This is a genomic window from Pseudonocardia sp. MH-G8 (assembly GCF_002262885.1).
Lineage (GTDB): Bacteria > Actinomycetota > Actinomycetes > Mycobacteriales > Pseudonocardiaceae > Pseudonocardia.
In genome coordinates this window covers 113,970-171,008 of record NZ_NKYF01000002.1, presented here as the reverse complement: position 1 = coordinate 171,008, position 57,039 = coordinate 113,970, and the positions used below count along the sequence as shown (strand labels likewise).

The window sequence follows — 57,039 nt, the reverse complement described above, 5'->3', positions numbered from 1 at the left end:
CGCATCGAGGCTGTGCTGGACGTCCTGCGCGAGCTCGCGGAGAGCCCGCTCCCGCCCTCCGATCACGTGCGCGTGACGGTCCGGTACCTGCTCGAGCTGATCGGGTCGCGGCCCGACGGCGTTCCGATCGGCGATCTCGCGCGCGCCCTGCCCGGCCTGAGCACGATCTCGGTGTTCCGGCGGTTGCGGGCGTTGCACGCGTGGGGCCTCCTCGACCGGTGGTCGGACCCGGCCTCACCCGCGGGGGCGGCCCGCTACCTCTACGCGTTGCCGGAGCACACCCGCAACCTGCTGCGCGACCTGGGCGTGCGCACCGTCCAGCCGGATCCGCACTACCTGGTGCTCCTCGACGAGCTGGGCGACCGGTTCGACCAGCCGCTCGGGCTGCTCGCCCGCTCCGAACGGACGCAGCGCCTCGCCGCCGTGCTCGCCGCGATCCGCGAGCTGCCCTCCGGCGCCCTGCCCGCCGACCCGCTCGCCGGGCGGAGCGAGGGGTCGGTGCGACGCCTGCTCGACGTCCTCGCCGAGGCGGGGGAGGTGTCGGTCGGACAGCTGGCTCGGCTCGTCCCGGACGTGTCGAACGTGGTGCTCGGGCAACGGGTCGCCCTGTTGCACGGCTGGGGGCTGCTGGAGCGCCGGCTCCCCGTGGACGCCGGCCGTCGCCGCTACCTCTACCGCCTGGCCGAACCCACCCGGTCCCTGCTGCGCGACCTCGACTTCCGGCTCGGCCATCCCGACCCGCGCTACGCCGCGGTGCTGGACGAGCTGGCCCGGTTGCTGGAGCTGCCGCTGGGCAGCGAGCAGACGGCCGAGCTCGGTGCGCTCGTCGCCGCGGTGCGGTCCATGCCCCCGGGTGCCCTCCCGCCCAGGCAGGTGGCGCCCATGACGTCCTACCGCGGCCTGCTGGACGCGCTCGCCGCAGCGGGTGACCGGGGGACCGCCGCAGAGGACCTCGCGGCGACGTCACCGGTGCCGGGGATCGTGGCGATGAACCAGCGGCTGCGGCTGCTGCACGCCTGGGGTCTCGTGGAACGCGGCACCCGGGCGGGCCGCACGGTCCACCGCACGCCCGAGCACACGCGGCGGCTCCTCGGCGCGCTGGATGCTGCGGCGGGGCACCCGGGTGAGGACGGTGAACGGCGGCTGCGCGCGCTTGCCGGGCTGCTGGACGCACCCTCCACAGAGCTTGGCCAAGGATCGGTGCAGCGCATCACCGGCGCGCTCGACGCGGTCCGCGCGATGCGCCACGGTCCCCTGCACGCGCAACCCACCGGACCGCGCCTCGACTCCGCGCACGCCGCGCTCCTCACCCTGGAGACACCCGGCGGGGCCACCCTCGGGGAGGTCGCCGCGGTCACCGGCCTCACCGACGAGGTGCTCCAGCGGCAGTTGCACCTCCTGCAGGAGTCGGGGCTGGTGGTGCGCCGCGGCGGTGGTCGCACCGCCCGCTACAGCCTGCCCGGGCCCACCCGGGAGCTGCTGGCCGAGCTGGCACATCCGGAACGGGCGGGCGACCCGGCGCGCCGCAGTGCCGTGGAGCAGCTGGCCGCGGCGCTCGATCGCGCCGCGCTGCGCCGGGAGGAGCTGCGCGAGTCCGTGGACGCGGTCCGCGCCGTCCCGGGCGGACCGCTCGCCGCGATGGGCCGGCCCGTCGCGCCGGACTCGGTGTGGGCCACGCTCGGGGCGGTGGCCGCTGCCGGGCCCGTGAGTGCCGAGGACCTCGCCGAGCGCATCGGTGTCCTGGCGCTGCCTGCACTCCGTCACCGGCTGCACGTGCTCGCCGACTGGGGCCTGCTCGACGCCCGGCGCGGTGCTCGCGCCCGCAAGCTCTACTCGGTCCGGGCGGTCACCCGGCTGCTGCTCGGCGACCTGGCGGCCCCCGTCGTCGTGGCGGACCCGCACCGCCGGGCCACCGTGCAGGCGCTCGCCCCGCTGCTGGCGCTCGACGCCGACCTGGCGCCCGGCTCGCCCTCGACCGAGGCGCTGGCGCGCGCCGTCGCGGGCGTCCTCGAGCGGGATCCGACACCCCAGGTCCCGGTCGACTCCCTGTGGGGCACGCTGCGCGCCCTCGCCGCCGGTGCACCGGCCACCGCCGCAGCCGTCGCGCGGGCCCAGCAGGTCAGCGAGGCAGGGGTCGTCGGCCGGCTCGCCGACCTGGGCCGGTGGGGCCTGGTCGCGCTCGACATCGACTGGGACGGCCCGGGGCGCGCCGCGCAGGTCGTCCACACCCCGACCGCGGCCGGCCTGCGACTGCTCACGCAGCTCGCGGATCCGGCGGCCGTCGAGGACCGCGGCCGCCGTGCCACCGTGGAGGAGCTGGTCGTCCTGCTCTCCGCGCCGACGACCGTCGTCTCGTCGGTCACCCGGGAGGGCGTGCGTGCCGGGGTCGACGCGATCGCCGCGCAGGCCGGGGCGCCACTAGCGCCGCCGGTGCCGCACGCACCGTCCGGTTCGCTGCAGGCGGTGCTCGACCTGCTGGCCGAGGCGCCGGACGGGTGGACGGAGGCCGAGATCGTCCGCCGCACCGCCGTGGACCGGACGGCGGTGCGGCTGCGGCTGGCGGCGTTCCTCGACTGGGGCCTGGTCCAGCGCGAGCCCCGCCGCGGCGCACGCGGCTACCGCTACCGGCTCGCCCCGGCCACGCTCCGGCTCCTCGCCGAGCTCGACCGCCCGGAGACCCACCACGACGAGCGCCGCCCGCTCGCCCTGCTCGCCCTCCGGCTCGCGGGCACCGACCGCCTCGACCCGGTCTCACCGTCGACCGCCCGCACCGCGGAGATCCTCCAATCCGTGCGGGACGTGCCGGACGGCCCGTTGCCCGCCCGCGGCCGTCCGGCACCGTCGAACTCGGTGCGCGCGATGCTCGAGGTACTCGCCCGGAACCCGGACGGGCTCGCGGTCGCCGAGCTCACCGCGGGCCTACCGGGGACGGAGCCCTCCGCCGTGCGGTTGCGGCTGCAGGCCCTGGTCGAGTGGGGATACGTGTGGCAGGCCAGGGATCCCCGACCCGGGGCGAACCCGCGCGACCTCGCCTACCGGTTGCCCGAGGCGACGCAGCGGCTCGTGCAGCTGCTCGCCGCCGTCCCGGTGCAGCCGCAGACCCGCCACCAGCAGGCTCTGCACGACCTCGCCGTCGCGCTCGACACCCCGACCCGCCTGCAACCGGGCCACGCCACCACGACCGCCGTCGCCGCCGCCATCGACACCGTGCGAGGGCTGCCGCGCGGTCCGCTGGCCGCCCGGGTTGTCCCGGCGGCGCCGAACTCGGTACGCGGAACCCTCGATGCCGCCGCCGCCGCGACCGGCGGCGCCACCGCGGCGGAACTCGCCGAGCAGGCCGGCACGACGAAGCCTCCGATGCTCCAGCGGCTACGGGCGCTCGGGCAGCTCGGGCTCCTGCAGCAGCGGCGCGAGCGCGGTCGTGCGGTCCACGTGCTCGCGCCCGGTACCCGGGCCCTGCTCGCTGCGCTCGATGACGCGCCCCTGCACCCGAGCACCCCGCCCGAGCGGGCGCTGCGGAGGCTCGCCTCGGCGGTGAACCGCCCGGCGAGCCTCACCCCCGGCACCGCCTCCCACGCCGAGGTGACCGCCGCACTGGCTGCCGTCCGTGAGCATTGAGGCGGTGGCGCGGCCACCGCGCCCGCACGCCGGGCCGATCACGGCGCCGGGCGCGTGATCCCGCGGACGTCCCAGACCCAGGCACCGGTCGCGCGCCGGCCGGGGCCGAGCAGTGTGGAGAGCGTGGTGTGCAGCTCCTGCTGCCGCGGGCCGTCGACGAGGACGACGGCGTCGGCGCGCCAGAAGCGCAGGTCGTCCACCGCCGCCGCGCGGTCGGCGTCCGAGACCGCGGGCACCGCTCCGGTGGTGGCGACCGCGTCGAGCAGCGTGGCGCTCGGCCGCGGGGCGGCTCCGTAGCCACCGACGCGGTCCTCCCCCCACGGCCCGACGAAGTAGCCCTGGGCGAGCGCGAAACCCATGCCGGCGTCGACCTGCCAGCGCAGCGCCTCGGCACGTCCGGGCCGGGGCAGCGGGGCAGGCACGATCGTGCGTCCGGGATCGGCGAAGCGCCGCCACTCCCCGTCCGTGAAGAAGGCCGGGGTGGGGGCGCGGGAGACCGTCTCGAACGGCAGCGGGACGAGCGGGAGCAGCACCGCGACGAGCGCGACCGACCAGGCGGCCCGCACCGACACCGACACGACGCGGCGCTCCGACCGCGTGTCGAGGATCCGTTGGGTGGCCAGCGCGAGCAGGCACCCCACCGCGGGGACGGCGGCCAGGGCCATGCGGGACTCGAGCACCGACTCGAACAGCGGCAGCTCCGACAGCAGCGCCCAGGGGCCCGGCACACCCGTCGGGCGACCGTCGACGGTGACCTCCGCCCCGAGGGACAGGACGGCGGCGACACCGGCGGTGGTCGCGGCCAGCCGGGCGACCAGGTCGTGGCGCAGCCAGACCGCCAGCCCGGCGACGAGCACGACGAGGGCCCACCCGAGGTAGGCGTTCTCCTCCGTGGGGTTCATCGCGAGGTGCGGGGAGGTGTCGGACACCAGGCCGCCCACCGACTGGGTGGGCCGGGCGCCGAACGCGGCGAGCGGGTTGCCCCGCGGGCCGTGCTCGATGTTGCGGTAGCTCTGCGCACCGAAGAACTGCCACCACAGCGGGTAGGCGAGCAGCGCGCAGGCCACGACTCCCGCGCTCGCCAGTCCGACGAGGACCTGCCGGGGGACGGGCCTGCGCGCCACGGCGAGGCCGATCACGAACGGCGCGGTGGCCGTCACCGCGATCAGGAGGATCTCCTCGCCGATGAGCACCTGGAGCGTCACCAGCAGCCCCAGCCCCACCCCGTGCAGCACCGGGCGGCGCGCCGACGGGAGCCGGACCAGCCAGATCACGATCACCGGCAGGAGGAACGCCACGACGAAGTTGGGGTGGGCCTTGGCGTGGGAGATGACCGGCGGCGCGAACCCGCAGAAGCCCGCGCCGAGCGCCGCGGCCGCCCGCGAGGTGACGACGTAGCGCGAGAACAGCCAGTACCAGGCGGTGGCGGTGCCGGCGAGGCCGCCGGTCAGGACCAGGGTCCAGGTGACGGTGGGGCCGAAGGCCAGCGTGACGGGCGCCAGCGGCACGGCGAGCGCGGGCAGCGCGGTGTTGGCCATCAGGTTGACCCCGAGCGGGGCGTTCTGCAGCCCGGAGAACAGCAGCGGGCCGCCGTGCTGCAACGCGTGGGCCTGCGCCGCGAACAGCCACTCGAACAGGTTCTGGTCCTGGTCGCTCGCGACCAGGTAGCCGCGGTCGAGGTCACGCCAGAGACCGGCGTACAGGAGCATCGCCGCGGCCAAGTAGCCGGCGACGACGAGGACGTCCGAGCCGGTGATCGAACCCCGACCCGGACGCACGGCGCGTGCGAGGTCGGTCACGAAAAGATCACCGCCAAGGGCTTCGGTAGGGAACGACGATAGGCGCTGGGGATCACCCGCACCACGCCACCCCGGTCAGCCTGCGTGGATGGGGCCCTCTCGTTCCGCCAGGCGGGATCCTGCGCCGCCCCAGTGCATGGCGATCATCTCGGCGGCGATCGAGACGGCCGTCTCCTCCGGGGTGCGGGCGCCGAGGTCGAGGCCGATCGGCGACGACATGCGGTCGATCTCGTCCTCGGTGACACCGACCTCGCGCAGCCGGGCGATGCGGTCGTCGTGGGTGCGGCGCGAGCCCATGGCGCCGATGTAGCCGACCGCGGGCAGCCGCAGCGCCACTTCCAGCAGCGGCACGTCGAACTTGGGGTCGTGGGTCAGCACGCACAGGACGGTGCGCGCGTCGATGCGGCCCGCCTCGGCCTCGGCGGCGAGGTAGCGGTGCGGCCACTCGACGACCACCTCGTTGGCCCCGGGGAAGCGCGACGCGGTGGCGAAGACCGGCCGGGCGTCGCAGACGGTGACGCGGAAACCGAGGAAGCTACCGATCTTCGCGACGGCGGCGGCGAAGTCGATCGCGCCGAAGACGATCATGCGGGGTGGCGGCGCGAACGACTCCACGAACACGTCGAGGCCTTCGCCGCGGCGCTGCCCGTCGACGCCGTAGTGCAGCATCGCGTTGCGACCGGCGTCGAGCAGCCCGCGCGCGTCGTCGCGAACCGCGTCGTCGAGCCGGGTGGAGCCGGTGCCGCCCTCGGTGCGGTCCGGCCACACGACGAGCCGGGTGCCCAGTCGCTCCGCCGGCCCGGCCACGACCGTGGCGACCGCGACCGGCGAGCCGGTGCGGATCGCCTCCGCCACGTTGCCGAGCTGGTCGTACCCGGGGCGGTCGATCTTCTCGACGAAGATGTCGATGATCCCGCCGCAGGTGAGGCCGACGGCGAAGGCGTCGTCGTCGGACACGCCGTAGCGCTGCAGGACCGGACGGCCGTCGGCGAGGACCTGCTGCCCCAGCTCGTACACCGCGCCCTCGACGCAGCCGCCGGACACGCTGCCCACGGCCTCACCGTCGGGCCCGACGAGCATCGACGCGCCCGCCTGGCGGGGCGCGGAGCTGTAGGTGCCCACGACCGTGGCGAGCGCCGCGGTCTGCCCGTCCTTCCACCAGGTCTCGAGCCGATCCACCACATCACGCATGTCGTACCACCTCGAGCAGTCTCTCCAGGGTGGCCAGGCTGTGGCCGGCCAACAACTCGTCCAAGAACGGGAGCGCCGCGACTATTCCACCCTGCACCGGCGCGTACCCGTCCTTGCCGACGTGCGGGTTGACCCAGATGACCCGGTGGGCGAGGCGGCGCAGCCGTGACATCTGGTCGCGCAGCACGTCGGTCTCCCCGCGCTCCCAGCCGTCGGAGAAGATCACCACGACCGCCCGGCGGGCCGCGCCGCGCTGTCCCCAGCGGTCGACGAACGCGCGCAGCACCTCACCGAGGCGCGTGCCGCCCGACCAGTCCGGGATGGTCGTAGCCGCCGCGGCGAGCGCGCGCTCGGGGTCGCGCATCCGCAGCTCGCGCGTCACGCGGGTGAGCCGGGTGCCGAGGGTGAACGCCTCCACGGAGGCGGGCGAGCGCCGCACCACGACGTGCGCGAAGCGCAGCAGCGCGTCGGCGTAGGGCTCCATCGAGCCGGACACGTCCACGAGCAGCACGACCCGACGGTGCCGCCGGGACCGGTCGCGCCGGTGCAGTTCCCGGAGCTCGCCGTGGTTGCGCAGCGCGGCGCGCAGCGTGCGGCCCGGGTCCGGGGCACCGTGGCGGGACGGGCGCAGCCGTCGCGAGGCGCGCAGCGGCGGCTCGGGCGTCAGCATCGCCAGCAGGCGGCGCAGGTGCTCGCGCTCGGCGGGGGTGAGCTCCCCGAGGTCGCGGTGGCGCAGGATCTCGGCGCCGCTGGCCCGCGCGTGGATCTGCGGGGCGTCGGTGCTCTCCTCCTCGCCGCTGCCCGCGTCGTCGGACGTGAGCGCGGCCAGCCGTGGCGGCGGTGGCGGGCGCTCGTCGCGTATCTGCGTGCGGCCGCCCTGCGGCGGGGTGAACCAGCTCGCGAACGCCTGGTCGTAGCGGGGGAGGTCGTCGGGATCGGAGCAGAGCGTGAGGCGGCCGGCCCAGTAGGTCTGGGTCCGATCGGTGACGTCGAGGGCGTCGAGCGCCGAGAGGAACGCCGTCACCCGGTCGGTCGTGATCGCCAGGCCCGCGTTGCGGAGCACGACCGTGAACCCGACGAGGCCGGGGACCGGGTCGTCGGTGTCGGGTGCGACCGGCGGAGACACCAGCGGGGACACTAGGAGGCGAGCAGCGTGTCGAGCTGGCTGCGGACGCGGTCGGCGTCCTCGCGGTACTTGAGCACGGCACCGAGCGTGGCGGCCGCGGAGTCGACGTCGAGGTGGCGGGCGCCGACGAGCTGCAGCGCGCGCGCCCAGTCGATCGTCTCCGCGACGCCGGGCGGCTTGAGCAGGTCGGCCTGGCGCAACTGCCGCACGGCGCCGGCCACCTGCGCCGCGAGCCGCTCGGGCAGGCCCGGCAGCCGCGAGTGCAGGATCTGGATCTCGCGCTGCAGGTCCGGGTGGTCGAGCCAGAGGTAGAGGCAGCGCCGCTTGAGCGCGTCGTGCACCTCGCGGGTGCGGTTGGAGGTCAGCACGACGAGCGGCGGCTCCTTCGCGCGGACCTCGCCGATCTCCGGGATGCTCACGGCGTGCTCGGTGAGCACTTCCAGCAGGAACGCCTCGAACTCGTCGTCGGCGCGGTCGATCTCGTCGATCAGCAGGACGCTCGGGCTGGTCTGCAACGCCCGCAGGATGGGGCGGGCGAGCAGGAACCGCGGGTCGTAGAGGGAGGCCTCGACGGCGTCGGCGTCCAGGGTGTCACCGGTGGCCGAGGCCGCGGCCTCCAGTGCGCGCAGGTGCAGCAGCTGGCGGGGGAAGTCCCAGTCGTAGAGGGCCTGCGACGCGTCGATGCCGTCGTGGCACTGCAGCCGGATCAGCTCGGCGCCCAACACCTGGGCGAGGGCCTGCGCCAGCGCGGTCTTGCCGGTGCCCGGCTCGCCCTCGCAGAACAGCGGCCGGTTCATCTGCATGGCGAGGAAGGTGGCGGTGGCGAGCCCGTCGTCGGCGAGGTAGCCGGTGGCGCGCAGCGCGGTCGCCAGCTCCGCGGGCGATCCCACCGGGTTCGAGGGGCGTTCGGTCACGTATCCAGCATGACGGACCGGTGCGCCGCCAGCCACCACAGGTGCCCCGCGTCATGCCGGACGGCCTTTTCGATCATGCACCGGGAGGGCTCAGGAGTGTGACGAGATCGGTAATACTTCCGCTTTGAAGGTATTGCAATGGCTGTGATCGGTCCGTGATCATCGGCTGTTGACCAGCGGATACTCGGTTCTCGTCACGTTAATCTATCCGTTACCGTGACGATGGTCACGTCGCCGAAGTTTGACGATTCGGTCGATCCCCCTCGTACCGTCATTGCTCGGCGGTTCCGCGAGGGGCCGCCGAAAAAACATCCGGAACCGTCGCGCATCGTCCAGTCCCGCGGTTCCGGTCCGTCGAGCCAGAGATGGGACTGGGCCGAGGACGGCATTCTTGACGGGGTTCCCCCTGCTCCGTCTTGATCGCCACAACGTGATCGGGTCCCGTTAGCGGGCCCCGGACATGCACGTTCGCTTCGCCGGCGCGACCTGGAGAGCTCCGAAATGACTACTCGACCGGATTCCCGTCTGGGCCGAAAGCTGGTGCGCCTGGCCGTCGTCGGTGCAGTTGCGGTCGGCGCCCCCTTCGCCGTCGCGGGTACCGCGAACGCCGCCTCGGATTCCACCTGGGATCGCCTCGCCAAGTGCGAGAGCGGCGGCAACTGGAAGACCAGCACCGGAAACGGGTACTACGGCGGGCTGCAGTTCAGCCCCCGCACATGGCGCGCCCACGGCGGTGAGGGCATGCCTCACAAGGCCAGCAAGGCGCAGCAGATCCGCGTTGCGGAGCGCGTCCTGGACAACCAGGGCTGGAAGGCCTGGCCGTCCTGCTCGAAGAAGCTCGGCCTGCGCGGCAGCGACTGATCGACCGCCGCCGGGCCCCGGGTCAGGCGGAGCCGACCCACTCGTCGGTGCCGTCGGCGAACAGCTGGTGCTTCCACACGGGCAGCTGCCGCTTGACCTCGTCGACCAGCTCGGCGCAGGCCGCGAAGGCCTCCTTCCGGTGATCGGCGGCCACGGCGCACGCCAGCGCCACGTCGCCGATCCCGAGCGGGCCGATCCGGTGGCTCACCGCGATCGCCCGCACCCCGTTGGCCCGGGTCGCGACATCCGTCGCGACCTGGGCCACGATCTTCTCCGCCGTGGGGTGGGCGCTGTAGGACAGACCGCGTACGGCACGTCCGCCGTCGTGGTCGCGCACGACACCGGCGAACGTGACCACCGCACCCGCCGCGGCCTGGTCCACCAGTGCGGCGTGCTCGGCGACGTCCAGCGGGGCCTCACCGACCGCCGCGCGCAGGACCGCGGCTCCTGTCGGAGTCGTCATCGGTGATCGCCTCCTCGTAGCTGTTCGACGGCGTGATCGAGGACGTCGGCCAGCACGGCCAGACCGTCGCGAACTCCACCTGTCGATCCGGGCAGGTTCACGACGAGGGTGCGCCCCGCGACGCCGCTGAGGCCCCGGGAGAGCACCGCTGTGGGAACGGTGGGCGCGCCCGCGGCCCGGATCGCGTCCGCGAGCCCGGGCACCTCGTAGTCGAGCACCGCACGCGTGACCTCCGGGGTGGCATCGGTCGGAGAGATGCCCGTGCCCCCCGTCGTGATCACGACGTCCACGGCGTCGGCCACGGCCGCCCGCAGGGCTTCGCCCACGGGTTCGCCGTCCGGCACCACCGTGGGATCGGGTGTGGCGTACCCACGGGAGCGCAGCCACTCCGCGATGATCGGCCCGCCGCGGTCGGCGTAGACGCCCGCGGCCGCGCGGTTGGACGCCGTGACCACGTGGGCGCGCCGCTCGGCGGTCACGGCCGGTCCTGCGGGCGCGTCCAGAGGCCGGTCTTGCCGCCTTCCTTGCGCTCGACCCGCACGCCGTCGAGCACGGCGGCCGGGTCGACGGCCTTGACCATGTCGTGCAGCGCCAGGCCGGCGACGGCCACCGCGGTGAGTGCCTCCATCTCGACGCCCGTGCGATCCGTGGTGCGGACCGTGGCCCGGATCCGGACCTGCGCGCCGTCCGGCTCGAGGTCGGGCTCGAGGTCGACGACCACGCCGCTCAGGGCGATCGGGTGGCAGAGCGGGACGAGGTCCGGGGTGCGCTTGGCGCCCATGATCCCGGCGATCCGGGCGGTGGCGAGCGCGTCGCCCTTCGGGAGGCCGTCCCGGCGCAGCAGCTCCACCACCTCGGCGGTGGTGCGCAGCGTTCCGGTGGCCACCGCGGTGCGCGCCGTGGCCTCCTTGCCGGTGACGTCCACCATCCGGGCCGCGCCTGCCGCATCGACGTGCGTGAACTCCACTCCCGAACCCTACGACGTGCGCGGCGACCCGTGCCGAGACGCCGGGGAAACGTCATCGTGATCTTCTGGTGACGTGACGTGCGTCACTACTTAGCAACCTGGAAGTAATTCGCACGTTGTCTCGCATGTCGTCGCTGACCTGCGACAACGGTGCACCTCTCACCCGTTCGGTCGTACTGCCTGCTACTTCCCGCCCGAGATGGGGGGTTTGCGCGCGGCTCCTCCGGACGTAGCGTCCGTTCTCGGTCCGAGCGGATGCCCCAGATCCGGCCGGACCCCGGGAATCGCAGCGCTCCCCTGTCCGGCGATCTCGGCCCCTCCCCCGAACGAAGCGTGGGACAGGAACGGACGCGGCTCCCCCGGCCGCACCGCCAGCTCCCCGGCGGTAACCGTCCGACGCGCAGCGCGCGGAGTTGCCCCATGGCCCGCTACCGCGGCCGTCATCGTGCCCCGAGCACGGCAGGTCGAACCATCGCCCGCACCGCTCTGGCCGGCGCTGTCGCCGGCGCTCCGCTCCTCGTCGCCGCCCCGGCCTACGCCGCGTCCGACTCCACGTGGGACAAGCTGGCCGAGTGCGAGAGCGGCGGCCGCTGGGACATCAACACCGGCAACGGCTACCACGGTGGCCTGCAGTTCTCGCCGCGCACCTGGTCCGGCTTCGGGGGCAAGGAGTTCGCCCCGGCCGCCTACAAGGCCAGCCGCTCGGAGCAGATCGTCGTCGCCGAGCGCGTGCTCGCCGAGCAGGGCTGGAACGCTTGGCCGTCGTGCTCGCGCAAGACCGGCGTCCGCGGCGAGTCCGCCAGCAAGCGCGAGGCCCCGGCACGCGAGTCGAGTGAGTCGTCCGACGACGACCAGGTGCGCCTGGCCTCCTCCGGCTCCACGAGCGGTGGCTACACCGTCAAGAGCGGCGACACGCTGAGCCGTATCGCGTCGGCCAACGGCGTGGCGGGCGGCTGGAAGACCATCGTCGAGAAGAACCCGGCGCTGCAGGGCAACCCCAACTCGCTCGTCCCCGGCCAGAAGCTCACTCTCTGACCGGAAGCCCGCCCCACGTCGTGGAGCCGTAGCGCTGTACTCCGCCCCCCGGCGCAGCGCTACGGCTCCACGGTGCTTGCGGGGGGATCGAAGCGGGCGAGGTCCTCGCGGGTGTCCACGTCCTCAGGGGACGCGACATCCCCGCACTCCACCAGCTCCAGGTCGGGGTGGCCCGCCAGGTAGCCGCGTGCGCCGGCGTCGCCCGTGGCCGATGCGCTCGCGCCGAGCCAGTGCGCGCGGCCCAGGAGCACCGGGTGGGCTGGACGGCCGCCGTAGGCGGCGCGTACCAGCGCATCCGGGCTGCTGCGTGATGCGAGCCGGGCCACCGCGGCCGAGGTGACGCCCGGCAGGTCCACCAGGTGCACGAGCACCGCCTCCGGCGCCGGATCGAGCCGTGCGACGGCGTCGAGGCCCGCGCGCAGCGAGGCGCCCATGCCCTCCGCCCAGTCCGGGGCCGGCACCGCCGCCACGCCGACCGGCAGGAGGTCACGGACCTCGTCGCCGGCGGCCCCCACGACCACCACCAGCGGTGCGCAGCCGCCGTCGGCGAGCACGCGGACGGCGCTCTGGACGAGCGGTCGGCCGCCGAGCGTGACGAGCGCCTTCGGCCGGCCCATGCGCCGACCGGCGCCGGCCGCGAGCAGCAGGCCGACCGGCGCCATCCGTTGATCGCTTATTCGTCGATCGCTTATCTGTTGATCTCCGTGACGGGGTGCACGTAGGGCACCTCGTCCAGCGGGAACTCCACGTCGCCGAACGGCGAGAGGGAGCCCTGCAGAGGGCTCGCGAGCTCGGTGACCGGGTGCGTGCCGTCGGGCAGGTCCGGCCACGTGGGGTCGATCCGGCGGGAACGCTCGGCCACGGTGTCCTCCTGGTGCTCTAGTGGTCCTTCCGCAGTATCCCGCACCGGTCCCGGCCGCGTCGACGCGGCGTGAACACGGCGGCCGATCACCGATCGCGCGGAGGCGCTCCCGCATCAGGCGAGTCTCCGGATCAGCTCCAGTGCCTCGTCCCCGTGCGCGGCCGCATTCCACAGCCGCTCCCACAGCGTCACGTACACCTCGACCACGCCCGGTTCGGCGATGTCGTCCTGAGCGCCGTGGATGAGCTCGGTCGACACCGTCGTCGTCCCGCCGTCGGCCGCGTCGCGGATCACGAAGTTGTGCCACGGGACCGCGCCGGCGCTGACGGTATCCGGGAGGATCGCGATCTCGACAGCAGAGGCCGTCGCCAGCGACTGCAACCGGTCCAACTGCCCGGCGAGCGCCCCCGGAGCCGGGGACCACCGCAGCACGTGCTCGGCGAGAACGAACTCGAAGCGCCGTCCCGGCTCGTGCAGCACCTGCTGCCGCTCGAGTCGCGCCACCAGCGCGGCGGCGACGTCCTTGCTACGGCCCAGCTCGAGGACTGCGCGGGCGTAGGCCGCAGTCTGCAGCAGCCCAGGCAGCACTGTGGGCTGGAAGTTGCGGATCACTGCGGCGGCCGCGTCGCGCTCCCGCGCCTGCGCCTGCAGGTGTGTCAGTTCGCCGAACAGCGTGCGCCATGGCCGGGTCTCGCCGTGGGCGGCCTCGGCGAGCGCCTCGACTCGTTCCCGGGTGTCGGAGTCGGTATTGCACGCATCCAGCCACGTGCGGACGACGTGCATGCTGGGCAGCGCGAGGCCGCGATCGATCCGCGACATGGTCGGCTGCGACACCCCGGTCCGCCGGGCCATGTCGCGGCCCGACATGCCGGCCAGGTCACGCAGCCGCAGGAGTTCCTTCGCCAGTTGCGATCGGATCGGGTTGGGCTCAGCCACAGCCCACCGAAAGGAACTCGTTCAGTGGCACCGCGCGTACCGCGACACGGCGTAGCAGTGCGACGAGGTCGGCAATCTGCTCGCGGTGCTCGACGATCTCGCGGCGGTCCAGCCGCCCGTCGGAGTGGTAGTGCATCAGGACCGCGCGCGGCTGGTCGCCGTGCTCATCGAACAGCCAGAAGTCGGTGCCCACGTCTCCGACCTGGCTTCGCGGGGCGATCTGCACCTGCTCTCCGACTGCCTGCGACTCCCGATAGGACTGCAGTTGGTATCGCTGGTAGTCGGTGAGCGGCTCGTCGACAACGCGTACCCGCGTCCAGGACTTTCCCGCCGTCAGCGTGGAGATCGCCATCCGTGCCAGCCACGGGTCCGTGACCACCGACCTCAGCGGCCTGGCACGGCCCTGCCGGTAGGCCGACAACCGCTCGGCCTCAGCCCCACCGACGGCGTACGCCGGCAGCGCCTCCAGCCGGGCGACGCTGGTCTCGAACCTGTCGAACAAGGAGTCGAACTCGGAAGCGGTGAGCCCGCGGGAATGCTCTGCCGTCACCTGGGCAGCTGGGCGACCAGGCGCGCCCACTGTGCCGGTGGGATGTCCACGTCGAGTTCGCGGGTCGAGTCGTTCGGGTCGTAGCCGCGTACCCGCACTACCCCCGTGCCGGGGTCGATGAAGAAGGTCGGGCAGTCGCCGCCATCGCAGCCCTCTGCAAGCACCTGGAACGCCATGGGTGATCCTCAGCTTTCACTGTGATTCGCGATGATGCAGAGCATCGCCCACTCGCCTCTCGCGGTCAAGACCCGAGGCCGGCTTGCGCTCGCGCCCGCTGGCGAGCCATTATGACTAGCAATGATTCAACGTGAGTCACTCGCGTCCAGTCGGTGCCGTTTCTCGATCGGTGACGCCCGCGACGCAACCACGAAGAAGGGCAACCCATGAGCTGTCGCCGGGGTGAGGGGTGAGTGCACCGGACCCGTCAGGGGAGCTACCGCGCTTCATGATCGAACACAGGATGGTGGGGAAGATCCTCGCCGAACACGAACCGACGAGGGACGGGCGCTGCCCGCGCTGTACAGCGGGCGGGACAGGTGCGGGGAGGGTGAGGTCGCCCTGCCCGCTGTATGCGGCGGCGCAGGCGGCTGCGCGACTGGAAGGGCCGCCTCATGTCTGGTGATGACGGGTCATCGCGGGCTCACGGGCCGGTTTCCGTCGGCGAGCCGCCCGGTCGCGACGATCCAGAGCGCCAGCGCCGCGGTCGGGACGGCCATGACGAGCGTGTGCGCGGTGTCGTCGAGCCTGCCCGCCATGAGCACGTCGCCGGTCAGCAACGCCAGGACCATGTTGTTCCCGGCGTGAGCGAGGCTCGTCGGCCAGATGCTGCCGCTGCGGATGCGCAGCCAGCTCAGCAGCACCTGCTGCGCGGTGAACGAGATCGTCCAGATCAGCAGGCCGAGCGGGACGACGGCGAAGTGGATGTAGCCGACGAAGGCCAGCGGGTAGTGCCAGACCGCGGGTTGCTGGCCCGGTTCGGGTTCGACGTCGTGGCGGCGGTCGGTGACGGCGCGGCGCTGGTGGTGGCGGTCGGTGAGCACGAGCCCGATCTCGTGCTCACCGACATCCGGATGCCGCCGACGTACACCGACGAAGGGCTGCGGGTGGCCGTCGAGCTGCGCCGCAACCGACCTGGGCTCGCCGTCACTGCGCTCAGCCAGGACGTGGAACGCAGCTACGCGGCCGACCTGCTGGACTCCGGGGACGGGCGGCGGGTCGGGTACCTCCTCAAAGACCGGGTGGTCGACGTCGTGGAGTTCGCCGCCACGCTGCGGCGGGTCGTCGAGGGCGGAACCGTCGTTGACCCGCAGGTCGTCCGCCAGCTGCTGACCCGCAGACGTGATCCCCTGCGCCGGCTCTCGGCGAGAGAGCACGAGGTCCTCGCCCTGATCGCCGAGGGCCTGTCCAACGCCGCGATCGCCGCGCGCCTCGTCGTGTCCGAGGCGGCGGTGGGCAAGCACGTCGGCAACATCCTCGCCAAGCTGGACCTGCCGCCCACCGGAGACACCCACCGCAGGGTCCTCGCCGTGCTGGCCTACCTCGGAGGAACGGACGGTCCGGGCAGCGGCTCCCGCTGAGCGGGTGAACACGCTCGAACCGGCCGCGGCGCCGCCGACTACCGTGGAGGCGATGCCCATTCCGCTGGTCGACTGGCTGCGCGCCCAGGACGACGAGACGCTCGCCACCCTGCTGCGGTTGCGCCCCGACCTCGGTGTGCCTCCGCCCGCGGACCTCGTCGTGCTCGCCACGCGCGCCGGGATCCGCGCCTCGGTGCACCGGGCCTGCGACGACCTCGACTCGCTGACGCTGGCCGTGCTGGAGGCGGCCGTCGTCGCCGATGCGGACAGCGGTCCCGTCCCGCTCGACGAGATCCGTCGCCTGCTGGGACCCGACGTGCCCGCCAGGACGCTCGACGCGGCGTTGCGGGCCCTGCGCGCGCGTGCGCTGCTGTGGGGACCGGACGCGGAGATCACGCTCGTGCCCGCAGCCCGCGAAGTGGTCCCACGCCACCCGGGCGGGCTGGGCAGGCCGGCCACCGGTCCCGCGGGCTCGTCCGCACTGCCCGATCTGCTCGCGGCCGTCACACCCGAGGAGCGCCGCGTGCTCGACGCGCTGGCCGCCGGACCGCCGATCGGCCGCAGCCGGGCGGGCTCGGACCCGGACAGCGCGGTCGGGCGCCTGCTCGCGCGCGGGCTGCTGCTGCGGGTGGATCCGGAGACCGTCGAGCTGCCCCGCCAGGTCGGGCTGGCCCTACGGGGGGATCGGCCGATGGGTGCGGTGCCGGTGGCGCCGCCGGACATCGGGGCACGTGACCGCGGCTCCGACGTCGTCGACCGTACGGCCGGCGGGGCCGCGCTCGAGGCGTTGCGCAGGCTCGACCTGTTGATCGCCTTCTGGGGGCGCACACCGCCGCCCGTGTTGCGTTCGGGTGGGCTCGGGGTACGCGAGCTGCGCCGGGCCGCGCGGGAGATGGACACCGACGAGACGGCGGCCGCCCTGCTCGTCGAGCTCGCGCACGCGGCCGACCTCGTCGGGGCGAGCGATGGCGCGGTCCCGGACTGGGTGCCCACCACCACGGCTGATGTCTGGGCCGCGGGGGGACCCGAAGTACGTTGGTCGGCCCTGGCGCGCACCTGGCTGGACATGCCGCGACTGCCGGGCCTCGTCGGCCGCAAGGACGACGCGGGCCGCCCGATCTCCGCGCTGTCCGACGGTGTCCGCCGCCCGCTGGCGCCCCGCGACCGGCGTCGCGTGCTCGCCGGGCTCGCCGAGCTGCCCCCGGGCACCGCGCCTGCGTCGTCCGCCGCGCTCGCCGACCTGCTCGCCTGGCGCGCCCCGCGCCGCGGCGGCCGGCTGCGCGACGAGGTGGTCGGCTGGGTGCTCGCCGAGGCCACGGTGCTGGGGGTGGTGGCCCTGGACGCGGTGACCGCCCCGGGCCGGGCGTTGCTGGCGAACCCGGACGGGATCGTGGGCGCGCTGCGGGCCACGCTGCCCGAGCCGGTGGACCACGTGCTGCTGCAGGCCGACCTCACCGCCGTCGCCCCCGGGCCGCTCGAGACGGCGCTGGCGCGTGAGCTCGACCTGGTGGCCGAGGTCGAGTCGGCGGGCGGGGCCACCGTCTACCGCTTCACCGAGGCCACCGTGCGCCGTGCTCTGGACGCGGGCCGTTCGGCCGCCGACCTGCACGAGCTGTTCGCGAGGCGGTCGGCCACCCCCGTGCCGCAGGGCCTGACCTACCTGGTGGACGACGTCGCGCGCCGGCACGGGCAACTGCGCGGGGGCGTGGCGGCGTCGTTCCTGCGCTCGGACGACGAGGTGCTCATCGCCGAGGTGCTCGCCCACCCCGAGAGCCCGCAGCTCGAGCTGCGGCGCATCGCGCCCACCGTGATCGTCTCCCCGCTCCCGCTGGTCGAGCTGATGGACGGGCTGCGGGCCGCCGGGTTCAGCCCGGCCGCCGAGGACACCGGCGGTGCGGTGCTCGACCTCACCGACCGTGGACGACGCACCTCGCCACGCCGCCGGCCGGCATCTCGCAGCGGCCCCCCGGAACAGGACGCCGAGCAGCTCGCCGCCCTGGTGGCGCGCATGCGGGCCGGGGATGCCACGGCGGGCGTCCGGCGCGGCACCGCGTCCCCGGTGACGACGAACGGCTCCACGCTCGACCTGCTCCGCTCCGCCGCGGCGGCCCGGCGCGCCGTCTGGATCGGCTTCGTGGACGGGCACGGCGTGGCGGGGGAGCGGGTGCTGGAGCCGCAGAGCGTCGGCGGGGGCGTGGTGGAGGGCCGCGACGCCGTGGACGGCGCGGTGCACCGCGTCCCCCTGCACCGCATCACGAGCATCGCGATGGTGGAGGAAGGTTCTGCCTGATGGCTCGCGGGACTCGGGAACGAGACCCGCGAGCCGCGGCGGGTCAGCGGGCGCCGGCGGTCATCCGGTGGTGCATCGCGTGCTCCACCAGCGTGATGAGCGTCTGCTTCGTGGACTGGCGGTTGCGGGCGTCGCAGCTGACGATCGGGATGGCGGGGTCGATCGACATCGCCTCGCGGACGTCCTCGATGCGGTGCTGCAGCAGCCCGTCGAAGCAGTTCAGGCCCACGACGTAGGGCAGCCCGCGGTCCTCGAAGAAGTCGATCGCGGCGAACGAATCGGCCAGTCGACGGGTGTCGACGAGCACCACGGCGCCGATCGCACCCTTGACGAGGTCGTCCCACATGAACCAGAACCGGTGCTGACCCGGCGTACCGAAGAGGTAGAGGATCAGCTCGGCGTCGAGCGAGACGCGGCCGAAGTCCATCGCCACGGTGGTGGTGGACTTGTTCGGGGTTGCTGCGAGGTCGTCGACGCCCGCGCTGGCCTCGGTCATGACGGCCTCGGTGGTGAGCGGCATGATCTCGGACACGGAGCCGACGAACGTGGTCTTGCCGACGCCGAAGCCACCCGCCACGACGATCTTGGCCGAGATCGTCGCCGCAGTGGCGATCGCCGGGGGCCGGCCGGGGTAACTAGAGCCGACGGAGTCCACTCAACACCCTTTCCATCAGTGCGAGGTCCGGCGTGTCGCCGGCGCTCGTCGCGGTCTGGTGCACGGTCACCAGGTTGAGCCCCGCCATGTCGCCCAACAACACCCGGGCGACGCCGAGCGGGATCGACAGGAGGGCCGCAACCTCGGCGACCGATCGCGTCTGCTCACAGAGCTCCGCTACTGCCCGGTGCTCGACCTGCAACAGGCCCATCTGGTCGCGGCCACGCTGGCTCGTCGAGACCAACGTCTCGATCGCCAGGTCCATGCCCGACTTCGTGCGTCCGCGGGTCCAGGCATAGGGCCGGACCGCGGCGGCACCGACCTCCTGGCCGCCCTGCTCCGCGCCCGGGGTGCGTATGTCGATGGGAGCGGTGCGCGGGCCCGGAGCCACCGGTGGTGCCGCGGGAGCAGGCGTAGGTGCAGGCGCCTCGGCGGTCTCGTCGACCGCGTCGACGTCGGAGCCGCGTTTGCGACCCCACCTCCGGCGGCGCGACGAACGGCTCGCGTCGAAGCTGAAGCCGTTCATGACGTCGGCGAAGGTCGGCTCCGAGGGTTGCCGGCGCTCGTCGTCGGGACCGGAGCTCATCGCACCTCACCTGCTCTCTGCCGGTCGGTGGCTTGCCTGTCGGAAACGCTGTCGAACCCGGCCGCTCAGCGGCCGAAGGTGCCCTGCAGCTCGGCGCGCAGCTCGGGCGTGAGCAGCTGACCAACCCGGTCGACCAGCAGCGTCATCTCGTATCCGATCAGGCCGATGTCACAGCTCGGTGACGCCAGCACCGCAAGGCAGGAACCATCGCTGATCGACATCAGGAGCACGATGCCGCGGTCCATCTCGACCACGGTCTGCACCACACCCCCCGCGTCGAAGCAGCGTGCCGCGCCCTGGGTGAGGCTGATCAGGCCCGACGCGACCGCGGCGAGCTGGTCGGCGCGGTCACGCGGCAACCGGTCCGACGCGGTGAGCAGCAGGCCGTCCGCCGACACCACGATGGCGTGTGCCACACCGGGCACGCGCTCGGCGAAGTTCGTGACAAGCCATCCGAACCGGCTCGGCTGGACCTGCGGTGCCGTCATGAGGACTCCTCGTCGTGATTACCACCCGCGTTGGCGGGTCCCGAGCCACCATTGGCTCCGGGAACCGATGATCCTTGCTGCTGGTGACCGCGCATCCTGCTCTCGCGGCCCTGGCGGACGCCCTGCTGGTAGCTCGCAAGGCGACCCCTGATGTTCTCGGCACTGCGCGACGGCGTCGCAGGCGGGGCCAGAACGGCGGACCCGGCGCTGCCGGGGACCAGCCGCGCACGGGGGCGCCGCTTCGGCAGACCCGCGGCGGTGACCTCGTCGGGCTGCTCGGACACGGCGCCGTCCGCGGCGCGCCACCCCTCGTCGGCCGTGCTCGCGAACTCCTGCGCCTCGACGTCCTGGACCGGCTCCGCCGCCGTGACAGGCACTTCGCTCGTCGGCGGGGCAGGCGCCGGCGCAGGGGTGGGTGCCGGTGTAGGTGCCGGTGCCGGTGCCGGTGTGGGCCGCGGTGCGGGCGCCGGGCGCGGCGGTGCGGGCGGCGGCGCCGCCGGGGGTGCAACAGGCGCTGCAGCAGGCGGTGCCGCCGGCTGCTCGTCCTTCTCCGTCTGCCAGTTGACCGGGATCGGCCGGTTCGAGCGGAACCAGGCCGAGGCGATCTCCTCGAAGATCGGCGTGGTCTCCCCGAGGTCGAAGCTCGAGCCGTCCGGCCGGCCTTCCGGCATCCGGGAATCGGGCTCGGCGATGACCGGGACGCTGGGCGCGAACAGCCCTTCCGCGTCCGAGCCCCCCTGGGTCGGCGCGGGCCGGGATGGTGCGGACCGCTGGGCCTCGGGCCGTGGTGTCTCGGGCCGTGCTGCCTCGGGCCGTGCTGCCTCGGGCCGTGCTGCCTCGGGCCGTGCTGCCTCGGGCCGTGCTGCCTCGGGCCGCGGGGCCTCGGGCCGCGGGGCCTCGGGCCGCGGGGCCTCCGGCCGCGGGGCCTCCGGCCGCGGGGCCTCCGGCCGCGGGGCCAGGGGGTGTGGGGCCGGGCCGCTGCGCTGCGGGAACGGCCGAGGCGTCGGACGGGGGGCGGGCCGCGGGCCGGGCTGGCCCGACCCGGGTGCGCCGGCCGCGGGCCGTCGCAGCGTGGGCATCGGCATCGTCGGCGGGGACACCGCCGTGGCGTCCTCCACCGACTGCTCCGCGGCGGCACGCTCGGCTTCCGCCTGGGCGGAGGCCTCCCCGCCCTGGTCCGGGCTGCTCTCCTGCGCGTCGTCGGCGGGCGTCGGCTCGACCGTCGCCGGCTCCGCGGCGAAGGGCTCGGCGTTGGCAACGGAGCGTTCCTGGCGGCTCTGCTCGCCCTGCGCCTGCTCGTCCCGTGCGTGCTCGTCACGGCGGGCCGGGGCCGGCCGCGGGCGGAGCGGCTCGGGCCGAGCCTGGATGGCCTCGGCCTCGGCCTCCGCGGGCGCCTGCGCCGACGGCTTCGCCGGGCCGGACTGGAACAGGTTCTGCGGTGCCTGGGTGGGCGGCTCCGACCGGGGCCGCTCGAGACCCGGTGTGCGCCGGGGCAGGCCGGCCCGCGTCGGCTCGTTCTTCGGCGCCTCGCCCTCGGGCGCGGTGCCCCGCTGCTCGAGCGGCTCACGCACCGCGCCGTTCTGGTCGGCGGGCTGCCGGTCGATGCGGGCCTGGGGCTCGCGCTCGTCGGTGGGCCGGGCGTCGGACGGTGCGGAGCCGGCGTCACGCTGCTTCTCGAGGCCGGGACCGGCGTGCCCGTTGAGGCGCGTGGATTCCGGCCGGCTGCCGTTGCGGCCCGAGGACTCCTCGGCGCGGGAGGCCGCGGCACGCGCGGCGGCCTCCTGGTCGCGCCGGGCCTGCGCGGCGACCTCGCGGGCCTGCTCCTCGGCCGAGTGGTCGGCGGGCTCGGGGTTGCCGTCCGGCTCGCGGTGCGCGCCACCCTCGGGCGGCTCGCCCGGCCCGCCCGGCCGAAGCGTGGAACCGGGGCGCCTGCTCGGCAGCGAGGGGGTGTTGCCGTTGGAGCCGGGCGGCGAGCTGAACAGCTGCCCGTCGCCGCCGGCGGGCGCGTCGAACACCCCGGTGGGGTTGGCGGGCCCGTCCGTGCCGGCGACCAGCGAGGACAGCCCGCCCGTGCGTGCGGCGCCGTTGACCCCGCGCTGCGGCGGCACGCCGGGACGCCCGCCCTGCGTCCCCGCGGCGATCGGGAGGCTCGCGGTGCGGCTGACCTCGACCGGCTCGATGGTCGGGATCAGGTGCGCGGGCACGGTGACCGACGCGGTGAGGCCCGATCCCTGGACGCCCGTGGCGGAGGTGGACAGGCGCACCCCGATGCCGTGGCGAGCCGCGAGGCGACCGACCACGAACAGGCCCATGCGGCGCGACGCCGACACGTCGACCGAGGCCGGCCCGCCGAGCCGCATGTTGGCGTCGCCCAGCTCGTGCTCGGCCATGCCGACGCCGCGGTCGGCGATCTCCACGACGACCGCGCCGTCGGTGGTGCGGGCGGTGCTCATGACCACCTGCGAGTCGGGCGGGGAGAAGTTGGTGGCGTTGTCGAGCAGCTCGGCCAGAAGGTGCACGACGTCGGACGCGGCACGGCCGGCGACGGTGGCCGTGGGCGGCGTCTGCACGACGATCCGCTGGTACGACTCGACCTCCGAGACCGCGGCCCGGAGCACGTCGACCATCGGCACCGGCGCGATGTTGCGCTTGGCCAGGTCGGTGCCCGCGAGGACCAGGAGGTTCTCGCTGTTGCGCCGCATGCGGGTGGCGAGGTGGTCGAGCTGGAACAGGTTGGACAGCTGGTCGGCGTCCTGCTCGTTGCTCTCCAGCTGCTCGATCAGCTGCAGCTGGCGCTCGACGAGCGCCTGGCTGCGGCGCGACAGGTTGACGAACATGGCGCTGACGCCCGCCTGCAGGGCGGCCTGGTCGGCCGCGAGGCGGACCGCCTGGCCGTGGACCGCGTCGAACGCGCGGGCCACCTGGGCGACCTCGTCGCGCCCGGCGAGCGGGACGGGGTCGACGGCGACGTCGGGGGTGTGCCCGGCGCGCATGCTCTCGACGGCGAGCGGCAGGCGCCGCTCGGCGACGTCGAGCGCGGAGGTGCGCAGCACCCGCAGCGACCGGATCAGCGCCCGGGCGATCAGCACCGCGACCGCGATGCCGATCAGCAGGCCGAGCATCAGGACCACCGAGTTGACGCCGGCCAGGTTGCTGGCCTGCTCCTCGGCCGCGACGCTCAACGCCACGAGCTCGTTGCGCAGCAGGTCGGCCGTGCGGTCCGCGGCTGCGCGGGAGCCGTTGTAGGCGGTGTCCCACTCGGCGGGCGCGAGCGCGATCGGCTGGCCCGGCGGGGTGGCGAGGATCGCCGCCTCGAGCCGCTCGCGCTGCGCGTTGGCGGCGTCGTCGAGGAAGCTGCCGAAGCGCGCGAGCTGTTCGGGTGTCAGCGCGGCGCGGTACTCCGCGACGGCGCCGGCCAGCTCGCTGTCGGTGGCGATCTCGTTGGCGTCCTCGGGGATGAGGCTGCCCGAGCGGATCGCGGCACCGAGCACGGTGTGCTGCACGGCGAGCTGCTCGCGGGCGTCGGTGACGGCAGTGAGCGCGTCGGCGATGCCCGCGACGTTCGGCGTGCGCAGCTGGCGCAGCAGGGCCCGGTCCAGCACGTCGACGCTCGAGACGACCTCGTCGTAGCGGAGGCGGACCCCGCGGGCGTCGGCCGGGTTGTCCGTGACGTCATCGCGCAGCACCTGCAGCTGCGAGACCTCTCCCTCGGTCTGGCGCAGCGCGGAAGCGGTGGTGGCGTCGAGCTCACCCGTCTCGCGGACGCCGCCCAGCATCCCCTCGACCTCGGCATCGGCCTCGCCGAAGCCGACCTCGAGCACGCCGCGATCGCCTGTGCGTCCGGTCGCGATGAACAGCATCGCCTCGTTGCGTTCCTGGCGCAGCGCGTCGGCCGTGGCCGCCACCCGTTCCTGGACCTCGAGCAGACGGGTGCTGCGGCCGAGGTCGGACGCGGCGCCCGCCTGGTCGGAGACGCGCAGGACGCCGAGGACCAGCGCCAGCAGGGCGGGCACGAGCCCGACCACCACCAGCTTCCAGGTCAGCGTCCAGTTGCGCGGGTTCAGCCGCTCGGACCAGGAGTGCCCGGTCTCGATGCTGGTCACGTCAACGTCCCCCTGAGGATTGCCGGCGACGATCTGTCGAACTCTGGCACGCGCCGACCCCCGCGCGCGAGGGTGGGCGGGACGAGCTGCGGCCCATGGGCGGTGGATGGCCGCGTTCGGGCGGGCAGCCCGGGGTGCAAGAGCATCGAGTGGGTCCGTCGCGCCTTCGGTCGGGGTCGGACCGGTCGGGTGTTCCGGCCCGCATCGTGCGCGCTCCGCTCCGACACGCGCCCTCTGGGGAAGGGTAACGGCCTCCGGATCCGGTAGGATCCTGACGGCACACGTGCGCTCTCGGGCAAAGCTGGGAAAGTATAGCCCGAGTTCAGAGCGTTCCCATCCGGCGAGGTCGGCTCCCCCGACCCGTTCCCCCGAACGGACCTATTCGACACTCTGAGTAGCGTACCGTCCGGGAGCCGCTGCTGCGTTCGAGGAGTACCACTGCTCATGACCGACGGGCCGCTCATCGTCCAGTCCGACAAGACGCTGCTGCTCGAGGTCGATCACCCCGACGCCCCGGCGGCGCGCATCGCGATCGCCCCGTTCGCCGAGCTCGAGCGGGCGCCCGAGCACGTCCACACCTACCGCGTCACCCCGCTCGCCCTGTGGAACGCGCGTGCCGCGGGCCACGACGCCGAGCAGGTGGTCGACGCGCTGGTGCGCTACTCGCGCTACGCCGTGCCGCAGCCGCTGCTCGTCGACGTCGTCGACACGATGGGGCGCTACGGGCGCCTGCAGCTCACGCACTCGCCGGTGCACGGGCTCGTCATGGTCGCGCTGGACCGGGCGGTGCTCGAGGAGGTGCTCCGGCAGAAGAAGATCGCGCCGCTGCTGGGCGCGCGCGTGGACGACGACACGGTGATCGTGCACCCGTCCGAGCGCGGGCACATCAAGCAGGCGCTGCTGAAGATCGGCTGGCCGGCCGAGGACCTCGCGGGCTACGTCGACGGGGAGGCGCACGCGATCGCGCTCGCCGAGGACGGCTGGTCGCTGCGCAGCTACCAGCGCGAGGCCGTCGAGGGCTTCTGGGCGGGCGGTTCGGGGGTCGTCGTGCTGCCCTGTGGCGCCGGCAAGACGCTCGTCGGGGCGGCGGCGATGGCGCAGGCGCAGGCCACGACGCTGATCCTGGTCACCAACACGGTCGCGGGCCGGCAGTGGAAGCGCGAGCTGATCGCGCGCACCAGCCTCACCGAGGACGAGATCGGCGAGTACTCGGGCGAGCGCAAGGAGATCCGCCCGGTCACGATCGCCACCTACCAGGTGATCACGCGCAAGTCCAAGGGCGAGTACAAGCACTTGGAGCTGTTCGACTCGCGCGACTGGGGCCTGGTCATCTACGACGAGGTGCACCTGCTGCCCGCGCCGGTCTTCCGGATGACGGCCGACCTGCAGTCCCGGCGCCGGCTCGGGCTCACCGCCACCCTCGTGCGCGAGGACGGTCGCGAGGGCGACGTGTTCTCGCTCATCGGGCCGAAGCGCTACGACGCCCCGTGGCGCGACATCGAGCAGCAGGGCTGGATCGCGCCGGCGGAGTGCACGGAGGTGCGCGTCACCCTCACCGACAGCGAGCGCATGGGCTACGCGGTGGCCGAGGCCGAGGAGCGCTACCGGGTGGCGGCCACGGCCCACACGAAGCTCGCGGTCGTGAAGGGCATCCTCGGCCGCCACGCGGGCGAGCCGGCGCTCGTCATCGGCGCCTACCTCGAGCAGCTGGACGAGCTGGGCGAGGTCCTCGACGCCCCGGTGATCCAGGGATCCACCAAGAACCGGGAGCGGGAGGCGCTGTACGACCGGTTCCGCCGCGGCGAGCTGCCCGTGCTGGTGGTCAGCAAGGTGGCCAACTTCTCGATCGACCTGCCCGAGGCCAGCGTCGCGATCCAGGTGTCGGGCACCTTCGGCTCGCGCCAGGAGGAGGCCCAGCGGCTGGGGAGGTTGCTGCGGCCGAAGGCGGACGGCCGGCAGGCCCACTTCTACTCGGTGGTCTCCCGCGACACGCTCGACACCGACTACGCCGCGCACCGCCAGCGGTTCCTGGCCGAGCAGGGCTACGCCTACAAGATCGTCGACGCCGACGACCTGCTCGGACCCACCGTGCCGGACGTCGGCTGACGCCAGCCATCCGTGGTCCCGCTGTGCGACCCGCACCCGCCGGTAGGAGACTGGGCGCGGCAACCACAGGGAGCGGGTATCGGCACTCTCGGCTGGATTCTCGTCGTGGCGACGGCCTGGCTGGCCGTCGCCGCGGCGGTCGGCCTGCTCGTCGGCCGGATGATCCGCGAGCGGGATCGCCAGGTGCCGCCGGCGCCCGACGCCCCTGCTCCGGTGCCGCCCGAGGCGCAGGAACGCCGCGGGCCGCGGGCAGGGGCAGGCAGCGCCGGCGCTGAGCCTCCACCGGGCACCCTCTGCATCCGGGGCTGTCGCAGGCTCCTGACCTGTGCCATCGTCCGCGGATGGGGTCGAGCGAGCGCGCCGCGCCGGAGCGGGTCCTCGGGCAGGAGCACCTGCTCAATGCGCTGCTGGCCGAGCGCGACGGGCTGCTGTCCGTGCTCGACCGGGTGCTGGCACTGCACGGCACCGCGCGGTTGATCCGCGACGCCGCCGGGGCCGATGCGGGGTTCGTCGCGGAGGTCGAAGGGACGTCCCAGGCGGTCATCAGGTGGCTGGCCGGCAACCGGACCGACTCGCTGCAGGACCTCGCGGTGCCGGCGGGACAGGGCGTCGGGGGCCGGGTGCTGGCGCTGGGCCGACCGGTCCGGGTCAGCGACTACGTCACCGCACCCAGCATCACCCACCAGTTCGACGGGCTGGTGAGCCGCGAGCACATGTCGGCGATGCTCGCGGTGCCGATCCTGGACGATCGGCCGGGAAGCGCGAGGACCGTGGCCGTGGCCTACGCCGCCCTGCGCGGTCCGGGTGCGTTCGGGGACGACGCGGTGCGGGCGGTGCAACGGGTGGCGGTCGACGCGGCCCGCGCCCTGCGCCTCGCCGACCGGGCCGCGGTGGGCCGGGCCGCGGCGGTGGCGGCCGAGCGGCAGCGGATGCAGGCGTCGCTGCACGACTCCGTGGGCGCGATGCTGTTCTCGATCGGGGCGCAGGTCCGGGACCTGCGAACGGCGCTGCCGGACAACCCCGTCCTGCGCACCCGGCTCGGCCGGCTGGAGACCGACATCTCGGCGGCGTCCCTGGCCCTGCGCGAGGCGCTGCTCGCGCTGGCGGAGTCGAGTCCCGAGCGGGCGCTGCCGATCGAGATCGCCGAGCACTGCCGCAGTTTCGAGGCGCGCACCGGCGTGCCCGCCCGGTTCGTGCAGCTCGGCGACGTCCACCCGCTGGACGCCGAACGCACCACGCTGCTGATCAGCGCGGTGCGGGAGGGCCTGCTCAACGTCGAGAAGCACGCCGGGGCGGCCACCGTCGTGGTCAGCCTCGGTGAGGTGGACGGCGGGGTGCAGGTCGCCGTGGCCGACGACGGCGTGCTCCATAGGGGTGACGGCGACGACGACACCGGTTCCGACGGAACGGGCCTCGGCGTCCGCATGCTGGTGGAGAAGGCGGCCCGGCTCGGCGGCCGGGCGAGCCTGGTGCACGACGAGGACGGCGGCACGACCCTGCGGGTGCTGGTGCCGGGGCCGCCGCGATGACGCCGGCGCGCGTCATGGTGGTGGACGACCACCCGGTCGTCCGCGACGGCGTGGCGCTGCTGCTGCGGGGTGAGCCCGCGCTGGCCGTCGTCGGGTCCGCGGAGAGCGGGCGGGCGGCGCTCGAACGGGCCGCCGCGCTGCGGCCCGACCTGGTGCTGCTCGACCTGCGACTGCCCGACATGCTCGCGCCCGAGGTGGTGGCCGGGCTGCGGGCGGTGGTGCCGTCCGCCCGGGTGGTGGTCTTCACCGCGCACGGCGACCACCACGGGGTGCGGGCCGCACTGGACGCGGGCGCGCACGGCGCCCTGCTCAAGGACGCCGCAGTCACCGACCTCGTGGCCGCGCTGCGCCGGGTGCTGCGCGGCGAGCGCGTGTGCGACCCCCGGATGGTGCCGGACGAGCCGGCCGGCCGGGCCGCCCTCGCCCGCAGCGGCCTGACGCGCAGGGAGTACGAGGTGCTGCGGCTGGCAGCGCAGGGGCGGACCAACCCGGAGATCGCCGAGACCACGGGGCTCGCGCGCAACACGGTGAAGACGTACCTGCAGTCGGCCCTGCACAAGCTCGGAGCCCGCAACCGCGTGGAAGCCATCGGCAAGGCGAGCGAGGCCGGGCTCCTCTGATCTGCCGCGGCTCCCGCCCGGCTCGGAGGTTCAGGAAAGCCACGTTCCTGCCCTGCACGTTCATGAAAGTGGCTTTCCTGAACTCTCGGGCGGCCGTGGCAACGCTGCGTGTGTCGCCGTGCGCAACGCGCTACAGCCGGGCGTCGCGCGAGTAACGGACTGTCAACATTCCGGCGGTCCCTCTCCACGTGGGGGTGGCCGGGCGGTGTGACGGGCCACACGATGTGCGCGGCCGCAGCGCGGTGGCCGGGGCGAAGGGGCTCGAGGGTGGCGGTACGACGAGGTGCAGGCCGGGCAGGGCCCGGGTGGTGGCCGTGCTGAGCGTTCGTGGTCTCTCGGTGCGCTACGGGCGCTCGGTGCGTGCCCTCGAGTCGGTGGACGTCGAGGTCGGCGACGGCGTGCTCGCGGTGCTCGGCGGGAACGGGGCGGGCAAGTCCACCCTGCTGCGCGCCGTCTCGGGCACGGTGCGGATGCACGGCGGCGCCGTCACCGACGGCGAGGTCCTCGTCGACGGGGAACGGGTGGACCGCCTGGACCCGGCGGCCGTGGTCCGTCGCGGAGTGGTCGCGGTGCCGGAGGGCCGCCAGGTGTTCGCGCGGATGACCGTGGAGGAGAACCTGCGCGCCGGTGGCCTCGGTGCCCGTTCGGCCGCGGAGCGAGCGGCGGCGCGCGAGCGGGTGCGCGAGTTGTTCCCGGTGCTCGCGCAGCGGTCGGGCCAGCGCGCGGGCCTGCTGTCCGGCGGCGAGCAGCAGATGCTGGCGATCGGGCGGGCACTGATGGCCGGGCCCCGGATGCTCCTGCTCGACGAGCCGTCGCTCGGCCTGGCGCCGCAGATGGTCGGGCGCATCGCGGCGATCATCCGGGAGATCCACGCCCGGGGCACCGCGGTGGTGCTGGTGGAGCAGAACGCGACGATGGCCCTGCAGGTGGCCGACCGGGCGGTGGCGCTGGAGGTGGGCCGCGTCGCGCTCGCCGGGCCGGCCGCCGAGCTGGCGGCCAGCGACGAGGTGCAGCGGCTCTACCTCGGCGGGCACGCCGAGTCGGCCGAGCAGGCGGACGCCGAGGCGCGGGCGGCGGAACGGGCGCTGTCGGGCCGCACGCTCGCGAGGTGGCGGGCATGAGCACCGACACCGCTCGAGGCGAGACCGGGCCCGCGACCGACCGCACCGACGTTCCCGAGCTGCGCGTCGAGGGGCTGGGCCTGCGCTTCGCGGGCATCCGCGCCCTCGACGACGTGTCGTTCGCCGTGCGGCCCGGCACCGTCCACGCGCTCATCGGCCCGAACGGCGCGGGCAAGTCGAGCTGCTTCAACGTGATCTGCGGGGTCTACCGGCCCACGTCCGGCCGGGTCGTGCTCGGCGAGACCGCCCTGACCGGGCTGGCACCGCACCGGCTGGCCCGCCTCGGCGTCGGCCGGTCGTTCCAGAATCTGGCGCTGTCGGAGCACTCGACGGTGCTGGACAACGTGCTGCTCGGTCGGCACGCGCTCACCCGCGGCGGCTTCCTGTCCGCTGGATTGCGGTTGCCGTGGGTGCTCCGGCAGGAGCGGGTGCACGCGCGCCGCGCGGCCGAGATCTGCGAGTTCCTCGGCATCGCCGACCGGCTGCACACCCCCGTGGCCGCGCTGCCCTACGGCGTGGCGAAGCTGGTGGACGTGGCCCGCGCGCTGGCCGTCGAGCCCCGCGTGCTGCTGCTCGACGAGCCGGCCGCCGGGCTGAACGCGGTGGAGACGGCGGTGATGGCGAGCACCATCCGCGCGTTGCGCGACGCGCTCGGCATCTCGGTGCTGCTGGTCGAGCACGACATGGGGCTCGTCATGGGCATCGCCGACCGGGTGAGCGTGCTCGACTTCGGCCGGCTCATCGCCGACGGGGAGCCGGCGGCCGTGCAGCGCGACCCCGAGGTCGTCAAGGCCTACCTGGGCACCGGCGACGACGAGGAGCCCGGATGAACACCTTCGTCCAGCTCATGGTGAACGGCCTGGGCAAGGGGGCCGTGTACGCCCTGCTCGCCCTCGGCTTCGTGGTCATCTTCAAGGCCACCGAGGTGATCAACTTCGCGCACGGGTCCCTGGCGTTGATCGGCGGCTACGTCATCGCGGCCACCGTCGACATGCTGGGCTTCCCGCTCGCGGCGGCACTCGGGATCGGCGGCGCGGGCCTGGCCGGCCTGGTGATCGAGCGGCTGCTGCTCTCCCGCAGCAGGTTCGCCGACCCCAACAGCCTCGCGCTGCTCACGATCGGCGTCGACGTCGTGGTCGTCGAGGACGTCTTCCGCAGGCTCGGCACGACCGTGCCCTACCTGGGCGCGCCCTGGGACGCGCGGCCGATCCAGCTCGGCGGGGTCACGCTGTTCAGTACCCAGTTGGTGGCGCTGCTCGTCGGCCTCGTGCTGATCACCGCGTTCTTCGTGGCCTTCCGCTACACCGACTGGGGTATCGCGATGCGGGCCCAGGCGGAGAACCGTGAGGCCGCGGCGCTCATGGGGATCCGCAGCTCCCGGGTGACGGCGACCGCGTGGCTCGTCGCGGGCGCGCTCGCGGGGGTGGCGGTCATGTTCATCGTCACGCAGGACTTCTCCGGCACCGGGCTGTCGCGCAGCACCCACGCCATCGCGTTCGCCGCGTTCCCCGCCGCGGTCATCGGCGGGCTCGACTCGACGGCGGGCGCGGTCGTCGGCGGCGTGGTCGTGGGCCTCACCCAGGCGCTCACCGAGGTGTACGTGTCGATCCCGTTCGCCAAGGTCGCGGTCTTCCTGGTGATGCTCGTGGTGCTGGTCGTCCGCCCGGCCGGGCTGTTCGGGACGAGGGAGCTCAGTCGTGTCTGAGACGACCGCCCCGGCTCCTCCCCGCCCGCCTGCCGCGCCGCCGCCCACGCGCCGCCGCGGCCGCCTCCTGCGCGCCGCGGCGTGGGCCGCCCTGCTGCTCGTGCTGCTCGCGCTGCCCCTCGTGGTCGGGCCGGGCCTGCTGTCCGCGGGGCAGTACGTGATGGTCGGCGCCGTCGGCGCCATCGGGCTGACGCTCGTGATCGGCCAGGCGGGCCAGCTCTCCCTGGCCCACGCGTTCTTCCTGCTCGTCGGCGGCACGTCCTACGCGGTGCTGGCAGGCGAGACCGAGCAGGCCGGCAGCGAGCGCATCGTCGGGCTGGGGCTGCCGCCGCTGGTCGCGCTCGTCGGGGCCGTCGCGATCTCCGCGCTGGCCGGCCTGGCGTTCGCGCCGGTGGCGGGCCGGCTCAAGGGCATCTACCTGGGCGTGGCGTCGCTGGCGCTGGTGTTCCTCGGCTTCTACCTCGGCCAGGCGCTGCCCGCCCTGACCGGCGGCGCGGCCAGCGGGCGCAACCCCGAGCCGTTCTCGCTGTTCGGCTTCCCCTTCAGCAACGAGGGCTACCTCGCCGTGCTCGGCGTGCCGTTCCGGCAGTCCGAGCGGCTCTGGTACCTGTTCCTCGCACTCACCGTGATCGCGTTCGTGCTGGCGACCGGCGCCGTCCGGAGCCGGGTCGGTCGTTCCTGGCGGGCGGTGCGGGACAACGAGGCCGCTGCGGCGGTGATGGGCGTCGACGTCCTGCGGGCGAAGGCGGGGGCATTCGCGGTGAGCGCCGCTTACGCCGGGCTGGCCGGGGTGATGGTCACGCTCTGGCTGGGCCTGCTCAAGCCGGACGAGAGCGAGTTCGGCACCTACGGGCTCAACACCTCGATCGCGTTCCTCGCGATGGCGATCATCGGCGGCCTCGGCTCGATCCCCGGTGCCGTCGTCGGCGCTGTGATCGTCTTCGGCACACCGCAGGTCCTCACGCTGTTCGCCGACGAGCTCGGGCTCGGCGACACGCTGGCCGGGCTGAGCCCCACGGTGATCAGCCTGTACGTCTACGGCGTCGCCGTGATCCTCGTCGTGCTGTTCGAACCCGGCGGGCTGGCCGCGATCGGCCGCCGGCTGGCCGGGCTCGTGACCAGGACCGGGGCAACGGCGCCCCGGTCGCAACCCCCGGGAGAGGAACGATCATGACCCTTCGGCGAGCATGGCGCCGCGCGGGCGTCCCGGCGGCGGTCGCCGCCGCCATGGTGCTGGCGGGCTGCACCACGCAGGCGCCCGAGCCGGGAGCCGGTGGCGAGGGCGGCGGAGCGGTCGCGACCGACGTGGGCGTCACGGCCGACACGATCACCCTCGGGGTGCTCACCGACACGTCGGGCCCGTTCCGCAACCTCGGCACCGGCATCACCCAGGGCAACCAGCTCTGGGCCGACGAGCTCAACGCGCGCGGCGGGGTGTGCGACCGGCAGATCGCGCTGGAGATCGCCGACAGCGGCTACAAGGCCGACACCGCCACGACCGTCTACCGGCAGCAGCAGCCGAACGTCCTGGGGTACCTGCAGCTGCTCGGCTCGCCGATCAACGCGGCACTGCGCGGCAACCTGGAGACCGACGAGGTCACCTCGCTCGCCCTGTCGTGGTCGTCGTTCATCCTCGACAACCCGTACCAGATCATCCCGGGCACCACCTACGACCTCGAGATGATCAACGGCCTCGCCTACCTGCAGCAGCAGGGACTGATCGCGGACGGCGACACGCTCGGCCACATCTACATCGGCGGCGAGTACGGCGACAACGGGTTCCTCGGCGCGCAGTACTACGCGCAACAGCACGGGATGACGCTGCAGCCCGCCAAGATCGCGGCCACGGACACCGACATGACGAACATCGTGACCGGGTTCCAGGGTGCGGGCGTGAAGGCCATCCTGCTGACCACGGCGCCCGCGCAGACCGCCTCCGCGCTCAACGCCGCGAACGCGCTCGGGCTGGACGTGCCCGTGCTGGGCAACAACCCGGTGTTCGACCCGGCCACCAACCTCGCCGGGCCCGCTGCGGCGTCGGTCGGCAACCTCTACGTCTCGGCGAGCAACGTCCCCTACTCCGCGGACGTGCCGAAGGCCCAGGAGGTGCAGCAGGCCTTCGAGGCGGCCTTCCCGGACGCGTCGGCGAACGCCGGCGTGCCCTACGGCTACGCGGGCGGCCTGATCTGGGAGCAGATCCTCACGCAGGCGTGCGAGAGCGGCGACCTCACCCGCGCCGGAGTGCACGACGCGTTCGTGACCAGCGAGAACATCACCACCGACGACCTCGTCGCGAGCGAGCTCGACTTCTCGCAGGCCGGCTCCCCGCCGAGCCGCTCGGTCTACATCGCGCAGGCCGACCCGGCCCAGGAAGGCGGCCTGCGCCAGGTGGTGGAGCCGTTCACGTCCCCCGAGGCTGGCAGCTACGTGGCGCCGCACCAGCAAGGGGCGTGACCGAGCGGCCGGCTCGCGGATCCGGGGTCACTCAGGGGCCGGATCCGGGGCGGGGCCGGGGTGGACCCGGAGGTGGCGGGCCCGCCGGGGCGGCAGAGTCGGTGGCATGGAAACGACGACCGACTCGGCCACCACCCGCCTCACCAAGGACCCGGTCGACCCGACGGGACCCGTGTTCGGCCCGCCCGTTCCCCCGGACGAGGCGACGAGCGCGCCCTCCTTCCCGGCCCTCGCCCCCGAGCCGGCGACCCGGCCGAAGTTCCGGCTGCGCCGCAGCCGCACCGACCGCATGATCGGCGGGGTCTGCGGCGGGCTCGCCGAGAGCTTCGGCGTGGACGCCGCCGTGGTGCGGATCGGCCTGGTGACCCTGACGGTGCTCGGCTTCGGCACCGGAGTGGTGATCTACGGAGCGATCTGGCTGCTTGCCCCGGAGACCGACGAGCCGTGACCGGCCGGCGCCACTCCACACACCCACCCTCCACTCCACACGAGGCCCGCCTTGTGTGGAGTGTGCAGACGGTGTGTGGAGTGGATCAGGGGAGCGGTGGCGTGCTCTCGCGGAGCACGACCTCTCCGCGCACCCGGCGGACCCGCGGCTGTTCTGCCTGGGGCTGCAGCACCATCTCCAGCGCGTGCGCGCCCAGCTCCTCGAGCGGCAGCCGCACCGTGGTGAGCGCGGGGGTGACGTCGCGCAGCGTCTCGATGTCGTCGAAGCCGGCCACCGCCATCTCGGACGGCAGGGCCACCCCGCGGTCGCGCAGCGCCGCCATGGCACCCACGGCCATCACGTCGTTGACGGCGAAGACGCAGGTGGCGTGGATCCCGCGGTCGAGGAACTCCTGCATGGCCGCGTAGCCGCCGTCGCGGGTGAACCCGCCGTGCACGACGTCGTCGGCCTCGATCCGCACGCCTGCACGCGCCGCGCCCTCCCGGAAGCCCGCGCTGCGGTCCCGGGCGGTGAGCAGGTCGGCCCGGCCGGCGAGCACCGCGAACCGCCGGTGCCCGAGCTCGCACAGCGCCTCCGCCAGCGCCCGCGCTCCGGCCCGGTTCTCCACGACCACGGTGTCGGCCGGAATTCGCCGCTGGCTGACGAACGCGACCCGCCCGCCGGACTGCTCGAACGAGCGGACCTCCGCGCCGAGCCGGTCGATCAGCCCGCGGTCCTGCACCCGGCTGCCCACGACGATCACGGCGCGGGCCCGCTGCCCGCGCAGCGCGGCGACGTAGTCGAGCTCGCGCTCCTCGCGGCCGAACGTGCACGCCATGGTGACGACGAGCCGGTGCTCCTCGGCCGCGCGGATGGCGCCGGCCGCGATGGAGGAGAAGTAGGGATCCGCCACATCGCTGAGCACGAGCCCGACGATGTCGGTGCGCCCCCTGGCCATGGCCTGGGCCTGCGCGTTGGCCGAGTACTGCAGCGCCTCCGCGGCGGCGAGCACCCGCTCCTGCAGGTCCGGGCGCACCCGCCGGGTGCTGCCGTTCAGGGCCCGCGACGCGGTGGCCAGCGACACGCCCGCAGCCCGCGCGACGTCGAGCAGCGTGACCGACGCGCTCGGCACCCGTTCCGTCATCACATCGCCCTGTCCGCTCGCCCCGCGAGTTCCCGGTGCGCCCGGCCTCCTACCGCTCGGGCGTCGCCAACCCGTCCGGCGGGTGGTGCCGCGACCTTACCGTCTGCCCGGTTGTGGGAAAACGCATTCCTGACGCCATCACCCACTCGGCGGGGATCGAACCGGGTCGTACGGGGACAGGTGGCCGCACATACCTGGCCCGGACGGCTCCGGTTGCGGGATGCGGGCGACCGTCGCCTCCCGCAGGTGGCGGTGATCGCCCGCGGCGAGGGCGTCGATCTGCTGCCCGGTGCGCGCGCTCACCGCTGCGGCCCCCTGCTCCCAGCGTTGCCGCCAGCGTGGCAACTGGGGCCGGACGAGGGCGGCGGCCGCGGCGTGGAACGCCTCTAACGCGCCGCCGCCGCACAGCCCGTCGGCCGCCTCCCAGTCATAGAACCGCAGCGCCGTGATGCCCACGGCGCCGGGGAGGTCCGGCAGGGGGTCGGTCACGGCGTGTGCTCCGCGGCGAAGCCCTCGATCTCGTCCCGGTCCCAGATCCGGTCGGCGACGACGACCCGGTGCGACAGCGCGAGCGAGTCGCCGTCGGCGAGCGTGATCTCCTCGTCGAACGCGGGCGAGGGGTTGATCGCCGGGAACGGGTCGTTGCGCACGAACCAGGTGAGCTCGCCACGGCTGGTGGTGCCGGCGAACACCAGCATCGTGGCGCCGCCGTCGACCTCGTCGTTCTTGCCGGTGTAGGCGAGCCACGGCGACGCGGTGGTGCCCATGGTCTCCGGACCGCCGCCACCGTCGGCGGTGATGATCTCCCCGCTGGTGAACCCGCGGGGCCCGCGCCAGAAGAAGCCGGTGTACCCGGCGTTCTCGCGGCCGTGGGTGGTGGGGCTGCCCAGCTCGAGGGCCTCGCCGCGGATGTTGGTCAGCTCGGTGGCGAAGTCGAGCATCCACGTGCCGCGCCCGGTGTCGACGCCGTGGAAGCGCAGCGTCCGGCGCTCCGACACCCACTCCTCGCCGGTGGAGGCGACCCAGGTCAGCGACTCGGAGATCGCCAGCTCGGCACCGGTGAGCTCGATGACCTCGAACGAGTCGTGCCGCATCGACCCGACGTTGTCCTTCGGGATGTAGCCCTGCCCGTGGGTGTAGGTGTTGCCGCCCCAGAAGTTCTGCCCCGAAACGTGCGACCACGTCATCTGCAGGCCCTTGTGCCAGCGGTGGTCGTGCGGGCGGTAGGCGGAGACGAGCGCGCCGGACAGGGTCCGCATCGGGTGCAGGTAGGGCTTCGGCGCCTCGAAGGCGGGGATGTCCGCCCCGTAGACGTAGCTCGCGATCTCGACATCGCCGACGGCGATGCCGATGCCGGTGCCGTGGTCGTGGATCACTGCCAGGGGGGTCGCTGTCATGTGGTTCGCCGGCATGTGGGTCACCGCGCCATCTCCGTGCCGTCGGGCTGGTACCGGCCACCGCCGTCGAGGTGGCCGTAGAAGGGGTTCCCGGGCGTCAGCTCGTGGCGCCGGACGGGCTGCCCGGTGATCGCCGACTGGTACAGGGCCGTGATCAGTTCCATGCTGCGCCTGCCGTCGGCGCCGCTGGCCGCCGGACGCTCGCCGCGGTCGAGCGATCCGAGGTAGTCGGTGAGCTGCGCGGTGTGCGAGGAGTCGACGTCGTCGGCCGGTAGCCAGCCGGAGGCGACGTCCTCGGCCACGCCCTTGCGCGGCGTCCACTTCCAGTTCGAGTTGCCGTAGCCGTAGAGGTGCGAGACCTCGACGGTGGCGTCGGTGAAGTCGAAGCGCAGGTAGCTCTCCTCCCGCGGGGACAGCACGCTGTTGACCACCGACACGAGCGCACCCGACTCGAACTGCACGGCGGCGAGCGAGACGTCCTCGGTCTCGACGCTGCGGTCGAGGGTGCCCATCAGCGCGCGGATCTCCCGCCAGTCGCCCAGCAGCGACAGCATGAGGTCCATCTGGTGGATGCCGTGGCCCATCGTCGGGCCGCCGCCCTCGGTCTCCCACTTGCCGCGCCACGGCACCTCGAAGTAGGCGTGGTCGCGGTACCAGAGCGTGTGGCAGACGCCGACGAGCGGACGGCCGAGCGTGCCGTCGGCGATCTGCGCGCGCAGGGTGCGGGCCGCGGAGCCGAAGCGGTGCTGGAAGACGTACCCGACGTACGGGCCGCCCTCGCGCTCCAGCGCGGCCAGCGCGTCGTACTCGGACAGCGAGAGCACCGGTGGCTTCTCGCACCACACCCACGCCCCGGCCGCCAGGCACGCCTCCACCCCTGCCCGGTGCGCCGCCGGCGGCGTGCAGATGATCGCCAGGTCCGGACGGGCGGCGGCGAGCATCGTGTCGAGGTCGGTGTAGCTGTCCGGGATGCCCCACTCGGCGGCGAACGCGGCGGCGCGGTCGCTGTCGACGTCGACGGCGGCCACCACCTCGATCCGGTCGTCCTGGGCCCGGATCGCGGGCATGTGCCGGTGCCCGGCGATGCCGCCCGCGCCCACGATCGCCACGCGGTACTGCTCCTTGCCGTCTGGCATGTGCTGTCGAACTCCTCGGTATGCGCTTTCCAAGGATGAACTCGCACATCTGAGGAGTCAAGATCTGCGGTATCGGTTGCACATGGTCGTGCGCACGACCATGTGCAACCGATACTCGAGATCACGGTCGGGCGTGGCCGCACCAGTTGGCCAGGCGCTCCGTCGGTCCGGCGTCCGCGCGGGGCGGCACCGGGGCCGCGAACGGCACCGGGCCACCGCGGGGCTCGGCCGGCAGGGCGTGCTGCATCGCGGCGAGCGCGGCGGCGGCCACCGCGGGGTCGTCGGCCTCGACGTCCTGCCCCGTGGCGACGGCCAGGTCCCAGCCGTGCACCAGCGTCTCGGAGGTGTAGGCCATCAGCGCAGCGCGACCGGGCACGGTGCCGAACGGCGCCCGGACGGTGCCGTCGAGCGGGGCATCGGCGGCGCGCCACACGGTCCACATCGAGTCGATCGCGTCGGCGTAGGCGCGGGACCAGTCGTCGCCCGGCACCGGCGGGACGCTCCACGGCACGGTGCCCGCATCCTCGCCCCGCCCGGCTGCGGCGGTCCGGTGGACGGTGGCGACGAGGTGGGCGAGCAGGCCGCGCACGTCGAGCTCCGAGCACGGGGTCGGGTGGGAGAGCTGCTCGGAGCGGATGGACCGCATCACGCCGAGCGTCCAGGAGAGGGCGCTGTCGTAGAGCGGGCGGGGGTCGGTGGTCTCCGTGGTCGTCATGCGGTCGAGTCTGGAGCGGATACACGACGCCTTGTGTCGTATATCCCTGGCACTCTCGAACCATGCGCGCCGACCGCCTGCTCTCGCTGTTGCTGCTGCTGCAGCACCACGGCCGGATGTCCGCCGCGGCGCTCGCCCGCGAGCTGGAGGTCTCCACGCGCACGGTGCTGCGCGACGTGGAGGCGCTCTCGACCGCAGGCGTACCGATCTACGCCGAGCGGGGGCGGTTCGGTGGCTTCGCGCTCGTGCCCGGCTACAGCACCGACCTCACCGGGCTCACCTCGAAGGAGGCGGTCGCGCTGCTCGTCGCCGGATCCCGCGCCGCCTCGCCCGATCCCGGTATGGCCCCCGCGCTCGCCTCGGCGATGCGCAAGGTCGTGGCGGCGCTCCCGCAGCAGCAGCGCGACGACGCCACCCGCGTGGCCGGACGCATCCTCGTCCGTCCCGACGGGATGATCACTCGGCGCGAGGCCCCCGCCGACGACGAGGCGCCGCTCGACGCGGTGCGGTGCGCCGTGTTCGGGGGCCGCAAGCTGCGCATCCGGTATGCCGCCAGTGGTGAGGAGCCGCGGTGGCGCACGGTCGACCCGATCGGGCTCGTGAACGCGCGCGGTCAGTGGTACCTGCTGGCCACCCGTGACGGCGTCGAGCGCACCTACCGGCTCTCCCGGCTGCAGGACGCCGAGGCGATGGTCGAGCCGGCGGACCGGCCGACCGGCATCGACCTGGAACGGCTGTGGGAGGAGCGTCGTGCCCGGTTCATGGCCGGAATCCGGGAGGTGACGGCCGTCGTGCGCGTGCGGGAGACGGCGCGGGCGACGCTCGTGGAGCGCGCGCGAGGGATGGGCGCCGAACGCCGGGACGGGGACGGGTGGGTGCGCGTGGAACTCGAGTTCGGCGGTCTCGACCACGCCTTGGCGATGATCTGGGCACTGGGCCCGGACGCGGAGGCCCTCGGCCCGGAGCCGCTGCGCGCCGCGCTGGCCGAGCGTGCGGCGGCGACGGCGGCGCGCTACGGATCCGGCTGACCCCGTCCACGGCGCCCCTGCGTAGTTGCGCGGAGGTACGCCCGATCCACGCTCACTAGCGTCGGGATCGTGGACGTGAAGGGTATTTCCCTGGTGCTGCCCGCGGTGGTGGTCTCGGCACTGCTGTCGGTGCCCTCCGTCTACCTGGGTCTGCTCTTCCTCGGGCTCTCGCCGATGTGCTACGACGCCGGGCCGCGGCCCGAGGCCGCTGCCTGTATGGGGGAGGCGATCACCCTCGCCGTCGTCCTGCTCTCGACGCTCGCGGTCCCGGTGGCCATCGCGGTGTGGGGCTACCGCCTGCGACGCAGTGGGGGGACCGGCAACCGTGCGCTCCTGTCCCTGCTCTGGTACGCGTTCGTGGTCCTCGTGTCCCTCGCCGTTTTCGCCGGAGGCTGAGCCCGCACGTGCAGAACAGGGCACTCAGGGTCCCGCCGCGCCGGTGCGGGCGGCCCGCTCCTCGAGGTAGCGCTTCTCGGGTTGGTTGAGGGCGGCGCGCGCGGCCCGCCGGTAGTGCTCGCGGGCGCCTGCGTGGTCCCCGAGCCGTTCGAGCAGGTGGGCCCGGACGGCGTCGGGCCGGTGGTTGCGGCGCAGGCGCGGGTCGTCGGCCACGGAGTCGAGGACCTGCAGGCCCGCGGCGGGGCCCTGAGCCATGCCGACTGCCACCGCCCGGTTGAGGGTGACGACCGGGTTGTCCGACCGCCGCTCGAGCATGGCGTAGAGGACGACGATCTGGTGCCAGTCGGTGTCGGCGTCGGTCGCGGCCTCGGCGTGCACGGCGGCGATCGCGGCCTGGAGCTGGTAGGGCCCGAGCGGTGCGGTGGCCAGGGCGTGCGCGAGCAGCCGCGCCGCCTCGGCGATGGCGTGGTGGTCCCAGCGCCGCCGGTCCTGCTCGGCCAGTGGCACGAGACACCCGTCGTCGCTGATCCGGGCGTCCCGCCGGGAGTCGGTGACCAGCATGAGCGCGAGCAGCCCGGCGATCTCACCGTCGCTCGGGTGGAGCTCGTGCAGCCTGCGGACCAGGCGCAGTGCTTCCGCGGTGAGATCGACCCGGGTCAGCTGCCGGCCCGCGCTGGCCGTGTACCCCTCGTTGAAGATCACGTAGAGGACGTGCAGGGCGGCGGCGAGGCGCTCGTCGCGGTCGTGGTCGGGCAGCGGGAACGATCCCCCCGCTGCGCTGATCGTCGCCTTGGCCCGGCTGATGCGCTGGGCCATCGTGGGCTCGGGCACCAGGAACGCCCGCGCGATCTCCACGGTGCTCAGGCCGCCGACCGCGCGGAGGGTCAGCGCGATCCGGCTCGGCCCGGACAACGCCGGGTGGGCGCACAACAGCAGCAGGTCGAGCGTGTCGTCCACCGGATCGGGGGAGCCCGCCAGCAGGTCGACGTCGGCGCCGGGAGCGTGGCGCCGGTCCGGCGGCTCCTGGACGGCCAGCGCCTCCTCGCGCCGGCGTCGCGCGTGCTCGCTGCGCCACTGGTCGGTCAGCCGCCGGCCCGCCACGGTCACCAGCCAGGCGACCGGCTCGTCCGGGATCCCGTGCTGCGGCCATCCGGTCGCCGCGGCGAGCAGGGCCTCCTGGAGCGCGTCCTCGCACAGGTCGAAGCGGCTGTGGCGGCGGACCAGCGCGCCGAGGACCTGCGGCGCGCTGCGGCGCAGCAGGTCCTCGACGTCCGGCTCGTGGCTCACCCGCCGGCCTGCTCCTCGAGCCCGTAGCCGGCAGTGAAGATCACCGGACGGACCTCGATCGGCAGCCGGTCGGTTCCCGGGATCATGGCCGCGAGCTCGTGGGCGCGCTCCACGTTCTCGCAGTCGACCACGTAGAAGCCGCCCATGTACTCCTTGGCCTCGGCGAACGGCCCGTCGGTCACCGTGAACGCCCCGGGACGGCCCTGCACCACCGCGCTCTGGGAGGGGTCCGCGAGTGCGTGGGTGCCGACCAGCTCGCCCGTCGCGGTGATCGTGTCCATGAACCCGCTCTGGCCCTCGGCGATCGCCGTGCGCTCCTCCTCGGACAGCGACTCCCAGGTGGCCGGGTTCATCTGGATGATCAGCAGGTACTTCACGGTTCCTCCTCGGCGTCGCGCCGCCCGGCTGCCGGGCGGCGTTCGACAGCAGTACGGAGCGGGCGACCCGCCGGTCGACATCCTCGTTGCGTGTCCGCCGTCACACTGATGGGTCGTTCGCGCTCCGACTCGTTGCCGCAGGATCCGCGCGATGGAGCCGCCGCCATCAAGATCCGGAGTATCGGTTGCTCATTGCTGTCGTCACGACGATGAGCAACCGATACCTCGGATCTTGGCGCCCTCGCCCCGCCGGCGTCGACTTGGCGACGCGAAACCGCTCCCGGACGCTGGCGACCCGACTCGCGCGCCGCAGGGCCCGACTCGCGCACCGGAGGCGGCGACTCGCGGGCTGCTCGGGCGCGCGTGGTCGTCTCGGCCGAGACGCCGCAGGGGCGGCACCCTGTCTGGTGTGACAGTGGGTGCCGCCCCTGCGGGACGTGCGGTACTGCGGGTGGAGTGGACTCAGAAGTCCATGCCGCCCATGCCGCCGGTCGGGTCGCCCCCGGCCGGGGCCGGGTTCTTCTCCGGCTTGTCGGCGATGACGGCCTCGGTGGTGAGGAACAGCGCCGCGATGGAGGCGGCGTTCTGCAGGGCGGAGCGGGTGACCTTGGCGGGGTCGATGATCCCGGCCTTGACCAGGTCCTTGTACTCGCCGGTGGCCGCGTCCAGGCCCTCGCCCGCGGGCAGGCCGCGGACCTTCTCCGCGACGACGCCACCCTCGAGGCCGGCGTTGATCGCGATCTGCTTGAGCGGAGCCTCGAGGGCGACCTTGACGATGTTGGCGCCAGTGGCCTCGTCACCGTCCAGGCCCAGGCCCTCGAAGAGGCCTGCGCCGGCCTGGATCAGGGCGACGCCGCCGCCGGCGACGATGCCCTCCTCGACGGCCGCCTTCGCGTTGCGAACGGCGTCCTCGATGCGGTGCTTGCGCTCCTTGAGCTCGACCTCGGTGGCCGCTCCGGCCTTGATGACCGCGACGCCGCCGGCGAGCTTGGCCAGGCGCTCCTGGAGCTTCTCGCGGTCGTAGTCGGAGTCGGTGCGGTCGATCTCGGCGCGGATCTGGTTGACCCGGCCGGCGATCTGGTCGGCGTCGCCCGCACCGTCGACGATGGTGGTCTCGTCCTTGGTGACGACGACCTTGCGGGCGCGGCCCAGCAGCCCCAGGTCGGCGTTCTCCAGCTTGAGGCCGACCTTCTCGGAGATGACCTCGCCACCGGTGAGGATGGCCATGTCGGCCAGCATCGCCTCGCGGCGGTCACCGAAGCCCGGGGCCTTGACGGCGACGGACTTGAAGGTGCCACGGATCTTGTTGACGACCAGCGTGGCCAGGGCCTCGCCCTCGACGTCCTCGGCGATGATCACGAGCGGCTTGCCGCCCTGCATGACCTTCTCCAGCAGCGGGAGCAGGTCCTTGACCGTGGAGATCTTGGAGCTGACGAGGAGCACGTAGGCGTCGTCGAGCTCCGCCTCCATGCGCTCGGCGTCGGTGACGAAGTAGGGCGAGATGTAGCCCTTGTCGAAGCGCATGCCCTCGGTGAGCTCGAGCTCGAGCCCGAAGGTCTGCGACTCCTCGACGGAGATGACGCCTTCCTTGCCGACCTTGTCCATGGCCTCGGCGATCAGGTCGCCGATGGCCTTGTCGGCGGCGGAGATCGAGGCGGTGGCCGCGATCTGCTCCTTGGTCTCGACCTCCTTGGCGGTCTTGAGCAGCTGCTGCGAGACGGCCTCGACGGCCTTCTCGATGCCACGCTTGAGCGACATCGGGTTGGCGCCCGCGGCGACGTTGCGCAGGCCCTCGCGGACCAGCGCCTGCGCGAGCACGGTGGCGGTGGTGGTGCCGTCACCGGCGATGTCGTCGGTCTTCTTGGCGACCTCCTTGACCAGCTCGGCCCCGATCTTCTCCCAGGGGTCCTCGAGCTCGATCTCCTTGGCGATCGACACACCATCGTTGGTGATGGTGGGCGCGCCCCACTTCTTCTCCAGCACCACGTTGCGGCCGCGCGGGCCGAGCGTCACCTTGACGGCGTCGGCGAGGGTGTTCATGCCACGCTCGAGCCCGCGGCGCGCCTCCTCGTCGAAAGCGATCATCTTCGCCATGGGGGTGTAGTCCTCCGATTGGGATGACCCGAAAGTCTCGCGTCGAACGCGGCGCCCGCGACGGACGACCGGCAACCCTGCGCCGATCTCACCCGCTCGACGATTGGCACTCTACCGTGCCGAGTGCCAACCCCGGTTTTAGCACTCGGGGCAGGCGAGTGCAAGGCGACCGGCCGGGTCCGGACGCACGTCGGGGGGACCGGCCCGGCCGGTCCCCCCGTGTGACGCGTTGCTGTGGATCGAGCGGTTCCGCTAGATCCGGCGGACGGCGTCGGCCTGGCTGCGGCCGTCCCGCCCCGCGGTGGTCTCGAACTCCACGCGGTCGCCCTCGTCGAGGGTGCGGAAACCCTCCGACTGGATCGCGCTGTAGTGGACGAAGACGTCCGGCCCGCCGTCCGTGGCGATGAAGCCGAAGCCCTTCTCCGCGTTGAACCACTTGACCGTGCCCTGGGCCACGGCACCTCCATGTTGCTGTGCTGCCCGTGCGTCGCCGCTCGCGCATCGTGCTGTTCCGACGTGGCCGACGCTACCCCAGATCCGACACGTCGTCCGGGCCCGAAAAGGGCGGTCGGGCAGGATGTCCACTCGTGGTGAGCACCCCGAGAACGGTCGACGAGCACCGCGCGGTCGTCGCCGCGCTGCTGGCCCCGATGCCGTCGGAGGACGTCCCGGTCGGGCTGGCGCGCGGGCGCGTGCTGGCCGCCGACGTCGTCGCGGCCGTGGCCCTTCCCTCGTTCGACAACTCCGCGATGGACGGCTACGCCGTGCGCGCCGCCGACCTGGCGGGTGCCACGGCCGCCGCGCCCGTCGAACTCCCGGTGGCCGCGGACATCCCGGCCGGCCGCACCGATGTCCCCGCGCTGGGGCCCGGTACGGCGCACCGGATCATGACGGGGGCGGCGGTGCCCGAGGGTGCGGACGCGATCGTGCCCGTCGAGCAGACCGACGCGGGCCTCGATCGGGTGCGGCTGTCCGCGGCGCCGGCTGCGGGAGCCCACGTGCGACGCGCGGGGGAGGACGTCCGCGCGGGCGACGTCGTCCTGTCCGCCGGGACGGTGCTGGGGGCCCCGCAGATCGGGGTCGCCGCCGCGGTCGGATGCGCCACCGTCCCCGTGCGGCGCAGGCCCCGCGTGCTCGTGCTGTCCACCGGTTCGGAGCTCGTCGCCGCGGGCACCCCGCTGCAGCCGGGCCAGATCTACGAGTCGAACGGGCCGATGCTCGCCGCCGCGGTCGAGGACGCCGGGGGCAGCGCGGAGCTGCTCCGCTTCGTCCCCGACGACGTCGAGCAGTTCCTCGGCAGGCTGCGCGAACGCCTCGCCGACGGGCCCGTCGACCTCCTCCTCACGTCCGGGGGTGTGAGCGCAGGCGCCTACGAGGTCGTCAAGGACGCCTTCACCGGCCGGGGCGTCGAGTTCGTCAAGGTCGCGATGCAGCCCGGCGGGCCCCAGGGCGCGGGACGGCTGACCGACCCGGGCGGCGTCGCCGTCGTGACGCTGCCGGGCAACCCGGTGAGCTCGCACGTCTCGTTCGAGGTCTTCGTGCGGCCGGCGCTGCGTGCCGCGCTCGGCCACCCGCACCCGGACCGGCCGGTCGTGACCGCCACGCTGAGTGAGCACTGGACGTCCCCGTCCGGCCGCCGGCAGTTCCGCCGCGGGGTGCTGGACGCCGTGCGCGGCACCGTACGGGAGCTCGGCGGGCCGGCATCGCACCTGCTCGGATCGCTCGCGCGGGCGGAGTGTCTCGTGGCGGTTCCGGAGGACGTCACCGAACTCGCCGAGGGCGCGAGCGTGGAGACATGGTTGCTCGAAGGCTGACCCGTCCAGTAGATTGTGTCAGGGATCACAAACCGAGTGGGCAACGTTCGGAGCCATCGGAGCGTCTTACTGGTGAGTGTTCGGCCGATCGGTGCACATCGCGCGGTTCCTCACCGTGTGACCTGGACGATCGAACGTACGCTCGGGGATACTTTCACCACGGACCGGGTAACCGGGCCACACGCACTGGACCTACCGCCCGTCGCTGGGGAGCGGACGAGCGGTTCCACGGCCGGGGTCGTCGTCTCGGGGGATGGCGGCCCCGGCCCTTTGCGTGGTGCCGGTCCGTTCCACGTGACGGCGATGTGGCAGACGGTGACCGCTGCCGTCGTCGGCCACCTCCCCTGGGCGTACCGTAACCGCCGCCCCTGCGGCCCGACCGGGCCGCCACGCCGGAGGAGCCGATCCACTCCCATGCCCGACCCGACGCCCTCGCTGTCCCTGCCGCACGTCGCCGGGTTGGTGCGGGCCTCGATCCCGCCGATGCACCCCGGTGGCCGCCCCCTGGTGGCCGCGGTCGCCGGCGCGGCCGCCCTCGTCCGGGCCGCCACCGGCCGCGGTGCCGTCGCCGGTGCGCTCGCGACGGCCGCCACCGCCCTCTTCTTCCGCAACCCGCGCCGGGTGCGCCCGCCGCTCACCGGGGTCGTGCTCGCCGCGGCCGACGGCACGGTTGCCACCGTGTCGGAGGTCCCGCCGCCCGCCGAGCTGGACCTGCCGCGGGAGCCGGTGCCGCGGGTGAGCGTGTTCCTGTCCGTGCTCGACGTCCACGTGCAGCGCATCCCCGTCGACGGGCGCGTGCTCGATGTCGCCTACCGCCCCGGCACCTTCCTCTCCGCCGACCTCGACAAGGCCAGCGAGGACAACGAGCGCAACGCGCTGCTGCTCCAGACCGGTGACGGCGCGCGCATCGGCGTCGTCCAGATCGCCGGGCTGCTCGCCCGTCGCATCGTCTGCGACGTCGCGCCCGGCGACGAGGTGGCCGCGGGAGAGACGTACGGCCTGATCCGGTTCGGTTCGCGGGTCGACGTCTACCTGCCGCCGGGCTCGCGGGTGGCCGTGGCGCCCGGGCAGCGCACCATCGGGGGAGAGACCGTGCTCGCCGCACTTCCCGGGACCGCCTGATGCCCGCTCCGAACTACCCCGCGAGGAACTACCCCGCGAGCGTGCGGCTGCTGCCGAACGCCGTCACCGTCCTCGCGCTGTGCTCGGGCCTGTCCGCCGTGTACTTCGCGCTGAGCGGGCGGTTCGAGCTGTGCGTCGCGGCGGTCGGGGCGGCGGCGCTGTGCGACGCGCTGGACGGCAGGCTCGCCCGGATGCTCGATGCCACCACCCGGATCGGGGCCGAGCTCGACTCGCTCGCCGACCTCGTCTCGTTCGGCGTGGCGCCCGCGCTCGTCCTCTACATCTGGGCTCTCGAAGGCAACCGGTACGGCTGGATCGTCGCGCTCGTGTTCGCCGTCTGCATGATGCTGCGGCTCGCGCGGTTCAACACGCTCATCGACGAGGAGGACGAGTTCCCGTTCACCCGGGAGTTCTTCGTGGGCGTGCCCGCGCCCGCCGCGGCCATGTCGGCCGGCATCCCGCTCTACGCCGAGCTGCACTTCGGGCCCGGCTGGTGGTCGGCGGCCCCGCTGGTGGCGGTCTGGGCGCTCGTCGTCGCGGGGCTCATGGTGTGCAGGCTGCCGACCGTGTCCTTCAAGAGCGTGCGGGTGCCGGCGAACTACATCGCGCCGCTGCTCGTCCTCGTCGGCCTCGCCGCAGCGGTGCTGATCACCGTGCCGTTCCTCGGCCTGGCCATCGGGTCGCTGGCCTATCTGGGCCTGATCCCCTACACCGTCCACCGGCACCGCTGGCTCACCAAGCATCCCGAGGCGTGGGGCGTGCCCGTCCGCGAGCGCCGGGCCATCGCCCGGGCGGCCCGGTCGGCCCGCAGGCTCGGGCTCCGGTCGCCGCTGCGTCGCCGCGTCGCCGGGCGGGCCAGCGCCGTCGCCGCCGCCGTGCGCCGCTTCGGCGACGACCCGGCCGGGGCCATGCAGCGCGCCGCCCGCCCGGGCAACGGCCGCGCCCCCGGCCCGGCCGCGCAGTCCGCGCGCCAACCCTCGCGCAACCGCCTCCGCCTCGGTCTGCGCCGCGCCCGCCGGCGCTGAACCGCATCCTCCGATGCGCGAGTCGGGGTGTGGTGTGCGCGAGTCGGGGCGGGAGGCCTCGATAGCGTCTGCGTCGTGGTCCCCTCCATCACTCTGGTCGCCCGGCTCGCCGCATCTGCGGCGGACGCGCGGCGCGGCGTCGTCCGGTTGCACCCCGAGGTCATCGACGCGCTCGGTCTGCGCTCCTGGGATGCGGTGACGCTGACCGGGGCGCGGGTGACCACGGCGCTCGTCGCACCCTCGGAGGGACCGCCGGGCCAGGCCACGCTGGACGACGTCACGCTGTCCAACGCCGGGCTGGCCGACGGGGCCGCGGTCGTGGTGGCGCCGGGGCAGGTGGAGGCGGCGCGGCGCGTCCTGCTCACCGGGTCACGGCTGGCGCGGGCGGCGCTCACCCCGGAGACGGTGCGGCTCGCGCTCGTCGGCAAGGTCGTCACGGGTGGGGACGCGGTGTCGTTGCTCCCGCAGGACGTCGAGCCTGCCCCCGGCCTGGACGCGCCGGCCGCCCGGAAGCGCGTCTCGGGTGCGCTGGGGAGCGCGTGGACCACCGAGCTGCTCACGGTGGCCGCCGTCGAGCCGGCCGGAGCGGTGGCCGTGCGCCCGAGCACCGTCGTCGGCTGGCAGGGCGGGGTGACGACGGGCGCTCCGCCGGTCGAGACGCCGGTTCCGACGCCCGGCACGGCGCGCTCGGCGCCGGTGGTGTCCGACGCCCCCGCGGAGCCCGCGGTGCCCGTGGACGACCTGGTCGGCAACACCGATGCCGCCCGCAAGCTCGTGGAGTGGCTGGAGCTCACGCTCGACCGGCCCGAGCTGCTCACCCGGCTCGGTGGCACCCCCCGGCTCGGCGTGCTCGTCGTGGGGCCGGAGGGCGTCGGGAAGCTGACGCTCGTGCGCAGCACGGCCGCGGCGGTCGGCGCCACCACGGTGGAGCTGGCCGCGCCGACCGTGGCCGCGCTCGAGGCGGGCACCGCGTCGCAGCGGGTGCACGAGGTGGCCGGCAGGGCCCGGGCCTCGGCCGCCGCCGGCACCCGCACCGTCCTGGTCGTCACCGACGTCGAGGCGCTGCTCCCGGCCGCGTCGCCGCCACCGCTCGCCACGATCGTGCTGGACGCGCTGCGTGCCGCGGTGGCCACGCCGGGGCTGGTGCTCGTCGCGACCACGGCCTCGCCGGAGTCGGTCGACCCGCGGCTGCGCGCGCCCGATGTGGTCGACCGCGAGCTCGGCCTCGCCCTGCCCGACCTGCGTACGCGTTCCGAGCTGCTGCGCCGCCTGCTGGCCGCCGTGCCGCTGGCCGACGGCGTCGACCTCAAATCGGTGGCCGAGCGCGCGCCCGGTTTCGTGGCGGCCGACCTCGTCGCCGTGCGGCGGGAAGCCGCGGTGCAGGCCGCCCTGCGCCACCCCGCTCGCGGTTCCGGGAGCGACGGTGAGCCGCAGATCGGTCAGCAGGACCTGCTCGACGCCGTCGGCTCGGTGCGCCCGATCTCCATGTCCTCCTCGGACACGCTGCAGACCGGTGGTGTCACGCTCGACCAGGTCGGCGACATGGCCGAGGTCAAGCAGGCGCTCACCGAATCGGTGCTGTGGCCGCTGCAGTACCCCGACTCGTTCGCCCGGCTCGGCGTCGCCGCCCCGCGCGGCGTGCTCGTCTACGGGCCGCCCGGGTGCGGCAAGACGTTCCTGCTCCGCGCGCTCGCCGGCACCGGCCAGCTCAACGTCTTCGCGGTCAAGGGGGCCGAGCTGCTCGACAAGTACGTCGGCGAGTCCGAGCGGGCGGTGCGCGAGCTGTTCCGCAAGGCCGCCGACGCCGCCCCGGCGCTCGTGTTCCTCGACGAGGTCGACGCGCTGGCGCCGCGGCGCGGGCAGTCGTCGGACTCCGGCGTGGCCGACCGGGTGGTGGCCGCCCTGCTCACCGAGCTGGACGGGGCCGAGCCGCGCCGCGACGTGATCGTCGTCGGTGCCACGAACCGGCCCGAGCTGATCGACCCGGCCCTGCTGCGCCCCGGCCGCCTGGAGCGCCTCGTCTACGTGCCGCCGCCGGACGCCGCCGCGCGCGCCGCGATCCTGCGGGCCGCGGGGAGGCACACGCCGCTCGCCCCGGACGTCGACCTGGACGCGCTGGCCGCCGAGCTGGAGGGCTACTCGGCGGCGGACTGCACCGCGGTGCTGCGGGAAGCGGCGCTCACCGCGATGCGCGAGTCACGCGACGCCAGCGAGGTGACCGGCGCGCACATCGCGGCGGCCCGCTCCGCCGTACCGGCGTCGCTCGACCCGGTGCAGCTCGCCGAACTGCGGGCCTACGCCGACCGCCGCTCGTCCTGACGCGGGCCGTCAGCGGCCGTAGTCGTTCGTGACGATCACTATGACGCCCGGGCTGGCGTCCTCGAGCCCCGGGAAGCGCGGGTTGACGCGCATCCCGAACCGCTCGCCCAGCGCCTTGGCCGCCGCCTCCTCGTCCGTGCCCGGCCGGAAGTAGACCGTGGTGGTGGGGATGACGCCCTGCGGGTAGTTCGCGACCACGTCGATCGGCCAGCCCGCATTGCGGAAGTCCTCCGCGGCGCGCGCGGCGAGACCCGAGACGGTGCTGTTGTTGTAGACGCGCAGCGGCATGCGCGCGACGCCGTCGTTCGCGCTGCCCGCACCGCCACCGCCGCCACCGACGCGGCCCTGTACCGCGGGACCGCTGCCGCTGCCACTGCCGCGCTCGGCAGGGCCGGGTGCGGGCGGCCCGGGGGCGCCGGGATCACCCGGCGCGCCCGGGGCCTCGGGTCCGCCCCCGGGTGCGGGAGCGGGCGCGGGTGCGGGAGCGGGCTCCGGCGGAGCCTGCTCGCCCGGTGCCGGTGCCGGTGCCGGTGCCTCCGGGCCGGGGCCGCCAGGGGCCTGCTCGCCGGGGGCGGGCTGACCGGGGGCGGGCTGACCGGGCGCGGGCTGACCGGGCGCGGGTGCTCCCGGTGCGGGCTGACCGGGTGCGGGTTCGCCGGGTGCGGGCTGACCGGGTGCCGGCTCGCCGGGCGCGGGCTGACCGGGTGCGGGCTCACCCGGCGCCGGCTCACCGAACGACGGGATGGGGACGCCGTTCTCGTCCGTGGGAACGGGCGGCGGCGGGAGGACCGGTGGCGGCGCGGCCTCGGGGGCCGGTGCGGTGGTCGTGGTCTCGGGCTGCGGCGCGGCCGTGGGCGTGGGATCGCCGGTCGCGGCGAGGCCGGCGAGACCGATGATCGCGGCGACGACCGCGACCCCGATCAGGGCCAGGCCACCGACGCGTAGAGGGGTGGGGCCGCCACCGGAAGAGGGCGTGGTCACGGCCGGAACCGATCGACGGTCGCGAGCTCGGTCACGCTGGCCTCCGAATGCGGTGGGTGGTTCGATCAGTGGCCGGGTGCCGGAGCGACCCGGTTTCCGATCATGCTGCCGTCACCAGGGCTCGATTCCCAGGCGACGCGCCGCGCGCGTGCGTTGCCTGCTGGCACGCAACCGGCGCAGCCGCTTGACGAGCAGCGGGTCGGCCGCGAGGGCAACCGGCTTGTCGACGAGGGCGTTGAGGATCTGGTAGTACCGCGTGGCGGACATGTCGAAGAGCTCGCGGATCGCCTGTTCCTTGGCGCCCGCGTACTTCCACCACTGGGCCTCGAAGGCGAGGATCTCGCGCTCCCGGCGCTCCAGGGCACCGGCCGCCCCTGCTGCGGGAAGGCTCTCGATGGGTTCGGTGGCCGACTCCATCACGCTCCTCGATGGCCTCGCTCACGACGAATCACACGCCTGTGATTCGCGTCGACCATTCAACCACGCGCGGCCGACACGAACCGTGCAGGGACGCGCTGCCCCGATGGGGTGGATCGGCGCGCAGTAGGGTCGGTCACCGTGCCCGTCCGACCCATCCGCATCATCGGCGATCCCGTCCTGCACCGCCCCACCCGGCCCGTCGAGGCGTTCGACGACGGGTTGAAGGCGCTGGTCGAGGACATGTTCGAGACGATGGCCGCCGCCGACGGTGTCGGGCTGGCGGCCAACCAGATCGGCGTGGACCGGCGCTTGTTCGTCTACGACTGCCCCGACGAGGAAACCCGTGCCCGGGTGCGTGGCGTGGTCGTCAACCCGGTGCTGGAGATCTCGGTGCGGCCCGAGACGATGCCCGACCCCGAGGACGACGAGGAGGGCTGCCTCTCCGTCCCCGCCGAGAGCTTCCCCACCGGCCGGGCCGGGTGGGCGCGGGTCACCGGGGTCGACGCCGACGGTGCCCCCGTGGAGGTGCAGGGCCGCGGGTTCCTGGCCCGCTGCCTCCAGCACGAGACCGACCACCTCGACGGCCTCCTCTACGTGGACCGGCTGGTCGGCCGCAACCAGCGCGCCGCGAAGAAGATGCTCAAGCGCAACGGCTGGGGCGTCCCCGGCCTCTCCTGGGATCCGGCGACGCAGGAGGCCGAGGACGCCTGAGCGCGACACGCACGCCGTCGGACCCCGACTCGCGGGTGGGGGGCGCGACGCCACACCTCCGCGAGTCGGGGTCTGGGTGTGCGTGAGTCGCGTCAGCGCACGTGGCCGTGCTCCCACGCCCAGGCGGCGATCTCCACGCGGTTGCGGGCCGACAGCTTGGCCTGCACGTTCGTGAGGTGCGTCTTGACCGTGGAGAGCGAGACGAACAGCTCGGCCGCGATCTCGGCGTTGGTGCGGCCGCGGGCGACGGCGCGGACGACCTCCAGCTCGCGGGGTGAGAGCGGGTCGGGCAGGGCGGGAGTGGCGACGGCCGGGCGGGCCGCCAGGTGCTCGAGCAGCCGTACCGTGACCGACGGGGAGACCAGGGCGTCGCCCGCCGCGGCGGCCCGGACCGCTTCGACCAGCAGCCGGGGGCCGGCGTCCTTGAGCAGGAAGCCGCACGCGCCCGCACGCAGGGCCCCGTAGACGTACTCGTCGAGGTCGAACGTCGTGACGACGACGATGCGCGGCGGCTCCGGGTCCGCGGTGAGGGCGCGGGTGGCCTCCAGCCCGTCCAGCAGCGGCATCCGGATGTCCATCAGCACGACGTCCGGACGCAGCTCGCGCGCGAGCGTGACCGCGTCGACGCCGGTGCCGGCCTCGCCGACCACCTCGACGCCGTCCTCGGCCGAGAGGATCAGCCGGAAACCGGTGCGGACCATCTCCTGGTCGTCGGCGAGCAGGACCCGCAGCGGTGCTTGCGGGGCGACCCTCGGTGCCGTCACCGCGCACCTCGCAGCGGGAGCCGGGCGGAGACCGTCCACACACCCGGCGCGGTCGGCCCCGCGGCGAGCGCGCCGTCCAGGGCCGCGACGCGTTCGCCCATGCCGGCCAGCCCGAAGCCGCTGCTGCCCGTCCGCGGTCCCACGGGACCGGACGGGACACCGTCGTTGCGCACCGACACCAGCAGGGCCTCCTCGCGGATCCGGACGTCCACCTCGACGGTCGCGGCCTCGGGTGCGTGCCGGCGGACGTTGGTGAGAGCTTCCTGCACCACCCGGTAGCCGGTCGCGGCGACCCCGGGCGGCAGCACCGCGTGCTCCAGCCCGGCGTCGGTCGCGAGGCGGACGAGCCTCCCGTCGGGGTCGAACCGGGCGACGAGCGCCGGCACCTCGCGCAGCTCGGCCCCCGGCGTGCGGGCACCCTCGGCGTCCTGCCCGCGCAGGACACCGACCATGCGCCGCATCGCCGTCAGCGCGTCGGTGCCTGCGCTCTCGATCGCGCTCAGCGCCCGGTCGACGTCGTCGGGCGAGGTGCGGGCCACCACGGCAGCGGCCTGCGCGGCCACGACGATGCCCGTGACGTGGTGCGCCACGACGTCGTGCAGCTCGCGGGCCAGCTCCATGCGCTCGGCGGAGCGGACGTCGTCGAGGGCGGCCCGGCGGCGGGTGTCGACCTCGCGCAGGACGAGCCCGATCGCGACCGCGCCGCCCCAGCCGAGCGCGGACAGCACGCTGAAGTTGTCCGCGTCCGTGTCGGTCATCCGCAGGATCGGCGAGCCGACGATCGCCACCGCCGCGACCGCGGTGAGCACCAGCGCCGCGCGCAGCTCGCAGCGGTGCAGCACCAGCACGACGACGACGGCGAGCGCCAACTGCTCGGCGAGGGAGATCGTGAGGACCGTGCTGCCCACCGGCGCGAGCAGCGCGAGGGGAGTCCGCGCGAGCACCGAGGCCAGGACCGACACGGAGACGGCAGCGGTCGCGGTCGGGACCAGCCGCGCCTGCGGCCTGCGGCGCAGCAGCACGATCGCCGGGACGACGACGGCCGGGACGAGGGCGAGGGGCGTGGAGCCGGTGGCGGTGAGGACGAGGTCGGCGAGCAGCCAGAAGCCGTAGGCGGCCAGCTCGACGACCAGCCCGAGGTGCCGCCGGACCCAGCGGAACAGGCGGATCACGCCACGAGCCTAAGCAGGACGGGGCCGTTGTCCCTCGGCCGGAAGTACGACCCGCGGCGATCGGGTTCGATCCTCCGGCCGAAGCGACCGCCGCCCGTCCGGGGAGAGGGTCGTGGCATGACGGAGATGATCGCCTCGGTGCTGGGGACCGCAGCCTGGTTCTCGGGAGTGCTCGTGCTCGTGCTGATGGCGGCGCTGCCGCTGCTCGAGTCGATGGCCGACGCGGGGCACGGCCGATGACCGCGCCGGTCGCGCAGCCGGTGTTGCGCGGCGTCGGCCTCACCCACCGGTTCGGGGCGACCACCGTGCTGCGCGGCGCCGACCTCGCCGTGCACCGCGGCGAGGTCGTGGCGGTGACCGGGCCGTCGGGTTCGGGGAAGTCGACGCTGCTGCACTGCCTCGCCGGCATCCTGGCGCCCGACGAGGGCGAGGTGTGGCTGGGCGGCGACCGGATCGACGGGTGGCCGGACGCCCGGCGCACCGCGCTGCGGGGTTCGCGGCTCGGGTTCGTGTTCCAGTTCGGCCAGTTGCTGCCCGAGCTCCCGGCAGTCGAGAACGTGGCGCTGCCGTTGATGCTCGGCGGCATGCGGCGGTCCGCGGCGGTGGTGCAGGCGGCGGCGTGGTTCCCCGCGCTCGGTCTCGCGGGGCTCGAGCAGCGCAGGCCCGGGCAGCTCTCCGGTGGACAGGAGCAGCGGGTGGCGATCGCCCGGGCACTGGTGACCGAGCCCGAGGTGGTCTTCGCCGACGAGCCGACCGGCGCGCTCGACAGCGAGACCGGCTGCCGGTTGATGGAACTGCTCGTGGCGCTGGCCGCGCGCACCGGCGCCGGGCTGGTCGTGGTCACGCACGACGCCGACGTCGCGAGCCGCTGCCACCGCAGGGTCGTCCTGCGCGACGGCCACACGGACACGGCCCGCGTCCCGACCGCTGCGGGAAGCAGGTGAACGTTGCGACGGCGGCGCTGAGCCTGCGGTTGCTGCGGCTCGGTGGGCGGCGGGCGGCCGCCTCGGCGGCCCTGATCGGGATCGGGATCACGGTCGGCACGGCGCTGCTCGCCGTGGCCCTCGGTGCGGTGCACGGCTGGGACGCGCGCGAGGCGCGTGCGGGCTGGCGCACTGAACAGCCCGTCCGGGCGAGCGGTGCACCGGTGGCGATGGTCGGGACGAGCACGGACGCCGCGGCGGGTCGGCCCCTCCAGCGGGTCGACATCGCAGGGCTGGCGCCCACGCCACCCCCGCCGGGGCTGCCCCGGGTGCCCGGGCCCGGGGAGGTGTGGGTGTCGCCCGCGCTCGCCGCGCTCCTGCGAGAGCTCCCGCCGGACGCGCTCGCCGACCGGTTCCCCGCTCCGACCGGCGAGATCACGGAGGCGGGTCTGGTGGCGCCGGACGAACTGGTGGCCGTCATCGGCCGCACGCCGTCGCAGGTGCCGGACGCGGTGCCGGTCGGTTCCTTCGCCGCGGGCACGACCGGGCTCCTGGAGCTCTACCGCCAGCTCACCTACGTGGCCGCGGTGCTGCTGGTGTTCCCGGTCGCGAGCCTGCTGGGCGCCTCGGCCCGCCTCACCGCCGCGCGGCGCGCGGAGCGGCTGGCCGTGCTGCGCCTGCTCGGCGCGTCGACGGGGCAGGTCACCGTCGCGGCGGTCACCGAGGTGGCGGCGGTCGCCGCGGCGGCTGCCGTGCTCGGGATCGGGGTGCAGTGGGTCGCGGCGCCCGCGCTGGCGGCCATCGAACTCGGAGGCGCCGGCTGGTTCGCCGGTGACCTGCGACCCGGACCCGCGACGGCCACGGGCCTCGTCGCCGGGGTCGTCGTGCTGGCCCTGCTGGCCGCGCTCGGTGGCATGCGCGAGGTGGTGGTCGAGCCCCTGGGTGTCGTGCGACGGCAGCGTCCCGGCACGGCCCGGCTGTTGCGCCTGCTCGGGGTGGCCGGCGGGATCGGGGTCTTCGCGGTCGCGAACGGGGCCCGGCAGGTGGGACCCGCCGACGTCGCCGGTCTGGTGTTCGGGGTCGGGGTGCTCGCCCTCTTCGGCACCGTGTCGCTGATCGGCCCGCTCGTGGTCCGGTTGCTCGGGAACCGGATGACCCGCGCGGCCCGGTCCCCGGCCGCCCTGATCGCCGGGCGCCGGCTCCTCGACGACCCGCGCGGCGCGTTCCGTCCGCTCTCCGGGGTCACCCTCGCGGTCTTCGTCGCCGGCTTCCTCTCCCCGCTGACGGCGACGCTGTCGGCCTCGACGTTCGGCGACGACACCGCCCTGCGGATCGTGGCGCCGGCCGGCGCGGTGGGCGAACTCCAGGCCGAGGTCCGCGATCGCCTCGCGGCCCGGGGAATTGCGGCCGAGGTCGTGATAGCAGGGATCGACGCAGAGGTGGGGATCGCGGTGACACCGACACTTCCGGCCGACCGCGATCGCGTCCGCACCGCGCTCGAACCCGTCGCGGCCGGTCCCGTTCTCACCGAGCGCGAGGCGCAATCGGAGGACGCGGTGTTCGTCGCGGACCTACAGCGCGGCGCATTCGTCGTGCTGGCCGGAACTTTCCTCATCGCGGCCACGGCGACCGGCACCGCGGCGGCGGGCCGCGTGCTCGACCACCGGCGCACGCTGCGATCGCTGCGGCTGGCGGGGACCCCGATCTCGGTGCTCGATTCCGCTCGACGGGCGGAGACCGTCCGGCCGTTGCTGGTCCTCGCCGCGATCGCACTCGCTCTCGGCCTCCTGTGCGCATTTCCGTTCGCGGCGGCGACGAGTGCCCTCGAACCGGCCGGAATCGTCCTCCTGGGTGCATCGTTGGTCGCCGGAGTTGCAGTGGTGGCGGCCGCTTCCGCCGCGTCGCGGCCCCTGCTGCGCGCCGTCACCGGCACTCCCGTTCGCGACGATTGAGGGCCGGAGGATCTCCTGACCGACCGCGAGGAACGGGTGACTGAGCCGGGGACGAACTCCCCCGGGGCCGATCCGAATCGTGATCGGTCGGCGACCGGAGTTCGGGGCAAGGTGTCGCGCCGCGATGCCGGTCAGCGTGCGCGACGTCGGCGCAGGTGGTGGCCGTGGCCGCGGCCGGCGCCACGGCGTGGGCGGGCGAATCCGCGTCGCAGGGGTCGCGGACGACATGGACGTCTGGTAACTTCCACGTTGCCTCGCCCTGTGGGGGAGGTTGCGGTT

The 57,039-nt window shown here is 74.2% G+C and carries 52 protein-coding genes and 1 pseudogene (1 of these 53 cut by a window edge); 24 read left to right on the top strand and 29 right to left on the bottom strand.

The features are described 5' to 3' along the window. Positions 1-3,618, top strand: the end of a protein-coding gene (locus CFP66_RS07935) for a DUF4781 domain-containing protein (RefSeq protein WP_143517167.1). Its footprint begins 34,266 nt before the window's first position; 3,618 of the gene's 37,884 nt are visible here — the last part of the coding sequence; its start codon lies off the left edge, out of view; the stop codon is at positions 3,616-3,618. Between the two features lie 38 nt (positions 3,619-3,656). Here the strand turns inward: CFP66_RS07935 and CFP66_RS07930 are convergent, their stop codons facing one another. The 4 genes from CFP66_RS07930 to CFP66_RS07915 form a co-directional block, all read right to left on the bottom strand. Continuing rightward, a complete protein-coding gene (locus CFP66_RS07930) occupies positions 3,657-5,417 on the bottom strand; it encodes a glycosyl transferase (protein ID WP_233159233.1) in 1,761 nt (586 codons plus the stop codon). A 75-nt stretch (positions 5,418-5,492) separates the two neighbouring features. Continuing rightward, a complete protein-coding gene (locus CFP66_RS07925) occupies positions 5,493-6,608 on the bottom strand; it encodes an XdhC family protein (protein WP_094921821.1) in 1,116 nt (371 codons plus the stop codon). Further along, complete coding sequence (locus CFP66_RS07920; protein ID WP_233159232.1) at positions 6,601-7,734, bottom strand: VWA domain-containing protein; 1,134 nt, start codon at positions 7,732-7,734, stop codon at positions 6,601-6,603. The genes CFP66_RS07925 and CFP66_RS07920 overlap by 8 nt, the downstream gene beginning before the upstream one ends. A gap of 11 nt (positions 7,735-7,745) precedes the next feature. Beyond that, positions 7,746-8,648: a MoxR family ATPase gene (locus tag CFP66_RS07915; protein WP_094921820.1), complete on the bottom strand. Its 903-nt coding sequence runs from the start codon at positions 8,646-8,648 to the stop codon at positions 7,746-7,748. Positions 8,649-9,149: 501 nt separating this feature from the next. Between CFP66_RS07915 and CFP66_RS07910 the strand changes: the two genes are divergently transcribed. Then, complete coding sequence (locus tag CFP66_RS07910) at positions 9,150-9,509, top strand: transglycosylase family protein (protein ID WP_094921819.1); 360 nt, start codon at positions 9,150-9,152, stop codon at positions 9,507-9,509. 22 nt (positions 9,510-9,531) lie between these two features. Here CFP66_RS07910 and CFP66_RS50155 read toward each other — a convergent pair. Together CFP66_RS50155 and moaC are read right to left on the bottom strand one after the other, a co-directional pair. Further along, positions 9,532-10,427 (bottom strand): annotated as a pseudogene (locus tag CFP66_RS50155) (molybdenum cofactor biosynthesis protein MoaE). 20 nt (positions 10,428-10,447) lie between these two features. Then, on the bottom strand, positions 10,448-10,939 hold the full coding sequence (moaC, locus tag CFP66_RS07895; RefSeq protein ID WP_094921816.1) for a cyclic pyranopterin monophosphate synthase MoaC: 492 nt from the start codon (positions 10,937-10,939) through the stop codon (positions 10,448-10,450). A 420-nt stretch (positions 10,940-11,359) separates the two neighbouring features. Here moaC and CFP66_RS50150 point away from each other — a divergent pair, with 420 nt between their 5' ends. After that, positions 11,360-11,974, top strand: a complete 615-nt coding sequence (locus tag CFP66_RS50150; protein ID WP_094921815.1) for a transglycosylase family protein — start codon at positions 11,360-11,362, stop codon at positions 11,972-11,974. Between the two features lie 59 nt (positions 11,975-12,033). On the opposite strand, the gene CFP66_RS07885 is transcribed toward CFP66_RS50150, so the two are convergent. From CFP66_RS07885 to CFP66_RS49075, 6 genes are all read right to left on the bottom strand, one after another. Further along, on the bottom strand, positions 12,034-12,636 hold the full coding sequence (locus CFP66_RS07885; RefSeq protein ID WP_094921814.1) for an NTP transferase domain-containing protein: 603 nt from the start codon (positions 12,634-12,636) through the stop codon (positions 12,034-12,036). Positions 12,637-12,662: 26 nt separating this feature from the next. Then, on the bottom strand, positions 12,663-12,836 hold the full coding sequence (locus CFP66_RS47065; RefSeq protein WP_143517166.1) for a hypothetical protein: 174 nt from the start codon (positions 12,834-12,836) through the stop codon (positions 12,663-12,665). A 114-nt stretch (positions 12,837-12,950) separates the two neighbouring features. Continuing rightward, positions 12,951-13,772: a helix-turn-helix transcriptional regulator gene (locus CFP66_RS07880; RefSeq protein WP_094921813.1), complete on the bottom strand. Its 822-nt coding sequence runs from the start codon at positions 13,770-13,772 to the stop codon at positions 12,951-12,953. Further along, on the bottom strand, positions 13,765-14,322 hold the full coding sequence (locus tag CFP66_RS07875) for a DUF6879 family protein (RefSeq protein ID WP_094921812.1): 558 nt from the start codon (positions 14,320-14,322) through the stop codon (positions 13,765-13,767). The genes CFP66_RS07880 and CFP66_RS07875 overlap by 8 nt, the downstream gene beginning before the upstream one ends. Beyond that, entirely contained in the window at positions 14,319-14,498 is a 180-nt protein-coding gene (locus tag CFP66_RS07870) for a hypothetical protein (protein WP_094921811.1), read from the bottom strand. Before CFP66_RS07870 ends, CFP66_RS07875 begins: the two co-directional genes overlap by 4 nt. A 453-nt stretch (positions 14,499-14,951) precedes the next feature. Beyond that, positions 14,952-15,362, bottom strand: coding sequence for a CPBP family intramembrane glutamic endopeptidase (locus tag CFP66_RS49075; protein ID WP_233159231.1), 411 nt, complete (start codon positions 15,360-15,362; stop codon positions 14,952-14,954). Here CFP66_RS49075 and CFP66_RS49070 point away from each other — a divergent pair. Next, positions 15,270-15,899: a LuxR C-terminal-related transcriptional regulator gene (locus CFP66_RS49070; protein WP_369804983.1), complete on the top strand. Its 630-nt coding sequence runs from the start codon at positions 15,270-15,272 to the stop codon at positions 15,897-15,899. The two genes, CFP66_RS49075 and CFP66_RS49070, sit on opposite strands and share 93 nt — an antisense overlap. A gap of 52 nt (positions 15,900-15,951) precedes the next feature. Next, positions 15,952-18,189, top strand: a complete 2,238-nt coding sequence (locus CFP66_RS07860; RefSeq protein WP_094922336.1) for a helicase-associated domain-containing protein — start codon at positions 15,952-15,954, stop codon at positions 18,187-18,189. A gap of 43 nt (positions 18,190-18,232) precedes the next feature. On the opposite strand, the gene CFP66_RS07855 is transcribed toward CFP66_RS07860, so the two are convergent. From CFP66_RS07855 to CFP66_RS07840, 4 genes are all read right to left on the bottom strand, one after another. Continuing rightward, complete coding sequence (locus CFP66_RS07855; protein WP_094921810.1) at positions 18,233-18,844, bottom strand: ATP/GTP-binding protein; 612 nt, start codon at positions 18,842-18,844, stop codon at positions 18,233-18,235. Beyond that, a complete protein-coding gene (locus CFP66_RS07850; RefSeq protein WP_094921809.1) occupies positions 18,825-19,430 on the bottom strand; it encodes a DUF742 domain-containing protein in 606 nt (201 codons plus the stop codon). The genes CFP66_RS07855 and CFP66_RS07850 overlap by 20 nt, the downstream gene beginning before the upstream one ends. A gap of 65 nt (positions 19,431-19,495) precedes the next feature. Further along, complete coding sequence (locus CFP66_RS07845) at positions 19,496-19,918, bottom strand: roadblock/LC7 domain-containing protein (RefSeq protein ID WP_094921808.1); 423 nt, start codon at positions 19,916-19,918, stop codon at positions 19,496-19,498. Beyond that, complete coding sequence (locus tag CFP66_RS07840; protein WP_094921807.1) at positions 19,915-24,021, bottom strand: nitrate- and nitrite sensing domain-containing protein; 4,107 nt, start codon at positions 24,019-24,021, stop codon at positions 19,915-19,917. Before CFP66_RS07840 ends, CFP66_RS07845 begins: the two co-directional genes overlap by 4 nt. Before the next feature lie 444 nt (positions 24,022-24,465). On the opposite strand from CFP66_RS07840, the gene CFP66_RS07835 reads away from it, so the two are divergent. The 9 genes from CFP66_RS07835 (at position 24,466) to CFP66_RS50235 (ending at position 34,004) form a co-directional block, all read left to right on the top strand. After that, positions 24,466-26,127 (top strand): DNA repair helicase XPB, encoded by a 1,662-nt coding sequence (locus CFP66_RS07835; RefSeq protein WP_094921806.1) that lies wholly within the window; start codon positions 24,466-24,468, stop codon positions 26,125-26,127. Positions 26,128-26,468: 341 nt separating this feature from the next. Further along, positions 26,469-27,656 carry a GAF domain-containing protein gene (locus CFP66_RS07830; RefSeq protein WP_094921805.1) on the top strand — a complete coding sequence of 396 codons (1,188 nt, stop codon included), beginning with the start codon at positions 26,469-26,471 and terminating at the stop codon, positions 27,654-27,656. Then, a complete protein-coding gene (locus CFP66_RS07825; protein ID WP_094921804.1) occupies positions 27,653-28,276 on the top strand; it encodes a response regulator transcription factor in 624 nt (207 codons plus the stop codon). Before CFP66_RS07830 ends, CFP66_RS07825 begins: the two co-directional genes overlap by 4 nt. Before the next feature lie 314 nt (positions 28,277-28,590). Beyond that, a complete protein-coding gene (locus tag CFP66_RS07820; protein WP_094922334.1) occupies positions 28,591-29,397 on the top strand; it encodes an ABC transporter ATP-binding protein in 807 nt (268 codons plus the stop codon). Further along, complete coding sequence (locus tag CFP66_RS07815) at positions 29,394-30,227, top strand: ABC transporter ATP-binding protein (protein ID WP_094921803.1); 834 nt, start codon at positions 29,394-29,396, stop codon at positions 30,225-30,227. The genes CFP66_RS07820 and CFP66_RS07815 overlap by 4 nt, the downstream gene beginning before the upstream one ends. Next, positions 30,224-31,102 (top strand): branched-chain amino acid ABC transporter permease, encoded by an 879-nt coding sequence (locus tag CFP66_RS07810; RefSeq protein ID WP_094921802.1) that lies wholly within the window; start codon positions 30,224-30,226, stop codon positions 31,100-31,102. The genes CFP66_RS07815 and CFP66_RS07810 overlap by 4 nt, the downstream gene beginning before the upstream one ends. Next, positions 31,095-32,276 carry a branched-chain amino acid ABC transporter permease gene (locus CFP66_RS07805; protein WP_094921800.1) on the top strand — a complete coding sequence of 394 codons (1,182 nt, stop codon included), beginning with the start codon at positions 31,095-31,097 and terminating at the stop codon, positions 32,274-32,276. The genes CFP66_RS07810 and CFP66_RS07805 overlap by 8 nt, the downstream gene beginning before the upstream one ends. Next, positions 32,273-33,556 (top strand): ABC transporter substrate-binding protein, encoded by a 1,284-nt coding sequence (locus CFP66_RS07800; RefSeq protein WP_094921798.1) that lies wholly within the window; start codon positions 32,273-32,275, stop codon positions 33,554-33,556. The genes CFP66_RS07805 and CFP66_RS07800 overlap by 4 nt, the downstream gene beginning before the upstream one ends. 106 nt (positions 33,557-33,662) lie before the next feature. After that, a complete protein-coding gene (locus CFP66_RS50235; protein WP_094921797.1) occupies positions 33,663-34,004 on the top strand; it encodes a PspC domain-containing protein in 342 nt (113 codons plus the stop codon). 85 nt (positions 34,005-34,089) lie between these two features. Here CFP66_RS50235 and CFP66_RS07790 read toward each other — a convergent pair whose 3' ends face one another. From CFP66_RS07790 to CFP66_RS07770, 5 genes are all read right to left on the bottom strand, one after another. Further along, the gene (locus CFP66_RS07790; RefSeq protein WP_094921795.1) at positions 34,090-35,127 is read right to left on the bottom strand and encodes a LacI family DNA-binding transcriptional regulator; all 1,038 of its coding nucleotides are present in this window, start codon (positions 35,125-35,127) and stop codon (positions 34,090-34,092) included. 138 nt (positions 35,128-35,265) lie between these two features. Beyond that, positions 35,266-35,616 (bottom strand): hypothetical protein, encoded by a 351-nt coding sequence (locus CFP66_RS07785; RefSeq protein WP_094921793.1) that lies wholly within the window; start codon positions 35,614-35,616, stop codon positions 35,266-35,268. Continuing rightward, a complete protein-coding gene (locus CFP66_RS07780; RefSeq protein ID WP_094922333.1) occupies positions 35,613-36,524 on the bottom strand; it encodes a PmoA family protein in 912 nt (303 codons plus the stop codon). The genes CFP66_RS07785 and CFP66_RS07780 overlap by 4 nt, the downstream gene beginning before the upstream one ends. Positions 36,525-36,544: 20 nt before the next feature. Continuing rightward, positions 36,545-37,660, bottom strand: coding sequence for a Gfo/Idh/MocA family protein (locus tag CFP66_RS07775; RefSeq protein WP_094921792.1), 1,116 nt, complete (start codon positions 37,658-37,660; stop codon positions 36,545-36,547). A gap of 121 nt (positions 37,661-37,781) precedes the next feature. Beyond that, on the bottom strand, positions 37,782-38,375 hold the full coding sequence (locus tag CFP66_RS07770) for a TIGR03086 family metal-binding protein (protein ID WP_094921790.1): 594 nt from the start codon (positions 38,373-38,375) through the stop codon (positions 37,782-37,784). A 62-nt stretch (positions 38,376-38,437) separates the two neighbouring features. Between CFP66_RS07770 and CFP66_RS07765 the strand changes: the two genes are divergently transcribed. Next, positions 38,438-39,403 (top strand): YafY family protein, encoded by a 966-nt coding sequence (locus tag CFP66_RS07765; RefSeq protein ID WP_094921789.1) that lies wholly within the window; start codon positions 38,438-38,440, stop codon positions 39,401-39,403. A 69-nt stretch (positions 39,404-39,472) separates the two neighbouring features. Then, entirely contained in the window at positions 39,473-39,799 is a 327-nt protein-coding gene (locus tag CFP66_RS07760; protein ID WP_143517165.1) for a hypothetical protein, read from the top strand. A 24-nt stretch (positions 39,800-39,823) separates the two neighbouring features. Here the strand turns inward: CFP66_RS07760 and CFP66_RS07755 are convergent, their stop codons facing one another. From CFP66_RS07755 to CFP66_RS07740, 4 genes are all read right to left on the bottom strand, one after another. After that, entirely contained in the window at positions 39,824-41,086 is a 1,263-nt protein-coding gene (locus CFP66_RS07755; RefSeq protein WP_094921786.1) for an RNA polymerase sigma factor, read from the bottom strand. Continuing rightward, positions 41,083-41,463: a YciI family protein gene (locus CFP66_RS07750; RefSeq protein WP_094921784.1), complete on the bottom strand. Its 381-nt coding sequence runs from the start codon at positions 41,461-41,463 to the stop codon at positions 41,083-41,085. The genes CFP66_RS07755 and CFP66_RS07750 overlap by 4 nt, the downstream gene beginning before the upstream one ends. Positions 41,464-41,925: 462 nt before the next feature. Beyond that, a complete protein-coding gene (gene groL / locus CFP66_RS07745) occupies positions 41,926-43,557 on the bottom strand; it encodes a chaperonin GroEL (protein WP_094921782.1) in 1,632 nt (543 codons plus the stop codon). A gap of 252 nt (positions 43,558-43,809) precedes the next feature. After that, on the bottom strand, positions 43,810-44,013 hold the full coding sequence (locus CFP66_RS07740) for a cold-shock protein (protein ID WP_094921781.1): 204 nt from the start codon (positions 44,011-44,013) through the stop codon (positions 43,810-43,812). Positions 44,014-44,147: 134 nt separating this feature from the next. Here CFP66_RS07740 and glp point away from each other — a divergent pair, with 134 nt between their 5' ends. The 4 genes from glp to CFP66_RS07720 all read left to right on the top strand — a co-directional run bounded on the left by glp (position 44,148) and on the right by CFP66_RS07720 (position 49,837). Further along, a complete protein-coding gene (gene glp, locus CFP66_RS07735; RefSeq protein ID WP_255413827.1) occupies positions 44,148-45,371 on the top strand; it encodes a gephyrin-like molybdotransferase Glp in 1,224 nt (407 codons plus the stop codon). A 414-nt stretch (positions 45,372-45,785) separates the two neighbouring features. Then, positions 45,786-46,493, top strand: coding sequence for a phosphatidylserine decarboxylase (locus CFP66_RS07730; RefSeq protein ID WP_094921779.1), 708 nt, complete (start codon positions 45,786-45,788; stop codon positions 46,491-46,493). Further along, positions 46,493-47,518 carry a CDP-diacylglycerol--serine O-phosphatidyltransferase gene (pssA, locus tag CFP66_RS07725; RefSeq protein WP_094921778.1) on the top strand — a complete coding sequence of 342 codons (1,026 nt, stop codon included), beginning with the start codon at positions 46,493-46,495 and terminating at the stop codon, positions 47,516-47,518. Before CFP66_RS07730 ends, pssA begins: the two co-directional genes overlap by 1 nt. A 75-nt stretch (positions 47,519-47,593) precedes the next feature. Next, complete coding sequence (locus CFP66_RS07720; RefSeq protein WP_094921776.1) at positions 47,594-49,837, top strand: AAA family ATPase; 2,244 nt, start codon at positions 47,594-47,596, stop codon at positions 49,835-49,837. Positions 49,838-49,846: 9 nt separating this feature from the next. Here the strand turns inward: CFP66_RS07720 and CFP66_RS49060 are convergent, their stop codons facing one another. Together CFP66_RS49060 and CFP66_RS07710 are read right to left on the bottom strand one after the other, a co-directional pair. After that, a complete protein-coding gene (locus tag CFP66_RS49060) occupies positions 49,847-50,818 on the bottom strand; it encodes a LytR C-terminal domain-containing protein (protein WP_094921774.1) in 972 nt (323 codons plus the stop codon). Between the two features lie 111 nt (positions 50,819-50,929). After that, a complete protein-coding gene (locus tag CFP66_RS07710; RefSeq protein ID WP_094921773.1) occupies positions 50,930-51,235 on the bottom strand; it encodes a DUF3263 domain-containing protein in 306 nt (101 codons plus the stop codon). A gap of 141 nt (positions 51,236-51,376) precedes the next feature. Here CFP66_RS07710 and CFP66_RS07705 point away from each other — a divergent pair, with 141 nt between their 5' ends. Then, entirely contained in the window at positions 51,377-51,949 is a 573-nt protein-coding gene (locus CFP66_RS07705; RefSeq protein ID WP_094921771.1) for a peptide deformylase, read from the top strand. 92 nt (positions 51,950-52,041) lie between these two features. Here CFP66_RS07705 and CFP66_RS07700 read toward each other — a convergent pair whose 3' ends face one another. Together CFP66_RS07700 and CFP66_RS07695 are read right to left on the bottom strand one after the other, a co-directional pair. After that, entirely contained in the window at positions 52,042-52,713 is a 672-nt protein-coding gene (locus tag CFP66_RS07700; RefSeq protein ID WP_255413826.1) for a response regulator transcription factor, read from the bottom strand. Beyond that, the gene (locus tag CFP66_RS07695; RefSeq protein ID WP_094921770.1) at positions 52,710-53,885 is read right to left on the bottom strand and encodes a sensor histidine kinase; all 1,176 of its coding nucleotides are present in this window, start codon (positions 53,883-53,885) and stop codon (positions 52,710-52,712) included. The genes CFP66_RS07700 and CFP66_RS07695 overlap by 4 nt, the downstream gene beginning before the upstream one ends. 117 nt (positions 53,886-54,002) lie before the next feature. Between CFP66_RS07695 and CFP66_RS49880 the strand changes: the two genes are divergently transcribed. The 3 genes from CFP66_RS49880 to CFP66_RS07685 are packed head-to-tail and all read left to right on the top strand — an operon-like array spanning position 54,003 to position 56,760. Further along, a complete protein-coding gene (locus CFP66_RS49880; protein WP_255413825.1) occupies positions 54,003-54,125 on the top strand; it encodes a hypothetical protein in 123 nt (40 codons plus the stop codon). After that, entirely contained in the window at positions 54,122-54,829 is a 708-nt protein-coding gene (locus CFP66_RS07690) for an ABC transporter ATP-binding protein (RefSeq protein ID WP_094921768.1), read from the top strand. Before CFP66_RS49880 ends, CFP66_RS07690 begins: the two co-directional genes overlap by 4 nt. Continuing rightward, positions 54,826-56,760, top strand: coding sequence for an FtsX-like permease family protein (locus tag CFP66_RS07685; protein WP_094921767.1), 1,935 nt, complete (start codon positions 54,826-54,828; stop codon positions 56,758-56,760). Before CFP66_RS07690 ends, CFP66_RS07685 begins: the two co-directional genes overlap by 4 nt. Positions 56,761-57,039: the final 279 nt, after the last annotated feature.

What these genes read in the sequence shown, in the direction of transcription:
- CFP66_RS07925 (WP_094921821.1), bottom strand. Translation starts at nt 6,608, where the DNA reads ATGCGTGATGTGGTGGATCGGCTCGAGACCTGGTGGAAGGACGGGCAG.
- CFP66_RS07910 (WP_094921819.1), top strand. Translation starts at nt 9,150, where the DNA reads ATGACTACTCGACCGGATTCCCGTCTGGGCCGAAAGCTGGTGCGCCTG.
- CFP66_RS50150 (WP_094921815.1), top strand. Translation starts at nt 11,360, where the DNA reads ATGGCCCGCTACCGCGGCCGTCATCGTGCCCCGAGCACGGCAGGTCGA.
- CFP66_RS07885 (WP_094921814.1), bottom strand. Translation starts at nt 12,636, where the DNA reads ATGGCGCCGGTCGGCCTGCTGCTCGCGGCCGGCGCCGGTCGGCGCATG.
- CFP66_RS07870 (WP_094921811.1), bottom strand. Translation starts at nt 14,498, where the DNA reads ATGGCGTTCCAGGTGCTTGCAGAGGGCTGCGATGGCGGCGACTGCCCG.
- CFP66_RS07860 (WP_094922336.1), top strand. Translation starts at nt 15,952, where the DNA reads ATGCCCATTCCGCTGGTCGACTGGCTGCGCGCCCAGGACGACGAGACG.
- CFP66_RS07850 (WP_094921809.1), bottom strand. Translation starts at nt 19,430, where the DNA reads ATGAGCTCCGGTCCCGACGACGAGCGCCGGCAACCCTCGGAGCCGACC.
- CFP66_RS07845 (WP_094921808.1), bottom strand. Translation starts at nt 19,918, where the DNA reads ATGACGGCACCGCAGGTCCAGCCGAGCCGGTTCGGATGGCTTGTCACG.
- CFP66_RS07835 (WP_094921806.1), top strand. Translation starts at nt 24,466, where the DNA reads ATGACCGACGGGCCGCTCATCGTCCAGTCCGACAAGACGCTGCTGCTC.
- CFP66_RS07830 (WP_094921805.1), top strand. Translation starts at nt 26,469, where the DNA reads ATGGGGTCGAGCGAGCGCGCCGCGCCGGAGCGGGTCCTCGGGCAGGAG.
- CFP66_RS07825 (WP_094921804.1), top strand. Translation starts at nt 27,653, where the DNA reads ATGACGCCGGCGCGCGTCATGGTGGTGGACGACCACCCGGTCGTCCGC.
- CFP66_RS07815 (WP_094921803.1), top strand. Translation starts at nt 29,394, where the DNA reads ATGAGCACCGACACCGCTCGAGGCGAGACCGGGCCCGCGACCGACCGC.
- CFP66_RS07810 (WP_094921802.1), top strand. Translation starts at nt 30,224, where the DNA reads ATGAACACCTTCGTCCAGCTCATGGTGAACGGCCTGGGCAAGGGGGCC.
- CFP66_RS07800 (WP_094921798.1), top strand. Translation starts at nt 32,273, where the DNA reads ATGACCCTTCGGCGAGCATGGCGCCGCGCGGGCGTCCCGGCGGCGGTC.
- CFP66_RS50235 (WP_094921797.1), top strand. Translation starts at nt 33,663, where the DNA reads ATGGAAACGACGACCGACTCGGCCACCACCCGCCTCACCAAGGACCCG.
- CFP66_RS07790 (WP_094921795.1), bottom strand. Translation starts at nt 35,127, where the DNA reads ATGACGGAACGGGTGCCGAGCGCGTCGGTCACGCTGCTCGACGTCGCG.
- CFP66_RS07780 (WP_094922333.1), bottom strand. Translation starts at nt 36,524, where the DNA reads ATGACAGCGACCCCCCTGGCAGTGATCCACGACCACGGCACCGGCATC.
- CFP66_RS07775 (WP_094921792.1), bottom strand. Translation starts at nt 37,660, where the DNA reads ATGCCAGACGGCAAGGAGCAGTACCGCGTGGCGATCGTGGGCGCGGGC.
- CFP66_RS07770 (WP_094921790.1), bottom strand. Translation starts at nt 38,375, where the DNA reads ATGACGACCACGGAGACCACCGACCCCCGCCCGCTCTACGACAGCGCC.
- CFP66_RS07765 (WP_094921789.1), top strand. Translation starts at nt 38,438, where the DNA reads ATGCGCGCCGACCGCCTGCTCTCGCTGTTGCTGCTGCTGCAGCACCAC.
- groL (WP_094921782.1), bottom strand. Translation starts at nt 43,557, where the DNA reads ATGGCGAAGATGATCGCTTTCGACGAGGAGGCGCGCCGCGGGCTCGAG.
- CFP66_RS07730 (WP_094921779.1), top strand. Translation starts at nt 45,786, where the DNA reads ATGCCCGACCCGACGCCCTCGCTGTCCCTGCCGCACGTCGCCGGGTTG.
- pssA (WP_094921778.1), top strand. Translation starts at nt 46,493, where the DNA reads ATGCCCGCTCCGAACTACCCCGCGAGGAACTACCCCGCGAGCGTGCGG.
- CFP66_RS07710 (WP_094921773.1), bottom strand. Translation starts at nt 51,235, where the DNA reads ATGGAGTCGGCCACCGAACCCATCGAGAGCCTTCCCGCAGCAGGGGCG.
- CFP66_RS49880 (WP_255413825.1), top strand. Translation starts at nt 54,003, where the DNA reads ATGACGGAGATGATCGCCTCGGTGCTGGGGACCGCAGCCTGGTTCTCG.
- CFP66_RS07690 (WP_094921768.1), top strand. Translation starts at nt 54,122, where the DNA reads ATGACCGCGCCGGTCGCGCAGCCGGTGTTGCGCGGCGTCGGCCTCACC.